Origin of the sequence: Kitasatospora sp. A2-31 (assembly GCF_022288725.1) — a bacterium.
Lineage (GTDB): Bacteria > Actinomycetota > Actinomycetes > Streptomycetales > Streptomycetaceae > Kitasatospora.
Genome location: NZ_JAKNTA010000009.1, coordinates 309,353 through 363,859, shown reverse-complemented (window position 1 = coordinate 363,859; position 54,507 = coordinate 309,353). Strand labels below are relative to the sequence as shown.

General features: G+C 72.4%; 57 protein-coding genes and 2 pseudogenes. 40 read left to right on the top strand and 19 right to left on the bottom strand.

Going from position 1 to position 54,507, the window contains the following annotated elements:
* Positions 1-1,020: signal recognition particle-docking protein FtsY (gene ftsY, locus MCM47_RS25785; protein WP_238864063.1), on the top strand; the 1,020-nt coding region annotated here is incomplete at its 5' end.
* 175 nt (positions 1,021-1,195) lie between these two features.
* On the opposite strand, the gene MCM47_RS25780 is transcribed toward ftsY, so the two are convergent.
* Positions 1,196-1,870, bottom strand: coding sequence for a bifunctional DNA primase/polymerase (locus tag MCM47_RS25780; RefSeq protein WP_238864062.1), 675 nt, complete (start codon positions 1,868-1,870; stop codon positions 1,196-1,198).
* A 623-nt stretch (positions 1,871-2,493) separates the two neighbouring features.
* On the opposite strand from MCM47_RS25780, the gene MCM47_RS25775 reads away from it, so the two are divergent.
* The 6 genes from MCM47_RS25775 to MCM47_RS25750 all read left to right on the top strand — a co-directional run bounded on the left by MCM47_RS25775 (position 2,494) and on the right by MCM47_RS25750 (position 11,312).
* Positions 2,494-3,948 (top strand): hypothetical protein, encoded by a 1,455-nt coding sequence (locus tag MCM47_RS25775; protein WP_238864061.1) that lies wholly within the window; start codon positions 2,494-2,496, stop codon positions 3,946-3,948.
* A 398-nt stretch (positions 3,949-4,346) separates the two neighbouring features.
* Positions 4,347-5,774, top strand: a complete 1,428-nt coding sequence (locus MCM47_RS25770; protein ID WP_238864060.1) for an ammonium transporter — start codon at positions 4,347-4,349, stop codon at positions 5,772-5,774.
* A complete protein-coding gene (locus tag MCM47_RS25765; protein WP_238864059.1) occupies positions 5,774-6,112 on the top strand; it encodes a P-II family nitrogen regulator in 339 nt (112 codons plus the stop codon). Before MCM47_RS25770 ends, MCM47_RS25765 begins: the two co-directional genes overlap by 1 nt.
* 134 nt (positions 6,113-6,246) lie before the next feature.
* The gene (locus MCM47_RS25760; RefSeq protein ID WP_238864058.1) at positions 6,247-8,805 is read left to right on the top strand and encodes a [protein-PII] uridylyltransferase; all 2,559 of its coding nucleotides are present in this window, start codon (positions 6,247-6,249) and stop codon (positions 8,803-8,805) included.
* A gap of 296 nt (positions 8,806-9,101) precedes the next feature.
* Complete coding sequence (gene ffh / locus MCM47_RS25755; RefSeq protein WP_238864091.1) at positions 9,102-10,664, top strand: signal recognition particle protein; 1,563 nt, start codon at positions 9,102-9,104, stop codon at positions 10,662-10,664.
* Between the two features lie 105 nt (positions 10,665-10,769).
* Positions 10,770-11,312, top strand: coding sequence for a GNAT family N-acetyltransferase (locus MCM47_RS25750; protein ID WP_238864057.1), 543 nt, complete (start codon positions 10,770-10,772; stop codon positions 11,310-11,312).
* 189 nt (positions 11,313-11,501) lie between these two features.
* On the opposite strand, the gene MCM47_RS25745 is transcribed toward MCM47_RS25750, so the two are convergent.
* The gene (locus MCM47_RS25745) at positions 11,502-12,326 is read right to left on the bottom strand and encodes a class I SAM-dependent methyltransferase (protein WP_374209204.1); all 825 of its coding nucleotides are present in this window, start codon (positions 12,324-12,326) and stop codon (positions 11,502-11,504) included.
* Positions 12,327-12,538: 212 nt separating this feature from the next.
* Between MCM47_RS25745 and proS the strand changes: the two genes are divergently transcribed.
* The 16 genes and pseudogenes from proS to MCM47_RS25665 all read left to right on the top strand — a co-directional run bounded on the left by proS (position 12,539) and on the right by MCM47_RS25665 (position 26,992).
* Positions 12,539-13,951 carry a proline--tRNA ligase gene (gene proS, locus MCM47_RS25740; RefSeq protein ID WP_238864056.1) on the top strand — a complete coding sequence of 471 codons (1,413 nt, stop codon included), beginning with the start codon at positions 12,539-12,541 and terminating at the stop codon, positions 13,949-13,951.
* An 823-nt stretch (positions 13,952-14,774) separates the two neighbouring features.
* A complete protein-coding gene (locus tag MCM47_RS25735; RefSeq protein WP_148642772.1) occupies positions 14,775-15,353 on the top strand; it encodes a hypothetical protein in 579 nt (192 codons plus the stop codon).
* A 420-nt stretch (positions 15,354-15,773) separates the two neighbouring features.
* Positions 15,774-16,202, top strand: coding sequence for a 30S ribosomal protein S16 (gene rpsP / locus MCM47_RS25730; RefSeq protein WP_196946892.1), 429 nt, complete (start codon positions 15,774-15,776; stop codon positions 16,200-16,202).
* Positions 16,203-16,204: 2 nt separating this feature from the next.
* On the top strand, positions 16,205-16,444 hold the full coding sequence (locus MCM47_RS25725) for an RNA-binding protein (protein ID WP_030306741.1): 240 nt from the start codon (positions 16,205-16,207) through the stop codon (positions 16,442-16,444).
* 301 nt (positions 16,445-16,745) lie between these two features.
* A complete protein-coding gene (gene rimM / locus MCM47_RS25720; RefSeq protein ID WP_238864055.1) occupies positions 16,746-17,384 on the top strand; it encodes a ribosome maturation factor RimM in 639 nt (212 codons plus the stop codon).
* 125 nt (positions 17,385-17,509) lie between these two features.
* Positions 17,510-18,328, top strand: a complete 819-nt coding sequence (trmD, locus tag MCM47_RS25715) for a tRNA (guanosine(37)-N1)-methyltransferase TrmD (RefSeq protein ID WP_238864089.1) — start codon at positions 17,510-17,512, stop codon at positions 18,326-18,328.
* Between the two features lie 154 nt (positions 18,329-18,482).
* Positions 18,483-18,833 (top strand): 50S ribosomal protein L19, encoded by a 351-nt coding sequence (gene rplS / locus MCM47_RS25710; RefSeq protein ID WP_063347674.1) that lies wholly within the window; start codon positions 18,483-18,485, stop codon positions 18,831-18,833.
* Positions 18,834-19,213: 380 nt separating this feature from the next.
* Positions 19,214-19,966 carry a signal peptidase I gene (lepB, locus tag MCM47_RS25705; protein WP_238864054.1) on the top strand — a complete coding sequence of 251 codons (753 nt, stop codon included), beginning with the start codon at positions 19,214-19,216 and terminating at the stop codon, positions 19,964-19,966.
* Positions 19,950-20,930, top strand: coding sequence for a signal peptidase I (gene lepB, locus MCM47_RS25700; protein WP_238864088.1), 981 nt, complete (start codon positions 19,950-19,952; stop codon positions 20,928-20,930). The genes lepB (MCM47_RS25705) and lepB (MCM47_RS25700) overlap by 17 nt, the downstream gene beginning before the upstream one ends.
* Before the next feature lie 246 nt (positions 20,931-21,176).
* A complete protein-coding gene (gene lepB, locus MCM47_RS25695; RefSeq protein WP_238864053.1) occupies positions 21,177-22,175 on the top strand; it encodes a signal peptidase I in 999 nt (332 codons plus the stop codon).
* A 145-nt stretch (positions 22,176-22,320) separates the two neighbouring features.
* Positions 22,321-23,076: a signal peptidase I gene (gene lepB / locus MCM47_RS25690; protein WP_238864052.1), complete on the top strand. Its 756-nt coding sequence runs from the start codon at positions 22,321-22,323 to the stop codon at positions 23,074-23,076.
* Positions 23,077-23,242: 166 nt separating this feature from the next.
* Positions 23,243-23,722 (top strand): NUDIX hydrolase, encoded by a 480-nt coding sequence (locus MCM47_RS25685; RefSeq protein WP_238864051.1) that lies wholly within the window; start codon positions 23,243-23,245, stop codon positions 23,720-23,722.
* Between the two features lie 55 nt (positions 23,723-23,777).
* Entirely contained in the window at positions 23,778-24,104 is a 327-nt protein-coding gene (locus MCM47_RS25680; protein ID WP_148642766.1) for a DUF2469 domain-containing protein, read from the top strand.
* 168 nt (positions 24,105-24,272) lie between these two features.
* Positions 24,273-25,019, top strand: a complete 747-nt coding sequence (locus MCM47_RS43395) for a YraN family protein (protein ID WP_308222449.1) — start codon at positions 24,273-24,275, stop codon at positions 25,017-25,019.
* Position 25,020: 1 nt separating this feature from the next.
* A pseudogene (locus MCM47_RS25670) lies at positions 25,021-25,275 on the top strand (magnesium chelatase domain-containing protein); the annotation flags it as partial.
* Between the two features lie 7 nt (positions 25,276-25,282).
* A complete protein-coding gene (locus tag MCM47_RS25665) occupies positions 25,283-26,992 on the top strand; it encodes a recombinase family protein (RefSeq protein WP_238864050.1) in 1,710 nt (569 codons plus the stop codon).
* Between the two features lie 58 nt (positions 26,993-27,050).
* Here MCM47_RS25665 and MCM47_RS25660 read toward each other — a convergent pair whose 3' ends face one another.
* Positions 27,051-27,668: a helix-turn-helix transcriptional regulator gene (locus MCM47_RS25660; RefSeq protein ID WP_238864049.1), complete on the bottom strand. Its 618-nt coding sequence runs from the start codon at positions 27,666-27,668 to the stop codon at positions 27,051-27,053.
* A gap of 142 nt (positions 27,669-27,810) precedes the next feature.
* On the opposite strand from MCM47_RS25660, the gene MCM47_RS25655 reads away from it, so the two are divergent.
* The 12 genes from MCM47_RS25655 to MCM47_RS25600 all read left to right on the top strand — a co-directional run bounded on the left by MCM47_RS25655 (position 27,811) and on the right by MCM47_RS25600 (position 37,833).
* Positions 27,811-27,999 (top strand): AlpA family transcriptional regulator, encoded by a 189-nt coding sequence (locus MCM47_RS25655; RefSeq protein WP_238864086.1) that lies wholly within the window; start codon positions 27,811-27,813, stop codon positions 27,997-27,999.
* Positions 27,996-28,214, top strand: a complete 219-nt coding sequence (locus MCM47_RS25650; protein WP_238864048.1) for a hypothetical protein — start codon at positions 27,996-27,998, stop codon at positions 28,212-28,214. The genes MCM47_RS25655 and MCM47_RS25650 overlap by 4 nt, the downstream gene beginning before the upstream one ends.
* Positions 28,215-28,340: 126 nt before the next feature.
* Complete coding sequence (locus MCM47_RS25645; RefSeq protein ID WP_238864047.1) at positions 28,341-28,859, top strand: hypothetical protein; 519 nt, start codon at positions 28,341-28,343, stop codon at positions 28,857-28,859.
* A 181-nt stretch (positions 28,860-29,040) separates the two neighbouring features.
* Positions 29,041-29,529, top strand: a complete 489-nt coding sequence (locus tag MCM47_RS25640) for a hypothetical protein (RefSeq protein WP_238864046.1) — start codon at positions 29,041-29,043, stop codon at positions 29,527-29,529.
* The gene (locus tag MCM47_RS25635; protein ID WP_238864045.1) at positions 29,526-31,052 is read left to right on the top strand and encodes a phage/plasmid primase, P4 family; all 1,527 of its coding nucleotides are present in this window, start codon (positions 29,526-29,528) and stop codon (positions 31,050-31,052) included. Before MCM47_RS25640 ends, MCM47_RS25635 begins: the two co-directional genes overlap by 4 nt.
* Before the next feature lie 334 nt (positions 31,053-31,386).
* Positions 31,387-31,815: a DUF1631 domain-containing protein gene (locus MCM47_RS25630; protein ID WP_238864044.1), complete on the top strand. Its 429-nt coding sequence runs from the start codon at positions 31,387-31,389 to the stop codon at positions 31,813-31,815.
* Positions 31,816-32,008: 193 nt separating this feature from the next.
* A complete protein-coding gene (locus tag MCM47_RS25625) occupies positions 32,009-32,656 on the top strand; it encodes an HGGxSTG domain-containing protein (RefSeq protein ID WP_238864043.1) in 648 nt (215 codons plus the stop codon).
* Entirely contained in the window at positions 32,653-32,868 is a 216-nt protein-coding gene (locus MCM47_RS25620; protein ID WP_238864042.1) for a hypothetical protein, read from the top strand. The genes MCM47_RS25625 and MCM47_RS25620 overlap by 4 nt, the downstream gene beginning before the upstream one ends.
* The gene (locus MCM47_RS25615) at positions 32,865-33,149 is read left to right on the top strand and encodes a hypothetical protein (protein WP_238864041.1); all 285 of its coding nucleotides are present in this window, start codon (positions 32,865-32,867) and stop codon (positions 33,147-33,149) included. Before MCM47_RS25620 ends, MCM47_RS25615 begins: the two co-directional genes overlap by 4 nt.
* Positions 33,146-35,950 carry a phage tail tape measure protein gene (locus MCM47_RS25610; RefSeq protein ID WP_238864040.1) on the top strand — a complete coding sequence of 935 codons (2,805 nt, stop codon included), beginning with the start codon at positions 33,146-33,148 and terminating at the stop codon, positions 35,948-35,950. Before MCM47_RS25615 ends, MCM47_RS25610 begins: the two co-directional genes overlap by 4 nt.
* A gap of 61 nt (positions 35,951-36,011) precedes the next feature.
* Entirely contained in the window at positions 36,012-36,647 is a 636-nt protein-coding gene (locus MCM47_RS25605) for a hypothetical protein (RefSeq protein ID WP_238864039.1), read from the top strand.
* A gap of 187 nt (positions 36,648-36,834) precedes the next feature.
* The gene (locus MCM47_RS25600; protein ID WP_238864038.1) at positions 36,835-37,833 is read left to right on the top strand and encodes a site-specific integrase; all 999 of its coding nucleotides are present in this window, start codon (positions 36,835-36,837) and stop codon (positions 37,831-37,833) included.
* Position 37,834: 1 nt separating this feature from the next.
* On the opposite strand, the gene MCM47_RS25595 is transcribed toward MCM47_RS25600, so the two are convergent.
* The 12 genes from MCM47_RS25595 to MCM47_RS25540 all read right to left on the bottom strand — a co-directional run bounded on the left by MCM47_RS25595 (position 37,835) and on the right by MCM47_RS25540 (position 46,973).
* On the bottom strand, positions 37,835-38,125 hold the full coding sequence (locus MCM47_RS25595) for a helix-turn-helix domain-containing protein (protein ID WP_238864037.1): 291 nt from the start codon (positions 38,123-38,125) through the stop codon (positions 37,835-37,837).
* Positions 38,126-39,383: 1,258 nt separating this feature from the next.
* A complete protein-coding gene (locus MCM47_RS25590; protein ID WP_238864036.1) occupies positions 39,384-39,560 on the bottom strand; it encodes a hypothetical protein in 177 nt (58 codons plus the stop codon).
* Positions 39,561-39,574: 14 nt separating this feature from the next.
* On the bottom strand, positions 39,575-40,177 hold the full coding sequence (locus tag MCM47_RS25585; RefSeq protein WP_238864035.1) for a hypothetical protein: 603 nt from the start codon (positions 40,175-40,177) through the stop codon (positions 39,575-39,577).
* 81 nt (positions 40,178-40,258) lie between these two features.
* Positions 40,259-40,612 carry a hypothetical protein gene (locus MCM47_RS25580; RefSeq protein WP_238864034.1) on the bottom strand — a complete coding sequence of 118 codons (354 nt, stop codon included), beginning with the start codon at positions 40,610-40,612 and terminating at the stop codon, positions 40,259-40,261.
* A 57-nt stretch (positions 40,613-40,669) separates the two neighbouring features.
* Positions 40,670-40,897 carry a hypothetical protein gene (locus tag MCM47_RS25575; protein WP_238864033.1) on the bottom strand — a complete coding sequence of 76 codons (228 nt, stop codon included), beginning with the start codon at positions 40,895-40,897 and terminating at the stop codon, positions 40,670-40,672.
* A gap of 218 nt (positions 40,898-41,115) precedes the next feature.
* Positions 41,116-41,346, bottom strand: coding sequence for a hypothetical protein (locus MCM47_RS25570; RefSeq protein ID WP_238864032.1), 231 nt, complete (start codon positions 41,344-41,346; stop codon positions 41,116-41,118).
* Between the two features lie 200 nt (positions 41,347-41,546).
* Positions 41,547-43,844, bottom strand: coding sequence for a hypothetical protein (locus tag MCM47_RS25565; RefSeq protein WP_238864031.1), 2,298 nt, complete (start codon positions 43,842-43,844; stop codon positions 41,547-41,549).
* A gap of 88 nt (positions 43,845-43,932) precedes the next feature.
* Entirely contained in the window at positions 43,933-44,343 is a 411-nt protein-coding gene (locus tag MCM47_RS25560; protein ID WP_238864030.1) for a hypothetical protein, read from the bottom strand.
* Positions 44,344-44,445: 102 nt separating this feature from the next.
* On the bottom strand, positions 44,446-44,886 hold the full coding sequence (locus tag MCM47_RS25555; RefSeq protein ID WP_238864029.1) for a hypothetical protein: 441 nt from the start codon (positions 44,884-44,886) through the stop codon (positions 44,446-44,448).
* A 199-nt stretch (positions 44,887-45,085) separates the two neighbouring features.
* Positions 45,086-46,405 carry a hypothetical protein gene (locus MCM47_RS25550; protein ID WP_238864028.1) on the bottom strand — a complete coding sequence of 440 codons (1,320 nt, stop codon included), beginning with the start codon at positions 46,403-46,405 and terminating at the stop codon, positions 45,086-45,088.
* A gap of 5 nt (positions 46,406-46,410) precedes the next feature.
* Positions 46,411-46,665: a hypothetical protein gene (locus tag MCM47_RS25545; RefSeq protein ID WP_238864027.1), complete on the bottom strand. Its 255-nt coding sequence runs from the start codon at positions 46,663-46,665 to the stop codon at positions 46,411-46,413.
* Positions 46,662-46,973 carry a WhiB family transcriptional regulator gene (locus MCM47_RS25540; RefSeq protein ID WP_238864026.1) on the bottom strand — a complete coding sequence of 104 codons (312 nt, stop codon included), beginning with the start codon at positions 46,971-46,973 and terminating at the stop codon, positions 46,662-46,664. The genes MCM47_RS25545 and MCM47_RS25540 overlap by 4 nt, the downstream gene beginning before the upstream one ends.
* A gap of 210 nt (positions 46,974-47,183) precedes the next feature.
* Between MCM47_RS25540 and MCM47_RS25535 the strand changes: the two genes are divergently transcribed.
* Positions 47,184-47,936, top strand: a complete 753-nt coding sequence (locus tag MCM47_RS25535; RefSeq protein ID WP_238864025.1) for a GntR family transcriptional regulator — start codon at positions 47,184-47,186, stop codon at positions 47,934-47,936.
* 61 nt (positions 47,937-47,997) lie between these two features.
* On the opposite strand, the gene MCM47_RS25530 is transcribed toward MCM47_RS25535, so the two are convergent.
* The 3 genes from MCM47_RS25530 to MCM47_RS25520 form a co-directional block, all read right to left on the bottom strand.
* Positions 47,998-48,267 (bottom strand): hypothetical protein, encoded by a 270-nt coding sequence (locus MCM47_RS25530; protein WP_238864024.1) that lies wholly within the window; start codon positions 48,265-48,267, stop codon positions 47,998-48,000.
* Positions 48,268-48,475: 208 nt separating this feature from the next.
* Entirely contained in the window at positions 48,476-48,817 is a 342-nt protein-coding gene (locus MCM47_RS25525; RefSeq protein WP_238864023.1) for a hypothetical protein, read from the bottom strand.
* Positions 48,814-49,287, bottom strand: a complete 474-nt coding sequence (locus MCM47_RS25520; RefSeq protein ID WP_238864022.1) for a hypothetical protein — start codon at positions 49,285-49,287, stop codon at positions 48,814-48,816. Before MCM47_RS25520 ends, MCM47_RS25525 begins: the two co-directional genes overlap by 4 nt.
* A gap of 86 nt (positions 49,288-49,373) precedes the next feature.
* On the opposite strand from MCM47_RS25520, the gene MCM47_RS25515 reads away from it, so the two are divergent.
* The 4 genes from MCM47_RS25515 (at position 49,374) to MCM47_RS25500 (ending at position 54,211) form a co-directional block, all read left to right on the top strand.
* The gene (locus tag MCM47_RS25515) at positions 49,374-50,972 is read left to right on the top strand and encodes a YifB family Mg chelatase-like AAA ATPase (RefSeq protein WP_238864021.1); all 1,599 of its coding nucleotides are present in this window, start codon (positions 49,374-49,376) and stop codon (positions 50,970-50,972) included.
* Positions 50,969-52,180 carry a DNA-processing protein DprA gene (dprA, locus tag MCM47_RS25510; protein ID WP_238864020.1) on the top strand — a complete coding sequence of 404 codons (1,212 nt, stop codon included), beginning with the start codon at positions 50,969-50,971 and terminating at the stop codon, positions 52,178-52,180. Before MCM47_RS25515 ends, dprA begins: the two co-directional genes overlap by 4 nt.
* Before the next feature lie 292 nt (positions 52,181-52,472).
* Complete coding sequence (gene whiG / locus MCM47_RS25505; RefSeq protein ID WP_238864019.1) at positions 52,473-53,459, top strand: RNA polymerase sigma factor WhiG; 987 nt, start codon at positions 52,473-52,475, stop codon at positions 53,457-53,459.
* Between the two features lie 179 nt (positions 53,460-53,638).
* The gene (locus tag MCM47_RS25500) at positions 53,639-54,211 is read left to right on the top strand and encodes a TetR/AcrR family transcriptional regulator (RefSeq protein WP_238864085.1); all 573 of its coding nucleotides are present in this window, start codon (positions 53,639-53,641) and stop codon (positions 54,209-54,211) included.
* 69 nt (positions 54,212-54,280) lie between these two features.
* On the opposite strand, the pseudogene MCM47_RS25495 reads toward MCM47_RS25500, so the two are convergent.
* Positions 54,281-54,507: pseudogene (locus MCM47_RS25495) on the bottom strand (M23 family peptidase); the annotation flags it as partial.

Here is a 54,507-nt window from a genome sequence, read left to right as displayed (position 1 = left end):
CCCCGCCGCACCGTCGAGGAGGTGGAGCTTCCCGAGGCCGAGGCCGTGACCGTCCCCGAGACGGTCGAGGAGGAGGCCCCGGCCCTCGAAGTCCCCGAGCCCACCGCCGGCCGGCTCGTCCGGCTGCGGTCCCGGCTCTCGCGTTCGCAGAACTCGCTCGGCAAGGGCCTGCTCTCGCTGCTCTCGCGGGAGCACCTGGACGAGGACACCTGGGAGGAGATCGAGGAGACCCTGCTCACCGCCGACGTCGGCGTGGCCCCCACCCAGGAGCTGGTCGAGCGGCTCCGCACCCGGGTGAAGGTGCTCGGCACCCGCACCCCGGAGGAGCTGCGCGGGCTGCTGCGCGAGGAGCTCGTCGAGCTGATCGGCAAGGACGCCGACCGCACCGTCCACTCCACCAAGCACCAGGAGGGCCCGGCGGTCGTCCTGGTCGTCGGCGTCAACGGCGTCGGCAAGACCACCACCACCGGCAAGCTGGCCCGGGTGCTGGTGGCCGACGGGCGCAAGGTGGTGCTCGGCGCGGCCGACACCTTCCGTGCCGCCGCCGCGGACCAGCTGCAGACCTGGGGCGAGCGGGTCGGCGCGCGGACCGTGCGCGGCCCCGAGGGCGGCGACCCGGCCTCGATCGCGTTCGACGCGGTCAAGGAGGGCATCGCCGAGGGCGCCGACACCGTCCTGGTCGACACCGCCGGCCGGCTGCACACCAAGACCGGCCTGATGGACGAGCTGGGCAAGGTCAAGCGGGTCGTCGAGAAGCACGGCCCGGTGGACGAGGTGCTGCTGGTGCTGGACGCCACCACCGGTCAGAACGGGCTGATCCAGGCCCGGGTCTTCGCCGAGGTGGTCGACATCACCGGCATCGTGCTGACCAAGCTGGACGGCACGGCGAAGGGCGGCATCGTGGTCGCGGTCCAGCGCGAGCTGGGCGTGCCGGTCAAGCTGATCGGTCTCGGCGAGGGCGCGGACGACCTGGCGCCGTTCGAGCCGGGTGCCTTCGTGGACGCGCTGATCGGGGACTGAGCCCCGGCCGTCACCGGTGAAAGGGTCCGCTCCGCGAGGGGCGGGCCCTTCGTCGTACCCGCTGCCGTACGGCGGGGTAGCCCGGGACCGCGCCGGGAGCCGCGCCGTCGGGCGAGGGGCGAGCGGGTGGGCCGCCCCGGAGCCGCGCCGTCGGGCGAGGGGCGAGCGGGCGAGCCTACGACGCGAGCCAGGCGGGTTCGGCGGTGCGCTCGCGGCCGCGGTGACAGGCGTAGGCGAGGGTGCCGAGGAGCAGCCGGGCCTCGGGCGGGCAGCCGGCGTTGTCGCGGGTGGGGCGGCGCAGCCAGCGGACCGGGCCGAGTCCGCCGAGCACGGTGGGCGGGGCGGCGACGTAGCTGCCCTCGCCGTGGCAGGTGAGGTCGAGGGCGGCGTCGTCCCAGCCCATCCGGTACAGCAGGTCGGGCAGCCGGCGGGCGGTGCCGGCGGCGACCAGGAACTGCAGCCGGCCGGTGGGCGCGGCCAGCACCGGCCCGACCTGGGTGCCCATCCGCTCCAGTCGGACCAGGGCCTGCAGGCCGGCCTGCTCGGGGACGTCCAGGACGTCGAAGGCCCGGCCGGTGGGGAACAGCACCGGGACGTCGGCGCCGGACCGGCCGGCGGGCTCGTCGCCGGGGACGGGGTGCAGGCCGGGGGCGGCGCAGCGGGGGGCGCCGCACCGGCAGCGGGCCGGGTCGCCGGTCGGCGCGGCCGGGGTGCCGACGGCGACCGCCCAGCCCCAGCGGCCGGTGTACTCCGCGGCAGCCTGGGACGCGGTGACCCGGGTGCGGCGGCGCACCCCCAGCGGGGCCAACCGCAGGTGCCCCAGTCGAAGTTCGCCGAACAGGTTGTCCATGCCTCCCCCAACAGGTTCTCGTTGCCGATGGTTACGGGACGGTGACTTTGTGTTGATTGTCCGTTGCGTGGTGCGTTGTGCGGTGGCGGCGCGCAGCGCGTGGCGTGCGCCTGTTGCAGTGGTGTGCCTCGGGCGCCCCTTGTGGCGGGCGGGGCCGATGCCGGATCGTCGTGTGCGCGAGGCGGTCGTCGATCAGGGCGGGCGGCGAACTCGCCGGTGGCTGCTGTGGGTTGCCGTGCTGAGCCGGATGCCGGTGGGGACTTGGCGGCCCGCATATGCCGGACCGTCGGGACTACCTAGTGAAGCGTGTGCGGACTTGCTTCGGTTCACTCCTGGGGGTGGCGAAAGGTGGCGTTTCGCCAGGGCCGCTCCCCCGGGTCCCGTGCGGGGCACTACGTTCAGCACACGGACGTCGTCGGAGAGTCCGCTCCGAGCCCAAGGGGGGCGGAAGTTGAGGAAACTGACGCAGCGTCCGCGACGATGGCACACCAGTGCGACCAGCGGTTCGAATGTGCGGTTCCGACCGCACCTCAGGTACGGCACGTCTGGCAAGAGCCCGCAACCGTCGGGCGGTCACGATCGGGGCCCCGGAGCAGGGGCCGGGCGGGATGGGGACGTTACCCATGGCAGAGAAGCAACCCAATGAGAAGCTGACCACGTGGTTCGCCCGCAGTGGCTGGTCCAAGGGGGAGTTGGCCCGCCAGGTCAACCGCCGGGCCCGTCAGATCGGCGCCCACCACGTCTCCACCGACACCTCCCGGGTGCGCCGCTGGTTGGACGGCGAGCAGCCCCGCGAGCCGATCCCGAAGATCATGTCGGAGCTGTTCTCGGAGCGCTTCGGTTCGGTGGTCTCCATCGAGGACCTCGGGTTGCGGGCCGCCGTCCCGGTCTCCACCGTCGGCGGCGGCGTCGACCTGCCCTGGAGTGCGCCCCAGACCGTCCAGCTGATCAGCGACTACTCGCGCAGCGACCTGATGCTCAACCGGCGCGGCTTCCTGGGCACCTCGCTCGCCCTGACGGCCGGCGCCGCGCTGATCGAGCCGATGCAGCGCTGGCTCGCCCCCGGTCCGACCGGCGCACCCACCCCGATCCTGGCCGCGGCCAACGGCGGCGAGGCGTTCACCGGGCGGCTGTCCGAGCCCGAGCTGGAACTGTTGGAGCAGACCACGGTCATGTTCCGGCAGTGGGACGCCCAGAACGGCGGCGGCCTGCGCCGCAAGGCCGTCGTCGGCCAGCTCCACGAGGTCACCGACCTGCTCCAGGAGTCCTACCCCGAGGCGACCACCAAGCGGCTGTTCCGGCTCACCGCCGAGCTGGCCCACCTGGCCGGCTGGATGTCGTACGACGTGGGCATGCACCCGAGCGCGCAGAAGTACTACGTGCTGGCGCTGCACGCGGCCAAGGAGGCCGGCGACCGACCGTTCGGCGCCCTGATCCTCACCGACATGAGCCGCCAGATGATCCACCTCAACCGGGGCGAGGACGCCCTGGAGCTGATCCACCTGGCCCAGTACGGCAGCCGGGACACCGCCACCCCGCGCCAGCAGTCGCTGCTCTACGCGATGGAGGCGCGCGCCTACGCCACCATCGGCGAGGTCAACCGCTGCGCCCGGGCGGTCCGGCTGGCCGAGGACACCTTCACCGACATCCGCGAGGGCGACGGCGACCCGGACTGGCTGAAGTTCTTCTCGCCGGCCGAGCTGAACGCCGAGAACGCGCACTCCTTCCGCGACCTCGCCTACCACTCCGACAACGCCGCGCTGTACGCCTCGATGTCGGCCCCGGTGATGGAGCGCGCGGTCGACCTCTTCCGCCAGGACGGCGACCACGTCCGCTCCTACGCCTTCAACCTGATCGGCATGGCCAGCGTCCACCTGCTGCAGAACGAGGCGGAGCAGGCCGCGGTGATGGCCGAGCAGGCGGTGGACATCGCCGGCAAGGTCCGCTCGGAGCGGCTGAACTCCCGGGTGCGCAAGACCACCGAGGCCGCCGCGGCCCGGTTCAAGGGCGTGGACGCGGTGAGCCGGCTCCAGGAGCGGGTGGTCCAGGACATCCCGGAGTACGTCTCGGTGGTCTGATTCCGGCCCTCCCGGATTCCCCTCCGGCCCGGCCCTCCGCTCTCCCCGCCCCGCCGGCCCGGCCCTCCGCGCTCCCCGCCCCGCCGACCGTGCCGGCCGCCGCCGCCACGGTCGGCGGCCGTTCCCGGCCGTTCCCGGGGTGGCCGTCGCCGCCACGTTCGGTGTCCGGCACCGCACTGCGCGTGCCGGGCGGCGGAACGGTAACCCATCCGGCGCCGCGGCGTGGCCGTGGTTCACGCAGGTGTAACCCTGCCGTCGCCGCCGTCACGGCCGTGAAACAACGGGCCGCATCGGCGGAAACCAGCCTTCGGCACTCTCCTTCTCATCGCCGACACCCCGGGGTGGCACGGGACAGGTAACCCGGGTGTGGAGCGGCTTCCATTCATGAGGAGACGCCGATGCCGGACGGCTTCAGCGCGGGCGATACCGCCTTCGTGCTCATTTGTGCGGCCCTGGTCATGGTGATGACCCCGGGCCTGGCCTTCTTCTACGGAGGCATGGTCAGGGCGAAGAGCACGCTCAACATGCTGGCGATGAGCTTCCTGTCGCTGGGCATCGTCAGCGTGCTCTGGGTCCTCTACGGGTACTCGCTCAGCTTCGGTCCCGACTCGGGAGCCGGCCTGATCGGCAACCTGGACTACCTGGGGATGCGCGGCATCGGCCTGAACGACCTCTCCGGGACGATCCCGGTCACCGCGTTCTCCGCCTTCCAGCTGATGTTCGCGATCATCACCCCGGCGCTGATCAGCGGCGCCGTCGCGGACCGGGCCAAGTTCACCGCCTGGGGCCTGTTCATCGCCCTCTGGGTGACCGTCGTGTACTTCCCGGTGGCGCACTGGGTCTTCTTCTTCGACGGCGGGAACGGCGGCTGGCTCGGCGACCGCAACGGCGTGATCGACTTCGCCGGCGGCACCGCCGTGCACATCAACGCGGGCGTGGCCGGCCTGGCGCTCTGCCTGGTCCTCGGCAAGCGGGTGGGGTTCAGGAAGGACCCGATGCGCCCGCACAGCCTGCCGCTGGTGATGCTCGGCTCCGGGCTGCTCTGGTTCGGCTGGTTCGGCTTCAACGCCGGCTCGGCGCTTGCCGCCAACGGTGTCGCCGCGATGGCGCTGGTCAACACCCAGGTGGCCACGGGGGCCGCGCTGGTCGGCTGGCTGATCTACGAGAAGCTCCGGCACGGCGCGTTCACGACGCTGGGCGCCGCCTCCGGCGCGGTGGCCGGCCTGGTCGCGATCACCCCGGCCTGCGGCTCGGTCAGCCCGCTCGGCGCGGTGGCGATCGGCCTGATCGCGGGCGCCGTCTGCGCCGCGGCGATCAGCCTCAAGTACCGCTTCGGCTTCGACGACTCGCTCGACGTGGTCGGCGTGCACGCCGTCGGCGGCGCGATCGGCTCGCTGCTGGTCGGCCTCTTCGCCACCGGCACCGTCGGCCAGACCGCCAAGGGCCTGTTCTACGGCGGCGGCCTGGAGCAGCTCGGCAAGCAGGCGATGGGCGTGGCCGTGGTCGCCGTCTACTCCTTCGTGCTCTCCTGGCTGCTCGCCAAGGGGATCGACCGGACGGTCGGCTTCCGCGTCGCCGAGGAGGTCGAGGTGGCCGGCATCGACCAGGCCGAGCACGCCGAGTCCGCGTACGACTTCAGCGCGGTGGGCGCCGGTCTGGCCCGTACCGCCGTGGCCCCGGCCGCGGCCGTGGTCGCCGCCCCGACCGCGTCCGCGACCACCGCCGGCGAGCCCGCCGCCGCTGCCGGCAGCGCGGCGACGGGCACCGCGAAGAGCACGGCGACCAGCACCGCGAAGAACACCGAGAAGACCGAGGTCGACGCCTGATGAAGCTCATCACCGCAGTCATCAAGCCGCACCGCCTGGACGACGTGAAGGCCGCCCTGCAGGCCTTCGGGGTGCACGGCCTGACCGTGACCGAGGCCAGCGGCTACGGCCGCCAGCGCGGCCACACGGAGGTCTACCGGGGTGCGGAGTACACCGTGGACCTGGTGCCCAAGATCAGAGTCGAGGTCCTGGTCGAGGACGACGACGCCGATCAGCTGATCGACGTACTGGTGAAGGCGGCCAGGACCGGCAAGATCGGCGACGGCAAGGTCTGGAGCATCCCGGTCGACACGGCCGTCCGGGTGCGGACCGGTGAGCGCGGCCCCGACGCCCTCTAGCCGCCCGAGGCCCTCCCTCTAGCATTCAGCTCGATCGACCCGCAGGCGGGCCTGCGACCACCCCTGGTCGCAGGTCCGCTGACGGCGTATCAGCGCCGATCGCTCAACCGTACGACGACGGACGGGGACTCCGCATGGCCACCGAAACCGACCCGCCCTTCCCGCTCGCCGACGGACCGGGTGCGTCGCCCGGTCGCCGGCCGGAGTGCGAGGAGCTCCCCGACTACGGCGCCGCCCGGGCCCGGCTGCTGCAGCGGCCCGACCTCACCGGGAGCGCCCGCCGCACCGCCCTGGCCGCGCTCACCGACGACTGGCTGGGCGGCCTGCTCGCCGCGGCCGGTGCCCCGGCCGGCGTGGCCCTGGTCGCCGTCGGCGGCTACGGGCGCGGCGAGCTCTCCCCGCGCAGCGACCTCGACGTCCTGCTGCTGCACGACGGCCCGCTCGACCCGGAGCTGCCCGAGCGGATCTGGTACCCGGTCTGGGACTCCGGCGCCGCGCTCGACCACGCGGTGCGCACCCCCGCCGAGGCCCGCGCGGTCGCCGCCGCCGACCTCAAGGCACAGCTGGGCCTGCTGGACGCCCGGCACGTCGCGGGCGACCCGGCGCTCACCGCCGGGCTGCGCTCCGCCGTCCTGGCCGACTGGCGCGCCGGCGCCGCCGACCGCCTGCCGGAGCTGCGCGAGCTCGGCCGGGAGCGGGCCGAGCGCCACGGCGAACTGTCCTTCCTGCTGGAGCCGGACCTCAAGGAGGCCCGCGGCGGCCTGCGGGACGTCGTCGCGCTCAACGCGATCGCCGCCACCTGGCTGGCCGACGCCCCGCGGGACGGCCTGGACGCCGCCGCGCTGCGGCTCGCCGACGTCCGGGACGCGCTGCACCTGGCCACCGGCCGGGCCACCGAGCGGCTCAGCCTCCAGGACCAGGACCAGGTCGCCGAGCGGCTCGGCGTGCTGGACGCCGACACCCTGCTGCGCCAGGTCTACGAGGCCGCCCGCACCATCGCCTACGCGAGTGACGTCACCTGGCGGGCGGTGGACCGGGTGCTGGCGGCCCGAGCCGGTCGCGGCCGCCGGATGTCCCGGCTCGCCTTCCCGTTCACCGGCGCCGGGCGCGGCGCCGGGGCGGTCGCCCGGGGCGCGGTGGAGCGCCGCCCGCTCGCCGAGGGCGTCGTCGAGCAGGACGGCGAGGCGGTGCTGGCCCAGGGCGCCCGGCCGGCCGCCGACCCGGTGCTGCCGTTGCGCGCCGCGGCCGCCGCGGCCCAGAACGGGCTGACCATCTCCTACGCGACCGTGCGCCGGCTGGCCGCCGAGTGCCGCCCGCTGCCGGTGCCCTGGCCGGACGAGGCGCGCGAGCAACTGGTCACCCTGCTCGGCGCGGGCGAGGCCTGCCTGCCGGTCTGGGAGGCGCTGGAGGCGGAGGGACTGATCACCCGGCTGCTGCCGGACTGGGAACGGGTCCGCTGCCGGCCGCAGCGCAACGCGGTGCACCGCTGGACGGTGGACCGGCACCTGGTGGAGACGGCGGTGCGGGCCGCCGCGATGACCCGCCGGGTGGCCCGGCCGGACCTGCTGCTGGTGGCCGCGCTGCTGCACGACATCGGCAAGGGCTGGCCCGGTGACCACAGCGAGGCCGGCGAGGTGATCGTCCGTGACGTGGCGGTCCGGATGGGCTTCGACCGGGAGTCGGTGGAGACGCTGGCGATGCTGGTCCGCCACCACCTCACCCTGGTGGACACCGCGACCCGGCGGGACCCGGACGACCCGGCCACCGTGGAGGCGATCACCAAGGTGGTGGCCACCCTGCCGCAGCTGGAGCTGCTGCACGCGCTGACCGAGGCCGACGCCACCGCCACCGGTCCGGCCGCGTGGAGCCGCTGGCGGGCCTCGCTGGTGGACGGGCTGACCGCCCGCGCCGCCGCCCAGCTGGCCGGCGGCCACCCGCTGCCGGCCTCCGGCAGCGGCCATCAGGAGGAGCCGACCGCCGAGCAGGAGCGGTTGGCGGTCGAGGCCGCCCGGACCGGCGGGCCGGCGCTCTCGTTGCTGGCCCAGGCCGAGGTGTCGGCCCGGGCGGAGGCTCCGGCCTGGGCCGGGGAGGGCGCGGCGGCGCCGGGCGCGGGGGAGGAGGGGCCGGAGCCGATGGGCGTCCGGCTGACCCTCGCCGTCCCCGACCGGCCGGGTCTGCTCGGCACCGTCGCCGGGGTGCTGGCGCTGCACCGGCTGACGGTCCGCTCGGCCGGCCTGCGCGAGCTGGACCCGATCGGTGCCGGTCCGGTCCTGCTGCTGTCCTGGACGGTGGCCGCCGAGTTCGGTGAGCTGCCGGAGGCGGCCCGGCTCCGGGCCGACCTGCGGCGGGCGCTGGAGGGTTCGCTGGACGTGTCGCGCCGGCTCGCCGAGCGCGACGCGGCCACCCCGCGCCGCCGCGGCATCCCCACCCCGCCGCCGCTGGTCGCGGTGGCCCCGGCGGTGGCCTCGGCCACGGCGACGGTGCTGGAGGTGCGCGCCCACGACGCGCCGGGCCTGCTGCACCGGATCGGACGGGCACTGGACGGTGCCGGCGTCCGGGTGCGGACCGCGCACGTCAGCACCCTCGGGGCGGACGCCGTCGACTCCTTCTACCTGACCGACGACGCGGGCCGCCCGCTCAGCCCGCAGCGGGCCGGGGAGGTGGCGGCCGCGGTGCGGGCGGCGCTGGGCTGAGCCCGGGGATGTGCGGGGCGCCCGGGGCCCAGGGGCGCCCGGGCCTCGCCGGGCGTTGCGGGGTTCGCCTTGCCCGGGTTTGCGTTGCCCGGGTTCGCGTTGCCGGGCGCGCGTCGCCCGGGAGCACGCCGTGGGCCGCCGTGCGAGGCCGTGCGTGGGCCGTGGCGGGCTCTGACGGGCTCTGACGGGCTGTGGTGCGGCGTCCGCCCAGGGGTGGAGACCGTTCCCGGGACGGCCGGATACCCTTGGGGGCGACGACCGTACCGATACCGATGCCGCAGAGGACCCGCGACGACGTGTTCGACACCCTTTCCGATCGCCTCGCAGCGACGTTCAAGAACCTCCGGGGCAAGGGCCGCCTCAGCGAGGCGGACATCGACGCCACCACCCGCGAGATCCGCATCGCGCTGCTGGAGGCGGACGTCGCGCTGCCGGTCGTGCGGGCCTTCATCAAACAGGTCAAGGAGCGCGCCCTCGGTTCCGAGGTCTCCGGCGCGCTGAATCCGGCCCAGCAGATCGTCAAGATCGTCAACGAGGAGCTCATCGCCATCCTCGGTGGCGAGACCCGCCGGGTGAAGTTCGCCAAGAACGGCCCGACGGTGATCATGCTCGCCGGCCTCCAGGGTGCCGGTAAGACCACCCTCGCGGGCAAGCTCGGCCACTGGCTGAAGAAGCAGAAGCACACCCCGCTGCTGGTCGCCTGCGACCTCCAGCGCCCCAACGCCGTCAACCAGCTGCAGGTCGTCGCCGAGCGCGCGGGCGTGGCCTTCTACGGCCCGCAGCCGGGCAACGGCGTCGGCGACCCGGTGCAGGTCGCCCGCGACTCGATCGAGTACGCGAAGCAGAAGCAGTACGACGTCGTCGTCGTCGACACCGCCGGCCGCCTCGGCATCGACGCCGAGCTGATGCAGCAGGCCGCCGACATCCGGGCCGCGGTGAACCCGGACGAGGTCCTGTTCGTCGTCGACGCGATGATCGGCCAGGACGCGGTCACCACCGCCCAGGCCTTCCTCGACGGCGTCGACTTCACCGGTGTGGTGCTCTCCAAGCTCGACGGCGACGCCCGCGGTGGTGCCGCGCTGTCCGTCGCGCACGTCACCGGTCGGCAGATCATGTTCGCCTCCAACGGCGAGAAGGTCGACGACTTCGACGCCTTCCACCCCGACCGGATGGCCTCGCGCATCCTCGGCATGGGCGACGTGCTCTCGCTGATCGAGAAGGCCGAGCAGACCTTCTCACAGGCCGAGGCCGAGAAGATCGCCTCCAAGCTGCAGGGCGGCGGCAAGGACTTCACCCTCGACGACTTCCTGGCCCAGCTGGAGCAGGTCCGCAAGATGGGCTCGATCTCCAAGCTGCTGGGCATGCTGCCCGGGATGGGCCAGATCCGCGAGCAGATCAACAACATCGACGACAAGGACGTCGACCGGGTCGGCGCCATCATCAAGTCGATGACCCCGGCCGAGCGGACCGACCCGAAGATCATCAACGGCTCGCGCCGCCTGCGCATCGCCAAGGGTTCCGGCGTCCAGGTCGGCGAGGTCAACAACCTGGTCGAGCGGTTCTTCGAGGCCCGCAAGATGATGTCCGCGATGGCCTCCGGCAAGGGCATCCCGGGCATGCCGGGGATCCCGGGCATGGGCGGCGGTTCGAAGAAGTCCGCCAAGAAGGCCCCGGTGGCCAAGGGCAAGCGCAAGAGCGGCAACCCGCTGAAGCGGGCCCAGGAGGAGGCCGCCGCCGCCGAGCGCCGCGCCCTCGGTGCCGGCCACGGCCCGGCCCAGGACGGCGGCGCCTTCGGTCTCGGCGCAGGAAAGGGCCCGGCCGACTTCGAGCTCCCCAAGGAGTTCAAGGACCTGCTGTAAGTCCGCTGCCCGCGGGTCCCGAGGCCCTCGGTCCGGGGCCCCGTGCCGGCCCCCGCTCCCCACGCGCGGCCCGCCGCCCGGTCCCCCGGGCGGCGGGCCGTTCGCATGTCCGATGATGGTGGGGTGAGAGTGACGATCAGGGCCCCGCGGGCCGGGGACGAGGCGGCGTACTCCGAGGCGGTCCGGCGGTCCGCCGAACACATCGGACAGTGGAACCCGGTCGAGCCGGACGGACTCCCGGACCTCCTGGAGCGGCAGGGGGCGGGCCTGCGGACATTCCTGATCATCGATCAGGAGACCGGCGGGATCGTCGGCAAGGTGAACGTCGCCAACATCGTCATGGGCCGGTTCTGCAACGCATCGCTCGGTTACGACTCCTACCTGCCGTTCGCCGGCACCGGCCGGATGACCGAGGGCGTCCGCCTGGTGGTCGACTGCTGCTTCGCCCCGCAGACCGCCGGCGGTCTTGGGCTGCACCGGCTGGAGATCAACGTGCAGCCGGAGAACCAGCGTTCGATCGGGCTCGCGAAGCGCCTGGGCTTCCGGCACGAGGGGTTCACGCCCCGGATGCTCTTCCTGGGAGGTGCCTGGCGGGACCACGAACGGTTCGCGCTGACCGCGGAGGAGTGGCCGGGCGCCGGGGCGTAGCCGGGCTCGGCGGGGCCCGGACGGTAGGTGGCCGGTGGGTGTGGCCGCCGTGCCCGGGGGAGTGTGGTCGTCGGGCCTGCGCGGGTGTGACCGCCGTGCCCGGGTGAACGTGGCCGTTGGGCCTGCGCGGGTGTGACCGCCGGGTCGGGTACGGGCGTCGGTCCTCTCGGGGCGGGCGCTCCTGCGCGGTCAGCGCGGCTGCTCGGCCACCAGGTACCGGAAGACGTTCTCCATCCGCACCGAGCCGTCCTGGCGCAGGTACGGGTGCAGCGCCTCCTCCAGTTCCTTCGCCACCAGCGGCAGCCCGGAGAACTCCGCCGCGGCGTCGTACAGGCCGGTGGAGAGCAGTCCGCGCACCGCACTGTCGAGGTCCGGGTAGGCGAACGGGCAGCCCACCCGGCCGCTGCCGGCCGGGCGCAGGCCCGCCGGTGCGAGCAGGTCCTCCAGGGCGCCGGGCGTGCTCAGCGCGAACGGGTCGCGCGCGGTGGTGCGCCCGGCCATCCGGCGCGCCACGTCCAGCACGGCCGCGCTCTCGCACCGCTCGGGCGGCCCCCACGCGGCCAGCACCACGTGCCCGCCGCGGAGCGTCAGCCGGGCCGCCTCGGCGACCACGCGCCCCGGTTCGGCGGCCCCCGGCAGCTGCTCGAAAACGGTGACCAGCGAATGGGCCGAGCGGGGGACCTCCGGCGCCGGCCGCAGGCCCGCGCCGACCTTCAGCCGCCGGCCCCGGGCCAGCTCCCGAAGCTCGTCCTGAGGCTCCAGGCCGGCGACCTGAGCACCCCGCTCGGCGGCCAGCAGCAGGGCCAGGCCGGACCGGCAGCCCAGACCCAGGACGCTGGTCGCCGGGCCGACCTCCAGCCGGTCGTAGACCGCCTCGTAGAGCGGTACCAGCATGCGTTCCTGGATCTCCGCCCAGTCGCGCGCCCGCTCGGGCCACGCGGTCGCGGGCAGCGGGTCGTGCGGTCGTGCGCCCGCGGGTCGTACGGTCGTGCCGGTCGTCCGAGCTGAAGCCATCGCGGCCTCCCATCCGGTCCTTCGGTGTGCTGCTACGGCTCCCCCAAAGTCCCGCCCCACTCCAGCGAACAGCGGCTCGGGCGCGGCGTCCAGAGGGGTGCAGGGTGGTGCGCGCGTGTCGCGGTCGTGCGCCCCCTGGCGGGCGGCCCGCCGGCGGCCCCTGAGGGCATCCGATTCGAAGTCAGGGCCCCGCTCCCCGTACCATTCGCCCCATGGCAAAGGCACCCGTTCTCACCCCCCAGGCGGACGACTTCCCGCGCTGGTACCAGGACCTCATCAACAAGGCCGAGCTGGCCGACAACGGTCCGGTGCGCGGCACCATGGTCATCCGACCGTACGGCTACGGCCTGTGGGAGCGGATGCAGCAGGAGATGGACGCGCGGATCAAGAAGGCCGGCGCGCAGAACGCGTACTTCCCGATGTTCATCCCGCAGTCCTACCTGACCAAGGAGGCCGAGCACGTCGAGGGCTTCGCCCCCGAGCTCGCGGTGGTCACCCACGGCGGCGGCAAGCAGCTGGAGGAGCCGGTCGTCGTCCGGCCCACCTCCGAGACGATCATCAACGAGTACTTCTCCAAGTGGGTGCAGAGCCACCGCGACCTGCCCCTGCTGATCAACCAGTGGGCCAACGTGGTCCGCTGGGAGCTGCGCCCGCGCGTCTTCCTGCGCACCACCGAGTTCCTCTGGCAGGAGGGCCACACCGCCCACGCCACCTACGAGGACGCCCGTGACTACGCGTCGATGATCCACACCCGGGTCTACGGCGACTTCATGACCAACGTGCTCGGCATCGACGTCGTGCTCGGCCGCAAGACCGCCAAGGAGCGTTTCGCCGGCGCCATCAACACCCTCACCCTGGAGGGCATGATGGGCGACGGCAAGGCGCTGCAGATGGGCACCAGCCACGAGCTGGGCCAGAACTTCGCCAAGGCGTTCAACACCACGTACCAGCTCCAGGGCGCCGAGCGCGAGTACGTCTGGCAGACCTCCTGGGGCGTCTCGACCCGCATGCTCGGCGGTCTGATCATGTCCCACGGCGACGACAACGGCCTGCGCGTCCCGCCGCGCCTGGCCGCCGTCCAGGCCGTCGTCCTCGCCATCAAGGGCGACGACGCGGTGATCGCCAAGGTCCGCGAGATCGGCGCACAGCTGGAGGCCGCCGGCATCCGGGTGGTCGTCGACGACCGCACCGACACCCCGTTCGGCCGCCGCGCGGTCGACTGGGAGCTCAAGGGCGTGCCGCTGCGCATCGAGGTCGGCCCGCGCGACCTGGAGAACGGCACCGCGATGCTCGCCCGCCGGATCCCCGGCGGCAAGGAGCCGGTCTCGATCGACACCCTGGCCGCGCTGCTCCCGGGCGTCCTGGAGGAGGACCAGGCGCTGCTCCTGCGCCAGTCCCGCGAGCGCCGCGAGGCCCGCACCGTCGACGTGAAGACCATCGGCGAGGCCGTCGAGGCCGCGGCCACCGGCTGGGGCCGGATCTCCTGGGCCGAGCTGGGCCCGGAGGGCGAGGCCAAGCTGGCCGAGCAGGGCGTCTCCGTGCGGTGCATCGTGGCCGCCGACGGCTCGGTGCCGCAGGCGGACGACCAGGAGGGCAACATCGCCATCGTGGCGCGCGCGTACTGACGCGCGGCGGCCCACCGGCCCGGACGCCCCTGACGCCGCCGTGCGCGGCCCGGGGGCGTCCGGTCCCGTTTCAGGGGCCCTCCGGGTGCTTCCGGGTGCTTCCGGGCGCTTCGGGGGCGCGCCGGGGGGCCGGGGGGAGCCGGGGCCGGGGGGAGCCGAGGGAAGCCCGCCCGGGCGTCTGGGGCCTTCGAAGCCGCCCTGGGTGGTCTCGAACCCTCCTGGGTGGTCCATGGGCGTATGGGCGGCCGGGGTCGCGCCGAGGTCGTTCCCGCGGCTTCGGCGGCGCTCCTTCGGCGGGTGCTCGTTCGGCAGATGCTCGGGAGGGGGGCCTTCGGGTGCGTTCGGGGGCTTCCGGGGCGCTTTTGAGCGCTTTCGGCCGTGTCACAGTGCTGTCCCGGCCGCGTCTTCGAGGTGTCGTACCGGTGTCGCAAACGGACCGGTACTGGTGAGTATGGACAGGCGACGACATCGGCCGTCCGGAATTCGGCTCGTAACCGTCCAGGGGTCGTCTCGTATGGCGGCATACCTACTGGCCGGTCAACTGCCGGTATTAACGGAATAGCGGTACGGTGTACGGCCCGTGGCCCTGTCAACTCGACAGGATCATGGGTCGTACGTACGTCCTGGGGGCGACAGCCCGTTCCCGGACGGAAATGACGAGGCTCGCCGAGTTGCGACGGGCCCAAACCGGCAGGGGGTTGGTCTTGCGTCAGATCCGGAACGCGCGAATTGCGCGCACTCGTACATTCCTGAGAGTTTCCTGGGAATTCCCGGAGATCGGGAACGCGCGGAACATCGGCTCTCACTCCATCGTTGGTCTAGCGTGAGCACGACACAGCCCCTCGTCCTCGCGGCCGAACTGGCCGCCGCCTGGAGCGACATCCAGGCCTTCCACCAGGACCTTCCCGACCTCGCCTCGCCCGAGGCGCTGATCGGTGAGTCCTCCTCGGCCTGTGGCACGCGGCTCGGTTTCGAGCGGCTCCTCCACGAGGCTGCCCATGGTCTGGCCGCGGCCCGGGACATCCGGGACACCTCGCGGGCCGGCCGCTACCACAACCGGCGCTTCCTGCTCCTCGCCTCCGAGCTGGGCCTGGCCCACCCGGTCGAACCGCACGCCAGCAGCGGCTTCTCCCAGGTGACCATGCTCAAGGAGACGCGGGAGCGGTACGCGGAGACCATCGAACGCCTGGACCGGGCCCTCGGCGCCCATCAGGAGGCGGTGGCCGGTGACGGTGCCACCCGGGCCTTCCGGGGGCCGGCGGCCCGGCACGGCTCCTCCGGGGGCGGCGTCCGGGTCAAGGCGGTGTGCGGTTGCGGGCGCAACGTCCGCGTCGTTCCGTCGGTGCTCGCGCAGGCGTCCATCGTCTGCGGCGCGTGCCAGCAGCCCTTCAAGATCGCCTGAGGGCGGTAGCAATCGCCTGAGGGCGATAGCAGCGGTACCGGCCGACAGCTGTGCGGGCAGCGGTCCGGTCGGAACGGCCGCCGGTGGTGACCGGCGGTGTCGACCGTCGGCTTCGGCCGGCGCGGATCGACTTCGGACGTGTGGACGGACGGCGCGGGCGGCGGATGCGTCGCGCGTGCCGGTACGCGGAGGACACGCCGGGCGTGTTCGGGCTGACCGGGAGCGGGGGCTCCCGGTCGGACCTGCGAAGGCCCGGTGAAGGCTGTCGCCGCCGATATGGCAGAATGGACAGCTGAGTACTCGGCAGCCGAGCAGGACCCCTCTCTCCTACGGCTGGCGTGTCCCTTGAACGGCCCGCCCCGCAACCCCACGCGACGGCGAGGCTGCTCACCCACGTCAACACCAGGAGAATCCACTCCCGTGGCAGTCAAGATCAAGCTCAAGCGTCTCGGCAAGATTCGCTCCCCGCACTACCGCATCGTCGTCGCCGACGCCCGCACCAAGCGTGACGGCCGCGCGATCGAGGAGATCGGCATCTACCAGCCGACCTACAACCCCTCGAAGATCGAGGTCGACAGCGACCGCGCCCAGTACTGGCTGTCCGTCGGCGCCCAGCCGACCGAGCCGGTGCTCGCCATCCTCAAGCTGACCGGCGACTGGCAGAAGTTCAAGGGCCTGCCGGCTCCGGAGCCGCTGAAGGTCGCCGAGCCGAAGGTCGAGGACTTCTCGCACCTGTTCGCGAAGGCCGTCGCCGGCTTCGAGGACGCCACCACCGGTGTCGCCATCACCCCGAAGGCCAAGAAGTCGGACAAGGCCGAGGCTGAGGCCGACGCCGCCGCCGAGGCCTGATCGTGATCGAGGACGCCCTCGACCACCTGGTGAAGGGCATCGTCGAGCACCCCGACGAGGTGCAGGTGCGTTCGCGCAACCTGCGCCGGGGCAACACCATCGAGGTGCGGGTGCACCCCGATGATCTCGGCAAGGTGATCGGCCGGGGCGGCCGCACGGCGCGCGCACTGCGCACCGTGGTCGGCGCCCTCGGCGGTCGCAACGTCCGGGTCGACCTGGTCGACGTGGACAGCATTCGCTGACGCCGCTGCTCGTTCAGCCGTCAGGGCTTGAGGCCGACCGGGACGCATGCGTCCCGGTCGGCCTTCTCCGTTTCGCACCGTTCCTCGCACCGTTTCCGAGGTCCGAGGTCCGAGGTCCGAGGTCCGAAGTCCGAGGTCCGAAGTCCGAAGACCGAAGAGCACTGCAGGCGCCACGGGTCCTGCAGCGCCGGAGCGACACCGCCGCACTGCATTCCCGCAGCACTGCGACACCGGTAGCACTGCATTCCCGCAGCCACGTACTACTCCGCACCCACAGCACCGATCCAGGAGAACGATCACCGTGCAGCTCGTCGTCGGCAAGATCGGCCGCGCCCACGGCATCAGGGGGGACGTCAGCGTCGAGGTCCGCACCGACGAGCCGGAGCTCCGGCTCGGCCCGGGCGCCGTCCTGCTCACCGACCCCGCGTCGGCCGGGCCGCTGACCGTCGAGTCCGGCAAGGTGCACAGCGGCCGGCTGCTGCTGCGTTTCGCCGGCGTCAAGGACCGCAACGCCGCCGAGGCACTGCGCGGCACCATCCTGATCGCCGAGGTCGACCCGGAGGAGCGCCCGGAGGACCCGGAGGAGTACTACGACCACCAGCTGATCGGCCTGGACGTGGTGCTGCTCGACGGCACCCCGGTCGGTGAGCTGACCGAGGTGGTCCACCTGCCCTATCAGGACCTGCTGACGGTGAAGAAGCCGGACGGGACGGAGGTCCTGGTGCCGTTCGTCAGCCGCATCGTGCCGACCGTCGACCTGGAGAACCAGCGGGCGGTGCTCGACCCGCCGCCCGGCCTGATCGACCCGGAGGAGGCCGAGGTCGCGCGTGGCGCGTCCGAGGGCTCGGGCGAGTCGGAGGGCGAGGAGGGCGCGGAGGGCGTCGACGGCGCGGAGCCCGCCGAGGGCTCGGCGGAGTCCGGGGCGGAGGGGTCGGCGTGAGCGCCATCGAAGCCGCGCCGGGCGCCGAGGGCCTGCCGGGCGCACCGGGTGCGTCGAGTGCGTCGGACCCGACCGCAGCGCCGGGCGCGTCGGGTGCCTCGGGCGCGGCGGCCGTCCAGGACGGTATGCGGATAGACGTCGTCACGATCTTCCCCGAGTACCTGGAGCCGCTGAACATCTCGCTGGTCGGCAAGGCCCGCGCCCGGGGCCAGCTCGACGTGCACGTCCACGACCTGCGCGACTGGACGTACGACGTCCACCGGACCGTGGACGACAGCCCGTACGGCGGCGGCCCCGGCATGGTGATGAAGCCGGAGCCGTGGGGCGAGGCCCTGGACGCGGTGATCGGCAAGGGGCCGGCGGGTGAGGTGCCCACGCTGGTGGTGCCCACCCCCAGCGGTCGTCCGTTCACCCAGGAACTGGCGCAGGAGCTCGCCGGCCGCCCGTGGCTGACCTTCACCCCCGCCCGCTACGAGGGCATCGACCGCCGGGTGATCGAGGAGGCCGCCACCCGGATGCCGGTGGTCGAGGCGTCGATCGGCGACTACGTGCTGGCCGGCGGCGAGGTCGCCGTCCTGGTGATGGTCGAGGCGATCGCCCGGCTGCTGCCCGGTGTGCTCGGCAACGCCGAGTCGCACCGCGACGACTCCTTCGCGCCGGGGGCGATGGCCGATCTGCTGGAGGGCCCGGTCTACACGAAGCCCGCCGAGTGGCGCGGCCGGACGGTGCCCGACGTCCTGCTCAGCGGCAACCACGGCCGGATCGCCCGCTGGCGGCGCGAACAGGCTTTCGCCCGAACCCTGGCGAACCGCCCCGACCTGGTCGCACGATGGCAGTACGGCGCCTTCGACAAGAAGGAGCGCGAGGCGCTCAGCATCCTCGGGCTCGCCTGGGACGAGGACCTCGGCCGATTTCGGTCCGTGGCCGATGGTGTGGAAGAATAGGCCGCTGCTGTCTGTCGCTGGGCTCCTCCCGTAGGGGTCACGTGGACCGGTGCCCCCGCCACGGGGGGATCACCGCCATCCGATGCGGCCCGCAGCAGACCCCATTGTGACGAACTTCCGTGGGCGGCCCGTGGCGCCTGCGATGGAGAGCAACATGAGCAACAAGCTCGCTGCTGTCGACGCGGCCTCGCTGCGTAGCGACATCCCGGCCTTCCGCGCCGGTGACACCCTGAAGGTCCACGTCCGGGTCATCGAGGGCAACCGCTCCCGTGTCCAGGTCTTCCAGGGCGTCGTCATCCGCCGCCACGGCGCCGGTGTCGGCGAGACCTTCACCGTTCGCAAGGTCAGCTTCAACGTCGGCGTGGAGCGCACCTTCCCGGTGCACACCCCGGTCGTCGAGAAGATCGAGGTCGTGACCCGCGGTGCCGTTCGCCGCGCCAAGCTGTACTACCTGCGTGACCTCCGCGGCAAGGCCGCGAAGATCAAGGAGAAGCGCGACCGCTGATCCACCGTCTCCCGGCCTCGCCGGGGGATCGGATCGCTCTGGGGAGCGCGGCTGCCGCAAGGTAAGCTCAGCCTCCGATGAGCACGCACGAACCATCCGCGGACCGCGACGGCCGTCCCGCACCCACCGGTGCGGACTTGCCGCCGCGGTCCGCGGCCGTTTCCGGGGAGCTCGATGAGCCCGGAACGGCCCGGCGGCCGGGTCGTGCCGGCGAGGTGGACGCGGCCCGCGAGGCGAAAGGCGCCGGGGAGCCCGGGCGGGCCGGGGCCTCGGAGCGGGCCGGGGCTTCGGAGCGGGCCGGGGCTTCGGAGCGGGCCGGGGCTTCGGAGGCGCCGGGTGACTCCGGGAAACCGGAAGAGCCCGTGGAGCCCGTCGCGTCCGTGGAGCCCGCAGAGCCCGCAGAGCCCGCAGAGCCCGAAGCCGCCGAAGAGGTACTCCGGTCCCGTTCGTGGTCGCGCTCGCGCTCGCGTGACCTGCTGCTGCTCGCGGGGATCTGCCTGCTCACCCTGCTGCTGGTGAACGCCTTCGTGGCGAGGCCGTTCTCGGTGCCCTCCGCCTCGATGGAGAACAGCCTGCGCTCGGGTGACCGGCTGATCGCGAACAAGCTCGCCTACGCCTTCGGGGACCACCCCGAGCGCGGCGACGTCGTGGTCTTCGACGGGACCGGTTCCTTTCGTCGCGGACCGGCCGAGCCGACCGGTTTCGGGGATGCGCTGCGCGCGTTCGCCCAGGACCTGGGCCTAGCCCCGGCCGGCGACTCCGTGTACGTCAAGCGGGTCATCGGTGTCGGAGGCGACCGGGTGACCAGCACCGGCCCGGGCGGACGGATCACCGTCAACGGCGTGCCGATCGACGAATCCTCCTATCTGGCGCCCGGGGACGAGCCGTCGAACGTGGCCTTCGACGTCGTCGTTCCGGCCGGAAAGCTCTTCGTGATGGGTGACCACCGGAGCGCCTCCCGTGACTCGCGTGACCACCTGGGCGAGCCCGGTGGTGGCTTCGTCCCGGAGGGCAGGGTGATCGGCCGGGCGGACTGGGTGGTCTACCCGATCGGCCACTGGGCCGGCGGCCTGGACCGGCCGTCGGCGTTCGCAGCGGCAGGGGGGACCGGTGGCCATGGGGACCAGAGGTAGAGGACGCGTTGCGGACCGCCCCGCCGATCGCTCCGCGGCCCGCTCCACCGCCGGCCCCGCCCGTCCGGCCGGGCGGCCGGCTACCGGGGGCCCGGCCGACGCGGAGGTGGCGATACCCGTCCGCGGCAGGGCCGATCGGCGCCGCACCGCGCGCCGGGCGGCACGTCGCCGCAGGCGCTCGCTGCTTCGCGAGCTCCCGCTGATCGTCTTCGTCGCGCTGCTGGTGGCACTGGTGATGAAGACGTTCCTGGTGCAGGTCTTCGTGATCCCCTCCGGGTCGATGGAGCAGACCATCCAGATCGGGGACCGGGTGCTGGTGGACAAGTTCACCCCCTGGTTCGGTGCCGAGCCGGAGCGCGGCGACGTCGTGGTGTTCAAGGACCCGGGGGGCTGGCTCGAGTCCGACCACCAGCCGTCCACCGACGGACCGGTGCTGCGCGGAGCCAAACAGGTCCTCACCTTCGTCGGGCTGCTGCCCTCCGACAGCGAGCAGGATCTGATCAAGCGTGTGATCGGTGTCGGTGGGGACACCGTGGAGTGCTGCGACGACCAGGGCCGCGTCAGCGTGAACGGCACCCCGATCGACGAGCCGTACCTGGCGGTCGGCAATCCGCCCTCCCGGCAGCCCTTCAAGGTCAAGGTCCCGCAGGGGCGGCTCTGGGTCATGGGCGACCACCGGGACGTGTCCGCGGACTCCCGCTTCCACATGGGGAATCCGGGGCAGGGCACGATCCCGCTGAGCGGCGTGGTCGGCCGCGCTTTCACGATCGTCTGGCCGGTGAGCCGGATCGATCAACTTGACGCGCCGGGTTCACTCTCCAAGCTGGCCAAGGCCCCGCAGGCCCGCGGCGTCGCGCCGGATTCGCCGGGCGCGAGGCCGGTTCCGATGGAACCTCCGCTCGTTATGGGTGTGTTGGGCATCCTTCCGCTCGTCGGCCGTCGGCCGGGGCGGCGACCGGCCTAGCCCGGACCGGTCCGGAGACCGGCCGGGCCGCGCGTGTGGGAGCGCGAGCCGGATGCCCGGGAGTGATAGAGAAGTCCTGATGCGGCCGGTACCCGACAACGGTCGCGTCCGACGGCTGTGCTGGTGTCAGGTTTCGCCCCGAAGGCGGCCTTGGGGCATTCACGGTCGGTGATGGAAGTGTGGTGCCCGCTGTGCGGCACTGTGAGCGCGGGCGCGCGGGCGTCCGCACAGCAGGGAGGAGACGTTGTGGGGGATTTGGTGATCGGCGCCCGCTCAGGCGCCGGAGAGCCCGAGGGCTCCGGCGGCCGGGCGACCCGGTCCACGGGGTCCGCGGTGCCCTCGTCCGCCGAGGACGCGGCGGCCCAGTCCGCCGACGAACAGGGCAACGGCACGGGTGACGCCCCCGACGGTCTCCGCGGAGAGGGCTTCCTGGAGGACAGTCCGGAGAAGCCGGCGGACAAGGAGCGCAAGCCGCGCTCCTTCTGGAAGGAGCTGCCGATCCTGATCGGCATCGCCCTCGTCCTGGCGCTCGTGATCAAGACCTTCTTCGTCCAGGCGTTCTCCATTCCCTCGGAGTCGATGCAGAACACGCTTCAGGTCGGCGACCGCGTGCTGGTGGACAAGCTGACGCCGTGGTTCGGTGCCGAGCCGGAGCGCGGCGAGGTCGTGGTGTTCAAGGACCCGGGCGGCTGGCTCGCGGACGAGCCCACCAAGCAGAGCGGCAACTCCTTCGTCCGCGGCATCCAGGACGTGCTCAGCTTCGTCGGCCTGATGCCCTCCGACAACGAGAAGGACCTGATCAAGCGCGTCATCGCGGTCGGCGGGGACACCGTCGAGTGCGAGGGCGACGGTCCGGTCAAGGTCAACGGGATCGCGCTCAACGAGCCGTACGTCTACCCCGGCAACACGCCCTGCCAGATGAAGGACTTCGGCCCGGTGAAGGTGCCGGAGGGCCGGATCTGGGTGATGGGCGACCACCGCGGCGACTCGCTGGACTCCCGCTTCCACATGGACCAGCCGGGCGGCGGCACCGTCTCGGTGGACGACGTGATCGGCCGCGCGTTCGTGGTGGCCTGGCCGCTGAACCGCTGGGCCACGCTCCCGGTGCCGGAGACCTTCGACCAGAAGGGCCTGGCGGCGGCCGTGCCGCTGGTGCCGCCCACGGCCGGTGCGGTCGGCGCCGTCGCCCTGCTCCCGGTGGTGCGCCGACTGCGGGACCGCGCGGAGCGCGGGAAGCAGCCCTGACCCCGGCCGGGGAGCCCCGAGGTCTTGCGCGGGCCGTGGTACCGACGAGTAATCTGCTCGGACGTGCCACGGCCCGCCGGGTTCTCCGCCTGTGACCCGGGCACGCCGTGAGCGTTTCCGGTTCGGTCGGGGTTGGACGGTGTCGATGAGCAGTGTCGTGGAAGAGACGGCGGGGCGTCCGGCCGCCGTCACGCGGCCCCGGCGCAGACCGGCTGCGGTCCTCCAGGGCGTACTGATCGGGATCGGCCTGCTGCTCCTGGTCGGCGGCTTCGCGGTGATGGCCGTCGACTACCGGCCGTACGGCATTCCGACCGGCTCGATGTCCCCCACGCTGAAGTCCGGGGACACCGTTCTGGCGCGGGAGGTCGAGGGTTCGACCGTCGGCCGCGGGGACGTCGTGGTCTTCCGTGACCAGGCCTGGGGCGGTCAGCTCATGGTGAAGCGGGTCGTCGCCGTCGGCGGCGACACGGTGGCCACCACCGGCGACGGCGGCCGGCTGACCGTCAACGGCAAGCCGGTGGAGGAGCCGTACCTGGCGTCGCAGGGCCCGCAGGGCAGCACCTTCAGCGTGGACGTACCGCCCGGGCGGCTGTTCCTGCTCGGCGACAACCGGCAGGGCTCGCTGGACTCCCGCGTCCATCTGGAGATCGACGGCGGCACCATCGCCGCGAGCGAGGTCGAGGCCCGGGTGGAGGCCACCGTCCTGCCGTTCGGCCGGACCGGTCTGTTCGCCCGCACCTCCGCCTTCGATGCGATCGACGGGGCGAAGGCCGGCGAGCCGGGGCCGCTGGAGCCGGCCTTCTACGCCTGCGTCGCGGGTGGAGCGCTGATCGTGCTGATCTCCGCGGCGGGCGGCGTCGCCGGCCTGACCCGCCGGCTCCGGCGCCGCCGGGCGGCCTGACCGCCGGCGCCACCACGGCGTGCGCCGTCCGCTCGTCCACGGACGAGGCCACCGGGACCGCCGCGCCCGCCCGCGCGGCTCTGGCGAACATCGCCCGCGACGGTCGTGCCGGGTGGCAGGATCGGGGGAGCCGTCACGAGGACCGAGGGGAGGGGGGAGCGCCGCCGTGGAGCCGAAACGACGGAGGGCCGCAAGGATCCTTCTGCTGGACGGACAGGACCGCATCCTGCTCTTCCGGGCCTCGGACCCGGCGGTGCCGGAGGTGACCTGGTGGTTCACTCCCGGTGGCGGCCTGGAACCCGGCGAGAGCGTCCGCGACGCGGCGGTGCGCGAGCTCGCGGAGGAGACCGGGCTGAGGGACAGGGACGTGGAGCTGGGGCCGGTGGTGGCGCACGGCACGGCTTCGTTCTCCTTTCGGGGACAGCGCTACGACCAGGAGCAGTGGTTCCACCTGGCGCGGACCGCCGAGACGGTGCTCGACCACTCCGGGATGGGGGCGGACGAGCACGCGGAGTTGCTCGCGGCGCGTTGGTGGACGATCGAGGAGCTCAGGACCACTGCCGAGACGGTCTACCCGGTCGGATTGGCGGACTTCCTGGAACTCCTGGTGACCGAGGGGCCGCCGGTCACCCCGGTAAGGCTCTGAGGGCAGGTGCGGTGGTCCACAATGGGTGGACGTGACAAGTTGAGGGGACGCCTGGATGAGTGCCGAAGATCTCGAGAAGTACGAGACCGAGATGGAGCTCAAGCTCTACCGGGAGTACCGGGACGTCGTCGGCCTGTTCAAGTACGTGATCGAGACCGAGCGACGTTTCTACCTCACCAACGACTACGAGCTGCAGGTGCACTCGGTCCAGGGTGAGGTCTTCTTCGAGGTGTCGATGGCGGACGCGTGGGTCTGGGACATGTACCGGCCGGCCCGGTTCGTCCGCAAGGTCCGGGTGCTGACCTTCAAGGACGTGAACATCGAGGAGCTCGCGAAGAGCGATCTCGAGCTGCCCTCGGACGACTCCGGGTTCGGGAACTGACGTTGGACCTCCCGGCGCCGGGATGTCCAGGGGAATTTCGGGTATTGCGGGATTCTCACCCCTGCGGGTGACAGAAGTTATCCACAGGCCGGAGTTATCCACAGGAAAGAACAACCCCCTGGCCCGGCTCCGGGCCGCACGGCAACCTCCCCGGCGGAGGTGGTCACCGTGCAGGACACCAAGCGCAGCACCACACGCACGACACGAAGCACCACACGCGGCACGCGCACCGCGCGAAAGAAGACCGAGTCGCCGAAGACCCGGCCGGGCCGGCCCGCCAGCCGGGCCGCACAGGAACCGCTCCTGCCGGACCTGGCCGTGCCGGACCTGGTCGTGCCCGACCCGGGCGGTGAAGGTCCGCACCTGCCCGCCCCCGACGTGCCGGTTCCCCATGAGCACACCGGCGCCCGGGCACGCACCGGCGCCCGGGAGCGGCCGGGTACCCGGGCCCGATCCGGCGTCCAGGCCTCCCGGCCCGGCGCCGCCGGGCGGAGTTCGAACAACGGCCTCGGCCGCTACGGGGAGCGCGTCGCCGCCCGCCGGCTGGCCGAGAGCGGGCTGCGGATCCTGGACCGGAACTGGCGCTGCGTCGAGGGCGAGCTCGACATCGTCGCCCTCGACGGGGACACCCTCGCCGTCTGCGAGGTGAAGACCCGCTCCGAGCGGGGCTTCCAACAGCCCAGCGAGGCGATCGACCAGGCCAAGGCCGCCCGGCTGCAGCGGCTGGCGGAGCGCTGGATGGCCGAGCGCTGGCCCGGCCACTTCGCCGAGCTCGTCGGTACCGGCCACCAGCCTTCGCCGGCCGATCCGCAGTGGCCGCCCGTTCCGCCCGGCGGCGTCCGGATCGACCTCGTGGCCGTCGTCAACCGGACGCGGGGCGCCGCGTCGGTCGACCACCTCCGGGGGGTGGTCTGAGATGGCCTTCGCCCGTACGTGCTCGGTCGCGCTGGTCGGCGTCGACGGGGTGATCGTCGAGGTCCAGGCCGACCTCGAACCCGGAGTCGCCGCGTTCACCCTGGTCGGCCTGCCCGACAAAGCGCTGTCCGAGGCCCGCGACCGGGTGCGCGCGGCCGTCGTCAACAGCGGTGAGGCGTGGCCGCAGCGGAAGCTGACGGTGGGGCTCAGCCCGGCCTCGGTGCCCAAGAGCGGCAGCGGCTTCGATCTGTCAATGCGTAGACATGAACGCTTATAGTGCGCCATGCTTCTGGCATGAGCGACTTCGATGGGCGTGCCGCGTGAGGGCGGCCCTCTACCTCCGAATCAGCAGCGACCCCACCGGGCGAGCCGCCGGCGTCCAGCGTCAGGAAGAAGACTGCCGGGCCCTCGCCGACTCCCTGGGGTGGGACATCGTCGCCGTACATCGCGACAACGACATCTCGGCATACGCAGGCAAGCCCAGGCCCGGGTACCGCGCGCTCCTCCAGGACCTCCGAGACGGCCATGTCCAAGCCGTTGTCGCCTGGCACTCCGACCGGCTCTACAGGCGTCTCCCGGACCTTGAAGAGCTCGTCAAGGTGGTTCAGGAGACCGGCGCGGTCATCCGCACCTGCAAGGCCGGCGTCATCGACCTCAGCACCGCCTCCGGCGTCATGACCGCAGAGATCCAAGCCTCCGTCGCCAAGCACGAGGTGGCCCACTCGATCGAGCGAATCTCCGCAGCCAAACGCCAGGCCGCAGAGCAGGGCAAGTACCGCGGTGGCCCCCGTCCGTTCGGCTACGGCGCCGACGGCGCCACCCCGCGCACCCTCCTGTGCCCCAGCTGCGAGGCGCCCCAGGGCTTCGACACCGACCGCATCTGCCAGGCCTGCGGCACCGAAGCTCTGAACGCCCCCGAAAGCGAAGCATGGTGGACCGAGCAGGCCACCAAAGCCGTCGTCGCCGGCGACTCCCTCGCCTCCATCGAACGAACCTGGGCTGCCGCCGGCGTGCGCACCGTGGCCCGCCGCTACCGGCAGGAGGACGGCACCAGGGGCGAGCCCGAGGACCGCCCGTGGAAGCGCGAGGAGATCCGCAAGCTCCTCCTGCGCCCCCGGAACGCCGGCCTCATGGAGGTCACCGCGATCGGGCCCGACGGGAAGAAGCAGTCCGACATCGCCGGCCGCGCAGGCTGGGCGCCCATCGTCGACGAGGACACCTGGTACGCCTGCCGCGCCATCCTCACCAACCCCGCCCGACGGACCACCACCGGCAACGGCCGCAAGTGGCTCGGCAGCGGCCTGTACGCCTGCTGGTGCGGCTCCACCGTGCGCTGCTCCACCACCGGCATCGGCGGCACGAAGAAGGCCCAGCAGACCGCCGCGCGCGCCGCGCAGCGGAACGGGGTCGACACCGAGCCCGAGAAGGCCAAGACCCACCGGCCGGCGTACCGGTGCAACGCCAGCACCAGCCATGCCATCCGCGACGCCGCCAGCCTCGACGGCTTCATCGAGGGCCACGCAATCCTGCGCCTGGCCCGCCCCGACGCCGCAGAGCTCCTCCTGCCGCCTCAGCAGAACGGCGACAAGCGCCATGACCTGGCCGCCACCGCCAACGCGCTACGCGCCAAGCTGGACGGCTTCACGCAGGACTACAGCGAAGACCTCATCACCCGCCAGCAGATGCTCGACGGCACCGCCCTCACCCGCAAGCGCCTGGAGAAGGTCGAAGCGCAGATGGCCGCGCTGGCCTCGACGTCCGTCCTCGCGTCCCTGCCCCTCGGCGACCCTCAGATCGGCACGCTCTGGAAGCGCTTCGACATCGACAAGAAGCAGTCGATCATCCGGGCACTGATGACCGTCACCATTCACAAGGCCCGCCGTGGCCGGCCCCCTGGCTTCAAGCCCGGCACCGGCCAGACCTACTTCGACGAAAGCACCATCGCCATCGACTGGAAGCGGCCGAGTCAGTAGTCTGCGGCCCCCGCTGTGCCGCGGGGGCCTTCGCATCCGCTCGCGCCCACCCCCACAACTACTCGGCCGAGTCGGCGCCGGGGGCCGTTCCGCGGCTGCGGCGGATTGCTTCCTCAACCGATCCGCCGGCCGCTTCGATCTCGGTGATGGTGACTGGGCGTCCATCGGACACCATCTCACCCGAAGTTTCAGCCGCTTCCCCCGGAGCCCCGAGGAGAAGGGACGCTTGGTCGAGCATGAACGCGGCGTTCGCGAGGATGCTGCCCAGCTGCAGCGCTTTGTGCTGGAGGTGGCTGGCTGATGCGACCAAGTTGCGGGCCCGGCTCAGCGCAGCAGCATCGGGGCCGACGGGGTCCGCTTGATCACTGTCGCGGAACAGGATGCGCTCGTAGTCAGATCGGTTCACGGGGGCCGGGCCAGGCAGAAGCGGCTCACCGTCGGTTGAATCGCCTGTGGGTAGCAGTAGATCTGGAACCGACGAACTCAGAGCTAGGGACAGCGAAACGAGTTCCACAGCGGTGAATGCCCGCCGGCCTTTCTCTGCGGCCGAGACGGCCTGCCGGCTCCATGGCTTCTCAAGGTACCTCCCAAGGGCGTCGCCCAGCTGGGCCTGAGAGAGCCCAGACATCTCGCGGAGCCGCGCGATGTTGGCTCCGATTGACTCTTCCAGCTTCATCGAAATCCCCTCCTGTCTGCTCCAGGATGACAGTCGCCTAGGCGTTGACATGCGTTGGGTGGCGCTGTCACTCTATAGAAAGGCAGTCACTCCTAGCCAGACAGGGGGATTTCCAGTGGCCAACGTGCCCCGTGGAGGGCCGATCGGCGAAGTTGACTACCTGACGACCGCAGAGGTAGCGACGCGGTACCGCACGGAACCCGGCACAGTCCGGTACTGGCGGCACCGTGGTTACGGACCGAGATGGGTTCGGGTCGGCCGTCGGGTTCTATACAGCGCCGCAGAGATCGAACGCTTTGATGCGTGGCTTGCCCGGCAGGAAGCCGCATGACGGACAGCCCCGCCGTCGAGGCGGCAAACGAGACGCAGATTTCGTACGGCGAGTGTCTGGCGCGCGAGGCGGAAGCGCGAGGCGACCACGCCGGAGCCGCTCGTTGGCGCCGCATCCAAGCGGCCGTCGACCTCGCCCCGCCCCTCACCGACCAGCAGAAGGCGTCCCTGCGCGTGCTACTCGCACCGGCCGTTGCAGGTGCCAGGACCGCCTGACAGCACAGCCCCCAGCAGGACGGCAATCCCGCTGAGGGCCAGAAGCACCAGCGCCATCCAGTCCAGAACAGCAGAACGGCGGCGCGGGCTACCGACCCATTGCGCCGCCGTCGAAAGGAGCTTCAGGTGAAGACTACCTCCACGGCTCGCTGCACCACTACCACCGAGACCCCTGACACCCCGCTCACCACGGCCATCGACCGGGTCCGCACCCAGGCCAGTGCCGCCATCGCGGCCCGGCCCGGCCGACTCACCACCAGCGCCCCCGTCTGGGGCAACACCATCATCACCATCCCCGAGCCCAGCTGGTGCACCCTCGACCACCACAACCGCCTCGACCACCCCGAAGACCTCTACCACACCAGCAGCGAAACCGCCGTCACCGTCACCCGCGCCAACGGCGAGACCGAGGAACTGCTCTCCTGCTGGCTCGCCGACAACCCGTACGGCAATGACAGCCCCTACGGCGACACCGGCCTGCGGGCCGCCGTCGCCTTCCACACCGGCGACGTCGAGGACTACGACGAGGCCGGCCTCGCCCGCCTCGCCGCCGAGCTCCGGGCCGCCGCCGCCCTGGTCGACCGCCTCGCCGCCCAGCTCACCGACGCCCGCCTCACCCGGCACACCGGGGTCGAGGCCTGCTGATGACCCGCCGCACCGCCACCGAGGCCCCCGCCAGCCGCACTGCGGCGGGGGCCCTCGGGCCGTCCCCCTACGGCCTCACCCGACACGAAACCCGACACGAAATGCGCCGCCTCGCCGCCGCCGGCTGGCAGCTGTGGGAACTCCGGCGCCGCTTCACCGACCACCGGGCGGAGGCAACTGCATGAACCCGCCCCTGAATCCGGCCAACGACGACTTCGCCATCACGGCCGCGCACACCGAAGCCCGAGCTTGGGCCCGCCAGCAACTGGCCATCCTTGGCGACGCACCCGCCTACGGCAGCCCCGACTGGGCGAGGCTCGACCAAGCCGACCCGCTCCGGGCCGCCGCCGTCATCGCCGCCGCCGAAGCCTGGCGCACCGAGGAGGCATGGCAGCAGTGGCTCGACGGTCTCGACGACGCCCAGTGGTGGGCCGCCATCTGCACCGACGCCGACCGGTACGCCATCTCCATCGCGAGAGAGCTCGCGCAACGGCCCACCTGGGAGGAACTGTGCGTCGCCCGGGCCGAGACCACAGGCACCACCCGCCCCGTCACTGCGACCCCCGACTGGCCGCCCATCGCCATCCCCGGCCGCCCGGGCTGGCGCCGGCACCTCATCAACGGCCACCAAACAGACCTATCTGACGAACGAGCGGGAGCCGCCGCGTGACTACCCTTGACGGGCCTGCATCGGATCCGGTCATCGCCCGGCTGATGGCCATTCCGGCGCAGGGTCCGACTCCCGACACCGAGGTGTGGGACGACGCCCCGTACGGCGAGGACCCCGGACCCGGCAGCCGCAGCCCGATGCTGCCCAGCCCGACCAACCCCATGGCCGTCGCCCGAGCCCTCGAACCCAACTGGAAGATGCAAGGGCTCCTCACACTCAGAAGCTGGCGGGGAGTCTGGATGCGTTGGACAGGCCCGCACTGGGTGGAACTCGACGACGCAGCCATGCGCGCCGACCTGTACTCCAGGCTGGAGCACGCACGCTTCGCCTCCGTCGACAAGGACGGCATGGAGAAGATCCTCCCCTGGGCGCCCACCCGGGGGAAGATCGCCAACCTCATGGAGGCCAGCGCCGCCATCACCCACCTGCCGGCCGACGTCGAGGTCCCCAGCTGGCTCGCCGCCCCCGACCCGGTTGACGAATCCGTCTGCGTCATCGCCTGCCGTAACGGCCTCCTCGACATCCGAACCCGGCAGCTGCACCCACTCACCCCCCTGTACTTCAACCGGGTCTCGGTGCCCTTCGACTACGACCCCAGCGCGCCCAGGCCAGCCAGGTGGATCGGGTTCCTCAGCGCACTCTGGCCAGACGACCCGCAGGCCGTCGCAGCCCTACAGGAGTTCTTCGGCTACGTCATCTCCGGGCGCACCGACCTGCAGAAGATGATGCTCATCATCGGGCCGCCCCGCTCGGGCAAGGGCACCATCGCGCGCATCCTCACCGACCTGGTCGGCAAGGCCAACATGGCCGGCCCCACCATGTCGAGCCTGGCCACCAACTTCGGCCTGTCCGACCTCATCGGGAAATCCCTCGCGATCGTCGCCGACGGCCGACTGCCCCGCCAAGGCGGCGAGACGGTCGTCGAACGCCTCCTCTCGATCAGCGGCGAGGACACCATCACCGTCGACCGCAAACACAAGGACCCCTGGTCCGGGCGCATCCCCGCCCGGTTCCTGCTCCTCAGCAACGAGCTCCCCGCGTTCGCCGACGCCTCCGGTGCGATCGCCTCCCGGCTGATCGTCCTCACCATGACGAACTCGTTCCTCGGCCGAGAAGACACCACCCTCGACCGAGACCTGAAGCGAGAGCTAGCGGGCATCTTGAACTGGGCACTCGATGGGCTGGCCAGCCTCAACGGCCACGGCCGGTTCGTCGAGCCCGCATCATCCGCCGAGGCCGTCGCGATGCTGGCTGCCAGCGTCTCCCCGATCAAGGCATTCCTCAAGGACCGCTGCACCGTCGGCCCCGACCACCAGGTCCCGACTGAGCTCCTCTTCGATGCGTGGAAGGACTGGTGCGACCTCTCCGGCCGTGACCGAAAGGGCACCAAGGAGACCTTCGGGCGGAACCTGCTGGCCGCCATCCCCGGGCTGCGGCGGTCCAAGCCGCGCATTGCAGGGGTGCAGGTTCCGGTGTACGTGGGGCTGAAGCTCGGCTCTGAGGAGACCGACGCACCCCCCTGAGCCGGGTGAGCCGGGCCCTGAGCCGGGCTTGAGCCGGGTTCCAACTCCGGCAAAAGCACTGGTGGGCCGGGTTGAGCCGGGTGAGCCGGGTTCTTTCAAGAAGTTCCGCTCAAGAGAACTACAAGACGCATCACGCAATAGAGCTGCAATGCGAAACAACCCGGCTCACCCGGCTCAACCGGCTCCAACCATCCGCTGACCTGCAAAGACGGTGAGCCGGGGTTGCCCGGCTCACCCACCCAACTACCCGGCACATATGAGGAAAGCCCACGGGAGCCCCCGGCACTGCCGCCCCCGCCATCCGGTTCCACCTATCCACCGAAGGGCCCGACCTGTGAGCACCGCCTTCGAAGACCAGCTCGCCGCCGCCACCGCCGAAGCCGACCGCATCCTCCACGCCGCCTGCGGCCAAACACCCCGCCCCGAGACCACCTCCACCTGGACCACCGCGCTCCTCAACCACCTCACCGACACCCTTCTCAGGCACGGCACCGACGGCCCAGCAGCATGCGACCACCTCACACAAACCCCCATCCAGCCCGCCTACACCTACTCCTGGGAGGCACACCTGCGCTGCCTGCCCTGCCACACCCACTACCGCGCCAAGCAGAACCCCACCCACTGCGACCGCTGCCACAGCACCGACCAACAGCTCGCCATCACCCTCCTCCGCATACGCCATCTCACGGTCATCGCCGCCGTCTGCCAGCCCTGCGACACCCTCCGCCATCACCCCAACACGCCGCCGGAGAAACACACATGACGCAACCCGACCGCGTCGCCGCCCTCATCGCCGAAGCCACCCGACGACGAAGAGCCGCAGCGGACCGGCGCCACCGCCTCCAAAAGGCCCGCGAGCACGGCCTTGCAGCCCGCCACCGCCTCAAGCTCGCCCGCCTTCAGCAACAGCCCGGCACCACCGACAACGACCCGCCAGAGCCACCAGGAGCGGCCGCGTGAGCGACAACCCCGTGCACCCTGCCGAGCAGCCCGAACCCCATGCATCCGCGAGGTGCGGTGCCCGCCGACGCGACGGCCAGCTCTGCACCAACCCGCCGATGCGCGGCGCCGCCCGCTGCCGCATGCACGGCGGGGCCGCACCGCAGGTCCGGGCTGCGGCTGGCCGCCGGCTCGCCGCCGCCGAGTGGGCCCGCTCCTTCGGCGAGCCCGTCGCCGACGCCGACCCCACCGCCACGGTCCTCAATGAGATCCGCTGGTGCGCCGGCCACGTGGGCTGGCTCCGCTCCCGGGTCCAGGACCTCGAACCCGAGGCGCTGGTGTGGGGGACCGTCAGCGAGGTCGACCGGCGCGGCGGCCAGTACCCGGGCGTGGACGTCACCAGCGCCGCGAAAGCCAGCACCTGGGTCGCCCTGTACGGCGCCGAGCGGGACCGCCTGGTGCGCATGTGCGAGGTCGCCCACCGCATGGGCATCAGCGAGCGGCAGATCGAGCTCGCCGAGCGCCTGGGCCAGGTCGTAGCGGACCTGCTGCGGGACATCCTCGCCGAGCTGCAGCTCACCGACCTACAGCAGCAGACGGCCGCCGTGGCCGTGCCGCGCCACCTGCGAGCTCTCGCGGGTGAACTGACAGGAGAAGGCGCATGACGAACCCGATCAACAAGCTCCTCGCGGAGGCGCTCGGCCACGCGAGTCAGAAGGTGACCGAGGCGGCGCAGCTCGGCCGGCTGGAATGGAAGAACGGGGGCCTGCGGTGCTACTCGGCGCAGCGGGACGGCACGGCCGTTCTCACGCTGGTCGCGCCCAGGCTGAACCTGGCGTACGAGATCGTGGGCATCGATGTGGGGGACCTGCAGTGAGCGCCGGCCCGACCGATGTGGGTGTGCCGCAGACCCTGCTCGTCCTCGACTTCTCCGGCGAGGAGTCCAGGAACCTGAAGGTCGCCCTTCCTGGCGTCAGCCCGGCGGAGTTCGCCGATGCGCGACGCCTGGCTGAGGCCGGGGACGTCGGTGCTCCGTTGGTGCTGCGGGTGTGCGCGGCGTTCGCTGCGGCGGTGGCGCCTGAGGGCCGGTGGGGCCCGGCCGACGGCGTCGCGCTGGGCCGGCAGCTGCGCGGTGCAGAGGGCGGGTGGTTCGCGTGAACGTCGTCGAGATCCTGGTCACCGCCAAGAACCTCACCGGGCCCGCCTTCGCCGAGGCCAAGGCCGGCGCCTCCGCGATGGAATCCTCCATGGGCAAGCTCAACGCCGTGGCCAACGCCAGCGCTGTGGCCCTCGCCGCGGTCGGCTTCGAAGCCGTCAAGATGGCCAGCAAGTTCGACGGGGAGATGGCGCTGCTGGTCACCCAGGCCGGCGTGGCAGAGGACCAGCTCGACGGCCTGAAGAAGGGCGTCCTCGGGATCGCGGCGAAGGTCGGCCAGGACCCGGACTCGCTGGCCGAGGCTCTGTTCCACGTTGAGTCCAACTTCGAGTCGATGGGCATCACGTCCCAGCAGGCCCTGAAACTGACCGAGACCGCGGCGAAGGGGGCCGCCGTCGGCCACGCCGACCTGGTCGACGTCACCAACGCCCTGACCGCGGCGGTCGCGGCCGGCATCCCCGGCGTCGAGGACCTCGACCAGGCCATGGGTGTCCTCAACGCCACCGTCGGCGTCGGCGACATGAAGATGCAGGACCTGGCTCAGGCGTTCGGCAGCGGCATGGTCGCCACCGTCAAGGGCTTCGGCCTGACCATCGAGGATGTCGGCGCTGCGCTCGCGGTGTTCGGTGACAACAACATCCGCGGCAGCTTGGCGGGCAACCAACTCCGCATGTCGGTGATGGCGCTGGCCAAGCCTGTCAGCACCAGCGAGGCGGCGCTGAAGACCCTCGGCCTGACCGCGACCACTCTCGCTGAAGACATGCAGCGCGGCGGCCTCAAGCTCGCCCTTGAGGACCTCGTCGGCCGGATGAACGCCGCCGGCATCACCGCCGACCAGCAGGGCCAGATCATCACCGACGCTTTCGGCCGTAAGGCGGGCGCCGGCCTCAACGTTCTCGTCGGGCAGATGGAGCGTCTGGAGTCGAAGTACCCGGCGCTGGAGGAGGGCGCCAAGGGGTTCGGCGCGGCGTGGGAGCGAACCCAGCAGACTTTCCAGCAGCAGACGAGGGAATTGGAGGGCTCCCTCCAAGCGCTGATGATCACCCTTGGCGAGAAGCTGATCCCGCCGTTGCAGCACGCCACGACGTGGATGCTCAACAACCGCGACACCATGATCGAGATGGCGAAGGGTGTTGGCATCCTCGTGGCCGGCCTCGCTGGGTTCGCCGTCCTCAGCAAAGTCATCGCCGGAGTCCAGACCCTGACCGCGGCGTTCGAGGCCGCCGGTACGGCAATGATCGCCTACCAGCTCCGCGTGGCCGAAGCGCAGGCCGCATCGGTCGCGGCCGGCGGCGGGGTCAACGCCCTGGCCACGGCCTTCAGCGCCCTCGGCACCAAAGCGAAGATAGCCGTGTCCGCGACCGCCATCGGCCTGCTCGTCGTCGCGGTCGCCGAGCTGAGCAGCCTCGCCAGGGAGGCCCCGCCGAACATCGACAAGATGACGACCGCGCTGATGAACTTCGGCCGGTCCGGTGATGTGGCCGGTGAGCTGGCCAAGACTCTCGGTGGCGACCTGGACAAGCTGGGCAAGGCCGTTGAGGAGGTTGGACGCAAGCGGTCCGGCATGGACTCGTTCATGGAGTCCTTCTACAAGCTGGCCACGCTGGGCACGGACAAGTCGCATTTGGCGAAGGCGACTGAGCAGATCAACGCGATCGATGAGTCGCTGGCCAACATGGTGAGCCAGGGCCACGCCGATCTGGCTTCAGCTGCGCTGAAGCGCCTTGACGACGCTCTCATCGCGCAAGGCAGGAAGCCGGAAGAGCTGGCCGGCGGGCTTCACAAGTACCAGGACGCGCTGGCGGCGGCGTCCATGACCGAGGAGATCGCCGCTGCCAGCATGGGTGAGCTCGGCAAGCAGGCGATGGAGACGAGCAAACACCTCGACGAGCAGAAGATGACGGCGAAGGGCCTGAAAGAAGCCATTTCGGACCTGAACGACGTGAACCGCAGTGCGCTCGACGCGATGGCCGGCTTCGAGGCCGCGATCGACGACGCGGCGAAGGCCGCTACGGAGAACAGCGGCGCGCTGAAGATCAACCACGGCGAGCTGGACCTGACATCCGAGAAGTCCAGGACCGCCGAAGCAGCGCTGACGGACCTGGCGTCCAAGACCGACGCAGCCGGGGTGGCCGCGCTGAACTCCGGCGAGTCCATGGAGTACGTCAACAAGATCTACGACCGGGGCCGCGACAAGTTGATGCAGGTCGCGATGCAGATGGGCCTTACCCGCGAGGAGGCTCGCCACCTGACCGACGAGATCTTGGCGACGCCGGACAAGACGGCCTACCTGCGGGGCGACATCGACGATCTGAAGGCAAAGCTGGCCGATGCCGAGGCGTCCATCAAGGGCACGACCGGCGAGAAGCGGGTACGACTGCAGGCCGAGATCGACGGGCTGAAGCGGGACCTCGCCGAGGCTCAGGCACAGGTCAATGCTCTGCACGGCAAAACGATCTACATCACCGAGTACTTCCAGATGGGTGGCGGCAACTACTCGGGCTCCTCGGCGGGCCGTTTCGCCCACGGCGGCATCATCGGCGGCGCCGCGACGGGCGGCCCGCGGGGCGGCCTGACCTGGGTCGGCGAGCAGGGCCCGGAGCTGGTTCGCCTGCCGGGCGGGTCCACGGTCATCCCGGCCGGGCAGAGCCGGTCGATGGCTCAGGCGGCGACGGCCGGCAGCGGGGGCGTGAAGGTCGAGCTGGAGTGGACCGGCGGCAATGCCGGCGACGAGTTCCTGTCGTGGCTGCGGAAGAACATCCGGGTTCGCGGAGGCAACGTTCAGCAGGTTCTCGGGCAATGAGAGGCAATCCACCCCACATCCCGGCCGCTCCGGTCGGACAGGACAAGACGAGAGGCGCACGATGATCACCGAAGAGCAGATCGCCCAAGCCGACGCCGAGGCTGCCGAGGCGGAGCAGGCCCGCGCCGAAGCCGAGGCCGCCTACGCCGCTGGCCCAGCCCGCACAGACCTGTACCGGGCGCTCGGCGACACGGCTATGGCCGCGAGCCACGCCACCGCCCGTGCCCGCCAGCTCCGCGCCGAGCAGGCGCAGCAGGTGGCCCGGCTGAGGGAGCGCGAGACTGTCGAGAAGGCAGCCGCGAAGGAGCTGGCCGGCACCGCGAAGAAGCTGGCCGCTTCCCGCGACGCGGCGGTTCAGGCCGTCACCGATGCGGAGAAAGCCGCTGCCCGGGCCATGGCCGCCCTCACCGAACACGACCAGCTTGTCCGTCAGGCGGCCGGCAACCTGCGGGCCCGCGGGCTACGGCTCGATGATGCCGAGCAGATCGGCGGCGCGATGGACGGGTCACTGCGTCTGAACGGTGAGGTGTGGCAGCCCGTTGACGGAGCCTCGCTGCTGGCCGTCGTACTTCGCTCAGTCGTGGCCACGGCGAACCCGCAGCACCCGCTGGGCCGGATCACCCCGCCGGCGTACGGTGGGGCCGGGGCAGCCCGCGGCCGGGACGCCCTGCTCGCCCGCGCCCGCCAGGGCCGGTAGTGCTGCCGCATCGCTTGACCTCTGCGCCCGGTTGCCTGCGGCGGCCGGGCGCAGCGGCGTGTCCTGGGAACGTGGAGCGGACGCGTTCGACAGCTGGTTCTGGGAGTAGCGGAACCGCGTCCCTAGGGATAGGGCCTGACCCCCCATAAGTCAAGTTATGGAGGGTCATGGGCGGTATTCTGGAGGCATGTCGAGCGAACTCGTCCCTGCCTCCGTGAACCTCCCGGCTCACCCGGACAACCTGATCTCCGACTCCACCCGCGACCGCATCGCCCGGTCCGTGCCCGAGAACACCCGCGCCGCCTACGAGCGTCAGTGGAACACCTTCACCTCCTGGTGCTCGACCACTGGCCGCACCCCGCTGCCAGCGACCGCCGAGACCCTCGCCGAGTACGTCGGGCACCTGGCCGACCTCGACCGGGCGCCGTCCACCATCGAGCAGGGCATCGCCGCGGTTCGCACCGCCCACCGGCACGCCGGACACCCGGGCCTGCCCGACACGGCCGGCGCCCTCGCGGTCCTCAAGGCGCACCGGCACGAACGGGCCGAGGCCGGCAAGCGCAAGCGCAAGGCGCCGCCGGTCACCCTCGCGCCGCTCCGCGCGATGATCGACGCCACCGACCCCACCAAGCTCGCCGGGCTACGCGACCGTGCCCTGCTCGTACTCGGCTTCGCGATGATGGCCCGCCGGTCCGAGCTGGCCGCCCTGCACATCCCCGACCTTGCGTTCACCGATGACGGGCTGACCGTGCTCATCCGCAAGTCGAAGACCGACAAGGAGGCGGTCGGCGCCGAGGTCACCATCCCGCGCGGCTCCCACCCCGACACCGATCCCGTGCGCGTCGTCCAGGCTTGGCTCGCCGCCCTCGCCAAGGATGGCGTGACCGATGGCGTACTGCTGCGGCGCATCAATCGGTGGGACCAGCTGCAGGACGGCGGCATGTCCGGTGCCGCAGTCAACGAGCGGGTGCGGCATCTCGCGGAGAAGGCCGGCGTCCCGGACGCCGGGAAGTTCACGGCGCACGGGCTGCGCGCTGGCGGCCCGACGGAGGCCGCGAAGGCGGGCACGCCGGTAGCGTTCATCGCCGAGCATGGCCGCTGGTCGCCGATGTCTCCGCAGGTCCACGAGTACGTGCGGGCCGTCGACAGGTGGCGGGACAACCCGATGCGCGGCATCGGACTGTAGGTCAGGCAGCGGCGCACCGGTACGGGTGGTTCCGGCCGGCGTCACCGACAGCGGCGGACAGGAGCAGCACACGCTCGTCAGCACCCAGGCCCAAGACGTCGGCCAGTTGCTCGGCCACGCCTCTGGAAGGACAGCGTGTGCTGTGCTCCAGCTTGGCGACGTACGCGGGGGTGACGCCCACCTGTCGTGCGAGGGCGCTCTGCGAGAAGCCAGCCCTGGCCCTGGCCACGAGCAGCATCGGGCCGAGTGCGGTCGGCGGTATCCGGCGTTCCCGGATGATCGGATCGCTCATGTCGCCGACGGTACGCCCGGGCCGGGACAGGCCGGTCAGCTGCAGCGATGGGGTTCCGATCCGGTAGAGCCTGCGTTGCTCAGAAGGCAACGCAGATGCCGGGCGGTGAGGTCAGCACCGCCGAGTTCGGGCAGACCCGCCTCCGCCTGCCCCGCGAGGAACGGCAAGAGGTCGTCGCCAGCCTCCGCGAGTCCGGGCTGAGTGTCCGCGCTATCGCCTCCGCCACTGGCGCCGCGTACAACACCGTTCTCAAGGACGTGACTCAGATTGAGTCACCTGCCGCAATCACCGGTTCGGACGGCAAGACGTACGCCGCCACGCGCCCCACGTCGATGCCGGACCAGTTCGACGGGTCGGACTGGTCCGGCCGCGGGACGGGTCGGGCTGGTGGACCGGAGCCGGCCGGGTGGCGGCGTATGTCTTGCCGTCCGCGCCCTGCACCGCAGGTGTTCCAAACGGAACACCTGCGGAAGACAGTTCGCGGTGGACGGTTCCGACGCCCACCCCGGTGGCGGAGGCGATGGCGTGGACGCTGAGCCCGGACTCCCGGAGAGAAGCAACGACTGACGGCCGCAGTTGTTGCTGTAGCGCCACGACTGCCACCGGGGTGGAGTACGCGCCGCTGACCCCACCCGTGATCACCTTCGCAGAGCCGCGAAGATCACCGGTGACCGCGGCTTCAGCAGTACTGAACCCGCCGTCAAGGGTGTCCACCGTCGCGGACGCCCCCGCCGACGCGTGACCTCGACGCCACCGAGGGCGTCCACACTGTGCACTCCCCTTTCCGTCGGTCGGACCGATGGAACCGGTCGCGTCGGTCAGGCCGGCTTCATCCCAGGGGTACTCGCCGAGTGCGTGCCCCTCTCGTCTCGGCATCGGGGGTGTGCGGAGTCTGCACACCCTTCTCGGCGGCGCCGCCAACACGTCCGGGTTCGTAAGGTCCCCGGGGCCCAACAGTCAGGGGTCTCGCCGGGACCTCTGTAAGGGACGGGATGCCCCTACTATCGGCAGGCTGCCCACGGTTGTGAGGGACAAGCTGTCCCTCACCGGACCGGTGAGCGGACGCCCGTGGTCGACCGCCAGGGCTTTTCCCGGCTCCGGGACGGTTGCTCAGATGGAGCCTTAGAACACCGTCTCCCGAGGGTGCTGTGTTAGCCAGCCGATGCGGGCCTGCGGGATGCGTTCGGACACGGCGGAGGCACGACGAAGCCCCCGACCGCGAAGGTCAGGGGCTTCCTGCTGCCGTGACCGGCCGGAGCTACGAGGTTGCGAGCGGGTGGGTGAGGTTCGCGTCAAGCAGGTCGCTCAGCTCGGTGCCGTCGGTGGTGCGGGTGTCGTAGCGGGCACGGACCTCGGCGACGATCTCGGCGCACCTCTCGGTGTCGCCGGCCTGTCGGGCGGCGATGTAGTCGTGGACGCTCTGGTGGCTGGACATGGTGATCTCCTGGGTCAGGTGAGGGCTGAGGCCCGGGCGAGGAGTTGGTGGACGTCGGCCTGGCGGGTCGTTGGGCGGTCGTTCCAGGTGTCGACGGGGACCGGGGTGCCTTGCCAGCCGAGGGTGTTGCCGATCTGGAGGCGGGCCTGCCAGGCCACGGCAGGGGTGCCGTAGCCGGCGGCGAGGACTCGGAGGTGGGCGCCGAGGACGCACACCCGACCCTCGGCATCCCAGAGACGGCCCTGGGTCCAGCCGTGCTCGCGAATGTAGGCGTCCATCAGCTGGAGGTGCTGAGCGGGCGTGACGGGGACGATCGGGCGCCGACCGAGTACGCGGTCGAGCAGCGTCGATGCGGGGGCTGGGTAGCCGTCCCACCAGGGCCCGGCCGGGGCTGCGGTGTCGGTGCGGTCAGGCGTCGGCCTGGTGGGTTCCGCGGCGACGGCGAGAGCAAGCCGGTACCAGGCGCTGCCCGGGGCCGGCCGGGCCGGGCAGGCCGCGGCGGGCGCCGGCGCCGGGGTGGTGGCGAGGGTGCGGAGGTAGGCCTCGACCTCGGCGACCAGGAGAGGGCCGAGCAGCTGCTCGTCCAGGTCCAGCGCGGTGGTGGTGGCGGTCGGCATGTCGATCTCCTCTCCTGGTCGGCAGGCGTGCGAGGGATGCGGGCTGTGCGTGGGGTGCGAGGTCACGCACAGCCCGCCCGGTCAGGCTCGGGTGGCGCGGACGTAGGCGGTGAGCTCCGTCGCGGCCGCGGGGGTGATGCCGTAGACGGCCTGCAGCGCGGCCGCCGGGTCCTGGCCGGCTCGCGCCGCGGAGGCGACGACCGAGGCGGCGTCGGGGTACTGGGTGCGGATGTAGCTGGTGGTGTAGTCGTGGGTCCAGGGCTCCCGCCGGTCGACGGCGCGCAGCACGGCGGCGGTGAAGCGGCGCTCGGCCTCGGGCCTAGTGGCGCCGGCGGCCTCGGTCAGGAACAGCTGCACCATGTGGGCGGCGGTGTCGGCCTGGACACCGTACTGGCGGCGGAAGTCGGCGGTGAGCTGGGTGATGATGTCGGTCATCGTGCGGGTCCTCTCACTGGTGTGTGGTGTGCGGGCGGTGCGGGCTGACAAGGTCGGTCAGTCCTCCGCGGTGTAGTGGTGGCCGCTGCCGCAGCAGTTCGCGGTGCGGGTCCAGTCGAGCTGCTTGCCGAGCAGCTGGTTGGCCCAGGCCTGGGCGAGGCGGGTGTCGGTCGCGTCGTCGTTGGCGAAGGAGTCGATGCAGGCGATGCAGCGCTCCTCCTCGGACTCCAGCTCCCAGCCGTAGCGGTCGACGTCGTAGTGGCCCGGGGTGAGGGTGTACTGCATGGTCGTGGTCCTCTCGGGCTCAGGAGGCGACGTGCTGGCTGGCCGCGGCGTTCGCGGCGTCCATGGCGGTGTCCCAGTCGGCCGGCCGGTCGAAGGAGACGGGCCAGGACTTGGACCAGCCGCAGGTGCAGCGGGCGACGATCTTCGTGCCGCGCGGGCCTCCCGGCCGCAGGGCCGGTCTTGGCCGCGCGGGTGGTGGCTGCAGGACCCGGCGGCCATCAGTCCGTGCCGGCGAACAGGGCGTGGTAGTCGCCGAGGCGGCCCTGGCGGTGAGTGAGGCCGGCGTAGTCGGCGAGCTGCTGGCGGAGCTGGGTACCGAGGCCATCGCGATGGGCCTGGCTGAAGGTGATCCGGAAAATGCGGTCCAGCTCCGGGTCGGCCTGGCGGAGGCGGGCGAGGTTGGCGTCCATCACCTGGTGCTGCTCGGTCTCGAAGGCGTCGTCCGTCACGATGGCTCCTTTGTCCTGGTTTGCGGGGTGGTCGACCCCTGGTCGGCGGGGTGGTTTGCACCGGTTTGGTGGGTGGTGGCGGGGGTGGTCGGGCCAGTCCGGGGACCAGGGAGGCGGCCGCGGCGACCGGGGTGTATACCGGGTGATTTCGGGCGTGGACCGTCGGCTGTCCGGGTGATGAACCGGGACATACCGGATGGTCAGCGGGTGGCGTCCAGCGCCTCGGAGAGGTCGGCGAGGCGGTAGCCGTTGGGGTTGGCCATACCGTCGGTGGGGCCGATCTTGACGGTGCCTCCGGCTCCGGCGCCGCGCAGGCGGCGGCCGGTCTCGTCGGCGGTGATGCCGCTGTAGGTGGTGGGGTCGAGTGCCGCGAGGAGTTCGGCGATGCGCTCGGTGCGGGCCCGGTCCAGGCTGGCGCCGCGCAGGGCGTCGATCGTGTCGGCGAGGATGCGGTCCCCGGCCGCGGCGCGGGCCTTGGCCTTGGCGGCGGTGCCGCGCTTGTCGAACAGTCCGGCGAACTCCTTGCCGCCCATGCGCAGCGATTCCTCGTCGAGCTGGGGGACGCCGGCGGCGGCGCGCTCCGCCGCGAGGTCGAGGCAGGTGGCGTCGTCGTACCAGTTGCCGCGCCAGATGATCGGCTCGTTATAGCCGCCGCCGCGCAGGTAGAACTTGCCGACGTCGTTCAGCTCGTCGGCCTGCTTGGGGACCAGGCGGTGGGGCAGCCAGCCGTCGTCGATGGCGCCGCCGCCGAAAGTGGCGGTGACGTCGTTCTGCCGGCAGGGGCCGAGAAGCTGGAGCGAGAGGTTGGAGATGATCGCGGAGCCGATGTAGTCGGTGGTCGCGAACTGGCTCGCGATCAGCAGCTGGGCGCAGACCTTGCGGCCGGTGAGCTGGATGCCGACCCCCGATTCCTTGCTGGCGTCGGTGTTCTGCGGCCACTCGTCGCCGATCGCCACGAGGGCCGGCCACCGCTCGGAGGGCTGCCATTCGGTGCCCATCCGCTGCTTGCCGAGCAGCTCAGGGCGCTTGAGGGAGACCTGGTGCATTCCGGCGAGGAAGCACTCGATCTCTTCCTTGCTGGTGAGGGTGAGCGCCGCGGCGTCCTCCAGCGGGCCGAGGCCGACGCCGGAGGGGTCGAGGGCGACGACGACGGTGTCACGGCACGCGGTGAGGTACTCGGCGAAGGTGCGGATGTTCGCGCTCTTGCCGCCGCCGGACCCGGCGACGATGGCGCCCTGGACGCCGTAGAGGCTCATCTCCAGCGGGCGGGCGTCCATCGCGTAGCCGAGCAGGGCCCGATCCTTGATGGACATGGACTTGGGGGCGCGGCGGGGCGGGCCGGGGACGAACGCGAACGGGTCGGTGTGTGCGACCTTGAGGTCGACCACCGCGCGGCGCTTGGTCGGGGTCGGGATGCAGCGTCCGGTCTCCAGGTCCATGAGGGTCTCCAGGTCCGGGGCGGCCTTGATGATCGCCGACGGGGTGCCCTCGGAAATGCGGACCTTGCAGGTCCAGCCCCAGGGCTGCTGCTGGACGTCCGTGATCTCGGCGACCGGCACGCCCTCCTTCACCAGGGCCCGGCGGATGCACTCGCCCGCCCACTGCGGGGTCGAGACCTGCGCGATCGGGAAGGTGCCGGTCGGCGGCACCGCCGGGTCGGCGGGGATCACCCCGGCCGGGGCCGACCCGGGCTCCGAACCCTCCGCGGTCATGACTCCCGGACTCGGCCAGGCCGCGTCGGCCGCCACCGTGCCCGGCTGGGCCGGGACCTGCCCGAACGCCGCCGCCACCTGCTGTGGCTGAGCGGTCGCCGGGGTGGGGCTGATGCTCCCGGCCCGCCACAGCGCGACCAGCCCGGCCGGGACGGAGACCAGGAGCAGCCGCGGGTCCTGCAGCGGCAGGACGACCCCGCCCCCGATCACGCCCCCGAGCAGGGCGGCGGCGCGGCCGGCGCGCTTGCTCCACCGGGCCCGGGACAGCTCCCCGTCGGTGGGCGGTACCGCGAGGGCTACCGCCGTCTCCTGGTGCTCGGCGAGCTGGGTCTGGACCAGCTCTCGGCGGCCTTTGAGAGCGACGACCTCGGGCCCGTCCCGGAGCGCGTCATTGTCGTCCCGGCCGGTCTCGGTGCGCTTCGCGGTGACGATCTGGGAGGAGATCCGGGCGAGCTTCTGGCGGAGCTGGGTCTCGCGGGCCCGGTGCTGGGTCTGCCGGTCGGCCAGGACCGCGGCTGCGACGGCCTGGTCGGTGAGGTCGTTGGTGCGCAGCCAGGCGTCGGTGGTGCGGCCCGCGCGGCGCAGGTGGGCGGCGAGCGGGCCGTCGGCGTCCGCGGCCCGGTCGACGCCGGCCTTCAAGCGGCTTCCCAGCCCCCGGCGCTCCTCGGCGTCGGCCTGGTCGCTGTTGCCGGGCGCCGGCTCGGCGGTGGTCTTGGTGAGGTGGACGGTGGGCGGCTGGTCGGGCTGCGGGCCCGCGGCGCCGGCCGGGTCGATGGTGGTGGTCATCGGGCTGGTCCTCTCAGAGAGTGCGAGGGGTACGGGGTGTGCGGGTGGTCGCACCTGTCGCACCCCTCGCGTGCGGGGGTCGGGGCGGCTATCGGGAGGCGAGGACCCGGGCGGTGGCCGGGTAGCGGCTGCTGATCTGCGGGTCGGCGTCCAGCCACCGGCGCCGGGCCTGCTCCTGGAGGCGGCCCTCGAACGCGGCGGAGATCTCCTCCAGCCGGGCGTGGTAGTCGGCCGGGGTCGGCCGGCGCTCGGTGGTGAGCGGGCCGTGCCGGAACCAGGCGCCGCTGAAGCTCGGGGTGTTGTCGTCGGTGATCAGCTGCCCGGTGTACACGCCCCACCCTGCGCGCCGGGTGAACGTGTACGGCATGTGGATCGGGGCGCCGTCCCACTCGGTGACCGGCAGGGCCGTGTAGTAGGTGACGCCCAGCTCGGCGCCGCGGGCCCAGGCGTCGTGCTCGGCCCGGACGGCCTGCTCGGAGCTGTCTCCGAAGATGCCCATCGGTACTCCTCTCGGGGTTGAGCTGCCGGGCTGGCTGCTCTCCGTCCGTCCCGGCCCGGGATGGGTGTGTGAGGGGCCGGGGCGGCGCGGGGAACAGCCAGATCAGCGCGTCTGCGGGGCGGTGCCGACGGTGTTCGAGATCGAGGTGCCGACCGAGTCCGACGTCGACTTCACGGTCGAGGAGAAGACGCCGAGCAGACCCCAGCTGCCGACCAAGGCCATGGCGACGGCGCCGAGGATGAAGGCGCGCTTGACCTCCTTGGCCTGCTGCTTCCACTTCGCGGCGGTCCAGATGAGGATGCCGAGGCCGACGAGGGTGGCCCCCGACATGCCGGCGATCGCGCCGGGGCTGGCGGCCTGGGTGACAGCGGGGGTCACCTGCTGGGGGGCCTCGGCGAGCTGGACGACCGCGGAGGTGTGCTCGGCGGCGGCGTAGGTCGCGTGGAACTGGGTGGGCATGTGGGCGGTGGCGGTGGTGCCGGCCTCGGTGGTCCAGGTGACCGGGACGGTGGTGTGGGCGGCGGCGGTGATGGCGTAGGTCATGGCGGCGGGTCCTTCCGGATTCAGCGGCTCTGCGGGGCGGTGGTCTTGCGGACGGGGCAATCGGGCTCAGGGCAGGGGATCGGCCGGCCGCCGGAGGCGGGGACGACGGTGCCCCACCCTTCGCAGGTCGGGCACGGGTAGCGGCGCTTGGGCGGCATAGAGGTCTCCAAGACGTGGTGCTGGGGAGCGGTGGGAAGGGTCAGTCGTTGTGGTTCGCGTCGCGCTCGGCCTCGATGGCCCGGCGCAGCCGCGACAAGTACTCGGTGCGGCCGCCGCCCAGGAGGTGCTTCACGTCCGCGGTCGAGATCCGACGCCCGGCCGACTCGAAGAGGTCAGCCAGCTCCCGGACCCTTTCCAGGTGCTCCGGGTCGAGGGGTTTCCCGGCCTTCTGCGGGCCGTTCCCGGACCGGACCGACTCCGGCTTCACCGGGGCCGCTTCCGGGGTGCCCTCGGGGGCCTGGAGCCCTTTTCCCCCAAGGGATTCGGGGCCGTCGGCGGTGATCGACCACGCGTTCGCCAGAGGGCCGGGAACGGTGTCCAGGTAGACACTGTCGGCGGGCCCGGCGGAGGGGCCGACGGTGATCGGCAGCGTCAGCGCGGGGTGCGGGTCGTCGGGCAGTCCGGGCCACAGGTCGGCCGGCGCGGGGAGGGTGGAGACCTCGGCGACCCGGGCGCGGGCCCCGATCCGGCGGGCCAGCAGATCGGCCGTCAGCCCCGGCACGGTGACGCCGTGCTGGTGCTCCCACGCGATGCGCCAGGCGTCGTCCTCGGCGAGCGCGCCGTACGGGGCGGCGGACAGCAGGCGGTCAGCGATCTCGCGTACCTGCGGTTCGTGTTCGGCCCGCTTGCGGGCGTGCTCCTCCCGGGCCTGCCTCTCGGCCTCGGCCTTCTCTGCTTCCAGCCGTTGCTGCTTGGCGGCGGCCTTGCGCTCGGCCCGAGTCGGCCGGCGGCCGCCGTGGGTCTGCAGGTCGGTCAGCCAGACGGCGACCAAGCTGGAGAGCGCGAGGACAGCCGCGACCCACCGGTGGTCCGGGTACTGCTGCCAGCCGTGCGCGAAGTTGATCGCGGCGGCGACGGCACCGGCGAGCCAGGCCCCGACCCGGTACGTGCGGGTGGAGCGGGAGCCGTGCTCGGCCTTCGCACCCATTGCGACCAGCGCCCAAGCGGTGCCCTCCAGCATCGCGGCGAGCAGCACCGCCAGGAGCAGGAAGACATCGGCGTGGTCGAGCGCGGCGACCTGGGAGATGACGGCCGGGACGACGGAGCAGAACTGCACCAGGCGGACGAACGCTCGGGCCGGGTCGGCGGTCACCCAGCCGGTCAGCTTGGCGATCTGGGCGGCGCGTTCCTGGCGGCGCTTGGCGCGGGCCTCGGCGGCCGCCTTCTCGTCGGCGACCTTCCGGCGGCGGGCGGCCTCGGCGTCGCGCCGGGCCTCTTCGCGCTCGGCCTGCCGGTCGGCGCGGTCGGCGTCGCGGTCGGCGAGCTTGTCGGCGCGGCGGGCGTCGCGCCAGCTGGTCATGTCACTCACTGGGGGTCACCACTCTTTCGGGGCGCCGGGACGGTGGCCGGCTTCGGCGCCGTCGGGGGCTTGCGGGTCTTCGCCGCGGCGGGGCCGGCCGTGGGCCGGGCGATGGTGAACACCGCGCCGGCGGCGAGCAGGACCAGGCGGGCGAGCGTGTCGGCGGGGCCGAAGAGCGCGAAGGCGACGAGCAGGAGCGGCCAGCCGTTCTGCAGGCGGGCGGTGGCGTGCGCGACGGCGCGCTCAGCGACGGCGTTCACGCGGCGGCTCCCAGCTGGAGGGCGACCTGGCGGCCGCGGAGGATGGCCTGGCGCTGGGAGGCGGTGGCGCCGCCGACGACGCCGTACTGCGCGTCGAGCGGGTAGTTGAGGGCGTCGGCCAGGCAGGCGGCGCGCTGGGCGATCGGGCACTGGGCGCAGAGGTTGAGGGCGATCCGCTCGGAGGCGGTCGGCCGGCGGAAGTTGCTGCCGTCGGTCTCCGGGAAGAACAGGTCCGGGTCGACGTCCGGGCGCTTGCAGGGGGCGGCGGGCTCACCCCGTTCCGGGCTGCTGGACACGTTCTTGGGCATGGGAAGTAGACCCTTCTGGGGGGATGGTTGAGGGACTCGCCGGCCGGAACAGGGGCACGGCGGTTTTGGAGTAGGCGAAGCCCACTCCCAAAAGGTCCTAGGACCTAACTCGTAGTCAGATGGTGACTCATGGCATCGCGCTCCGTCAAGAGAACGTGCTAGGACGTAAGCTGATGACCTACGAACGGGGACCGACCGAGAGGAACCCCTATGCCCCGATCAGCAGAGGAGATTGCAGCCGGCCTGCGCGAACGCATCACCAGCGGCGAACTCCAGCCCGGCGACCGGCTCCCCACCATGCAGGACCTCGCCGACGAACACGGCGTCAACCGGAACACCGCCAGCAAGGCGCTCACCATCCTGAAGAGCGAAGGCCTTGCCGAGTACAAGGGCGGCCGCGCCGGCACGGTCGTCCGAGACCGCAGGGTCGTGCGAATCCCGTTCAGCCGCTACAGCAAGGTCCTGGCACCGGACGGAACCCGCGGCCCCTGGGAGACCGCGACCCACGAACAGGGACTCGACGGCCGCATGGTCGCCGTGTCCGTCGACACCACGCCCGCCCCCGACGACGTCGCCCAGGCCCTCGACATCGACCCCGGAACCCCCGCGGTCCGCCGATCCCGGCACGCCACCATCGGTGACACCGTCGTCCAGATCCAGCACGCCTGGTACCCGCCCGACATCGCGGACACCGCCGGCCTCGCCAACCCCGGCAAGGTCGAAGGCGGTGTCTTCGGCGCCATGGCCGCGGTCGGCCTCCAGCCAGCCGAGGCCGACGAGACGGTTACCGCGCGCATGCCCTCCAAGGAGGAGGCCGAGCAGCTGTCCATCGGTGCCGCTGTCCCGGTCCTGCTGGTCGAGCGCGTCACCCGTGACCGCGACGGCCAGCGTCTGGAACTCCTGCAGATCATCGGCGCCGCCGACCGGCTAGCGCTGATGTACGACAAGCTGCCGCTCCAGTAGCGGTCGCAGGTGGAGCTGTGCCCCGGCCGACGCAACCGGCCGGGGCACAGCCGTCTCCGGACTACGGCGGTCCGACCTCACCCGCCGCGGCCAGCTCGCCGAGTTCGCCGAACCGTGCCGCCAGGTGGACGCTGTACTTCCCGGCCCGCATCCGGACGACGACGCCCGAGTCCGCCAGGAGCTCGTCCTCCGCATCCCACGGCGACACACGGTGTTCCAAGCGCGCAGCCAGCCGGTACACGCAGGCCAGCAGCAGGTCCCGGGGATCATCCGGGTCCAGTCCCCACCGCAGCATCAGCCCGTGCAGCGGACCGACGGCATAGTCCGGCATCCGACGATTCACCCGCACGGCACACCCACCACCCCGGCCGGCATGACCCGCTCCAACAGCGCGTGCAGCAGCCGCACCGCCTGCCGGTCCCGCCGCCACACGGCGAACGCCAGGTGGTTCAGGAGCATGGCCGGCGACGGGAGCCACGGCTCACGCACCCGGGCCAGGGCTGCGTCCTCGGTAGGCCGGCGCACCTTCGACGGCCGGCTCACCGCTCCGCCTCCGGCCCTTCGACCGGGGCGTGCGCGGAGACGAACACCCGGATCCCGCTCAGCGTCCCCTCGACGTACAGCGGCAGCCAGTGCCCGTCCGGGCGCTCGACCGCGATGCCGGGCCGGACCTCGACCCCCAGCGCCGAAGCGAGCGCCTCGGCCGAGACCCGGGCCTCCGGGCTGAGGCCGCGCGCCAAGAAGTGGATGTCGTCGGCCTCGATCAGCCACTGGCCGGGCAGCAGCGCCAGCTCCGGCCGGGCCGCGAACAGCACGTGCAGCGCCGCCACCGCCGGCAGCACCCCCACCGGGGGCGTCGACTTTCCGTCCCCGGCGCTCATGCGGCCACCGCCACCAGGACCGCGGGGGCCTCGACCTGGGAGACCTTCAGCGACGGCGCCGACGCCCTCATCGGCACCGGCCCGAGGCCGTGCTGCTTGAAGATGCGGCGGATCTCGTCGAGGTCGGCGGTCTGCCTGCCGGACGCGACGCGCTCGACCTTCCAACCCGCGTAGGTGCCGGCGGGGAGCCGGTCGAGGATCTTCTTCGCGGCGCGCTTGCCGCGGTCCGCGCGGCGGGCCTGGTCGGCCGCGGCGTGGTAGGTGCGGGCGGCGGCCTCAATGTCCTCGACGGCCGGCATCTCGTCCGGCTCGTACAGGCCGGCCGGGTCCGGGGCGGTCACGGGCTCCACGGCCGGTGCCGGGGCGGCGGGGGTGAAGAGGGTGGCCGGCGCGATGACCGAGCGGATAGCACGGGCCGCAGCCCGGGCGAGGGACTGGCTGGACTTGCCGGGCATGAGAAGCTGAAACACAGCTGGGCTCCCTGTTGCGATCAGGTGAGTTCGGTGAGGCCGGGTGAGGGGAGGTCAGAGACCCCTCGCCTGGCCGTTTGTCTGCGGTGTCCCGCCGACCTGAGAAGCGTCTCAGTTCAGGGACCGACCTCGCCGTCGCCTGCGCGGTGCTCGCGGCCGCCGAACGGTTGGACCCGTCGTCCATCGCCGACCTGCTGATCATCGGGGAGCTGGGGCTGGACGGACGGGTGCGTCCGGTCCGCGGGGTGCTCCCCTCGGTACTGGCCGCGGCGGACGCCGGCTACCAGCGGGTCGTGGTGGCCGAGCAGACCGCTGCCGAGGCTTCCCTGGTACCCGGGGTCACCGTGATCGGCGTGCGCAGCCTGCGCCAGCTGGTCGCCGTCCTCACCGGGCTGCCGGAGCCGGAGGAGCCACCGGATCCGATCGGCGGCCGCCCCGATCCGCTGATGGCCGGCCTGATGCTGCCCACCGCCGGGGTGCGCGGCCTGCCCGACGACAAGGCGGCCCGCCTCGACATGGCCGATGTGGCCGGCCAGTACGAGGCCCGCCGGGCACTGGAGATCGCCGCCGCCGGCGGCCACCACCTCTATCTCAAGGGGCCGCCGGGAGCCGGGAAGACCATGCTGGCCGAGCGGCTCCCGGCACTGCTGCCGCCGCTCACCCAGAAGGAGGCGCTGGAGGTGACCGCCGTGCACTCCGTGGCGGGCCTGCTCCCGGCCGGCCGACCGCTGATCGACAGCCCGCCCTACTGCGCCCCGCACCACTCCACCACCATGCCGGCCATCGTCGGCGGCGGCAGCGGCCTGCCCCGGCCGGGCGCGGTCTCGTTGGCGCACCGCGGGGTGCTCTTCCTCGACGAAGCACCCGAGTTCCCCGTCCGGGTGCTCGACGCGCTGCGCCAGCCGCTCGAGTCGGGCGAGGTGGTGATCGCCCGGTCGGCCGGATCACTCCGGCTCCCGGCCAGGTTCCTGCTCTGCCTGGCGGCCAACCCGTGCCCGTGCGGGCGCCACTCGCGGCGGGGCGAGGGCTGCGAGTGCACCCCGGCGATGGTCAGCCGGTACCAGGGGAGGCTGTCCGGGCCGCTGCTCGACCGGGTCGACCTCCAGGTCCAGGTGGCCCCGGTCACCCGGGTCGAACTGATGGAGCGGGACAGCACGGCGGAGAGCACCGAGACCGTCGCGGCGCGGGTGCTGGCGGCGCGGGAGCGCGCGGCGGCCCGGCTGGCGAACACGCCGTGGCGGACCAACGCGGAGGTGCCCGGCCACGAACTGCGCACCCGCTGGCAGCTCACGTCCGGGGCGCTCGACGACGCCGCGCGCCAGCTGGAGCGCGGCCTGCTGACCGCCCGCGGCCTGGACCGGGTGCTCCGGGTCGCGTGGACGGTCGCCGACCTCGCCGGGCACGACCGGCCGGACCAGCGGGACGTCCGGACGGCCCTGGTGCTGCGCACCGGCGTGGAGCAGGGGGTGGCGCTGTCCGAGGGCTCCTTCTCGACGCTCGGCGCGCTCGGCCGCTCGGGCGGAGGCGCACCGCGGGCGGACCAGCCCGAGGCCGAGAAGCGGACGCGGTCGCGTACCCAGCGTTCCGCCGCCCCCGCCGCCCCCGCCGCCCCCGCCGCCGCGACGACGGCGGCGCCCGGTGCGACGGACGACCAGCCCTTTGAGGACGAAGGGATCGAGGCATGAGCCGGACGTTGGACCTCCCCCAGCATCCCGCCGAGGGCGCGCCGGGTGGCGGGAACGGGCCCGGGGGCGCTGCCGGCCGGGAGACCGAGCGGCGGGCCAGGGCGGTGCTGACCAGGCTCACCGAACCGGGCGACGCCGGGGTGGGCCGCTGGCTCGCCGAGCGGCCGGCAGCGGACGTGGTCCGGACGATCCGGGACGGCACCGTGCCCGACCACCCGGGTCTGGACGCGAGCCGGCTGGCCGCCTACCGGGCCAGACTGGTCGGCGTCGATCCGGCCGCCGATCTGGAGCGGGTGCGAACCGCCGGCGGGCGGTTCATCATTCCGGGCGACACCGAATGGCCGAGCCAACTGGACGACCTGGGGGACGGGCGTCCGATCGGGCTCTGGGTGGCGGGAACGGGCTCGCTGCGGCTGCTCGCCCTCCGCTCGGTGGCGGTCGTCGGGGCGCGGGCCTGCACCCCGTACGGCGCGCACGTCGCGGGTGAGCTCTCCGCCCAGCTCGCCGAACGCGGTTGGGTGGTGGCGTCCGGCGCGGCGTACGGGATCGACGCCTGTGCGCACCGGGGTGCGTTGGCCGTGGGCGGCATGACCATCGGGGTCCTCGCCTGCGGGGTGGACGTCGCCTATCCGCGCGGCAACACCGAGCTGATCCGGCGGATCGCCGGCCAGGGCCTGCTGGTGAGCGAACTCCCGCCGGGCGAGCACCCGACCAGATTCCGGTTCGTACTGCGCAACCGGGTCATCGCCGCCCTCACCCGGGGCACCGTGGTGGTGGAGGCGGCGCTGCGCAGTGGCGCGCTCAGTACGGCCCGACGCGCCCGAGACCTCAACCGGCACACCATGGGGGTCGCAGGCCCGGTGACCTCGGACCTCTCCGCCGGCGTGCACGCCCTGATCCGCAGTGGCGGCGCCGGACTGGTCACCGACGCGGCCGAGGTCGTCGAGCTGATCGGGGCGATCGGCGACGATCTGGCGCCGCAGCGAAGCGGGCCGGTGCTGCCCAGGGACTTGCTGGAGCCGGCGGTCGCCCGGGTGCTGGAGGCGGTGCCGGCCACGGCGGAGGGCGCTCCGGTGGAGCGGTTGGCCCGTCAGTCCGGCCTGCCGCCGGACGAAGTGCTCCACCGGCTCTACGAGTTGGGATCGCTCGGTTTCGTCGAACGGCACGGCGCGCACTGGCGGCTGGTGCGGCGGAGAGGGGGCGGTTGAGCTGCGGCGGAAGGCGGCGTGCGCCCCGGGCCGTGCTCCCGTGCCCGGATCCGGTGACACGACCGCCACCGGATCGGGGGACGACCGAGTGGCGGTAGCACAATGCAGCGACTCGGTCACGCTACGCTCGCCATGCCTTCCCTATCAGCACATGACTCGGCAGAACGGCGCAGACCAACGTATGCCCACACACATTCCCGGACACAGAGTGACCGGTGGCGCCCGGTCCTCGGGAGGGCCGCGGACCGAGCGGCGCCCCGTGACCGAGTTCCCGCCCAAGGCGGCGGGTGCGATGGGGGGCCTGACACGGCAGGGCGGTGGCCGGCCGGCCCCGAACGGGGAGCGTGCCGAGCGGCCGGACGAGCAGAGTGCGCAGGAGGCCGGCGGCCAGTCGCCTGCACCGGGTCAGCCGGTTGCCGTCACCGGGTCACCTGCCGTCCCGGGCCCGGCGGCGGCCCCCGGCCGTCCAGCGGCGCCCGCCGAAACGCCTGCTCCCCGACGGGGGCCGGCCGGTCCCGACCGCACGGCGCTGGAAGCGCTCTGGCGCTCCTACAAGGAGACGGGTGATCAGCGGCTGCGGGAACAGCTGATCCTGCACTACTCCCCGCTCGTCAAGTACGTGGCGGGCCGCGTCGGGGTCGGCCTGCCCTCCAACGTCGAGCAGGCCGACTTCGTCTCCTCCGGTGTCTTCGGCCTGATCGACGCGATCGAGAAGTTCGACATCGACCGGGCCATCAAGTTCGAGACGTACGCCATCAGCCGGATCCGCGGTGCGATCATCGACGAGTTGCGGGCGCTGGACTGGATCCCACGTTCGGTGCGGCAGAAGGCCAAGGCGGTCGAGCGCACCTACGCGACGCTGGAGGCCAGGCTGCGCCGGACGCCGCACGAGCCCGAGGTCGCGGCGGAGATGGGCATCGCGATCGAGGACCTGCACGCCATCTTCAGCCAGCTCTCGCTCGCCAATGTGGTCGCGCTGGACGAACTCCTCCACCCGGTCGGCGGCGACGGGGACCGGCTGAGCCTGATGGACACCCTGGAGGACCACGGCGCGGACAACCCCGTCGAGGTGGCCGAGGACCGGGAGCTGCGCCGGCTGCTCGCCCAGGCCGTCAACACGCTCCCCGAGCGGGAGAAGACGGTGGTGACGCTCTACTACTACGAGGGGCTGACCCTTGCCGAGATCGGACTGGTCCTCGGGGTGACGGAGAGCCGGGTCAGTCAGATCCACACCAAGTCGGTCCTCCAACTGCGCGCCAAGCTGTCGGACATCCGATAGGCCGGGCACCCGCACCGGCACCCCCGCACCCCCGCACCCCCGCACCCGCACCGGCACCCGCACGCGCACCGGCACCGGCGCCGTCGCCGGGTCGAGTCCTGTGCGTTTCGTGCGGTGCCGTGCCGAGCGCGTGTAGGGCTCCGTAGAGTGGGAGGGTGCCGAAGATCCGTGCGGCCAACCTGGCCGAGCACCGCCAGCAGCAGCGGGCTGCCCTCCTCGATGCTGCCCGCACCCTCCTCACCGCGGGAGGCATGGAGGCCCTGACCTTTCCCGCGCTCGCGGCACGCACCGGGCTGGCGCGCTCCTCGGTCTACGAGTACTTCCGTTCCCGAGCTGCCGTGGTCGAGGCGCTGTGCGAGGTCGATTTCCCGCTCTGGGCGGCCGAGATCGAGGCCGGGATGGAGAGCTGCGACACCGCGGCCGGTCGGATCGAGGCGTACGTCCGGGGGCAGCTCGCCCTGGCCGGGGACCCGCGGCACCGGGCGGTGGTGGCGATCTCGGCGCTGGAGCTGGACGAGGCGGCGCGCGAACGCATCCGGGCGGCGCACCGCAACTTGGTCGGGCTGGTCGTCCAGGCCCTGGAAGACCTCGGGCACGAGGGGCCGCGGCTGGCGGCGGCGCTGCTCCAGGGGATCGTGGAGGCCGCGGTGCGGCAGGCCGAGCAGAGCGCCGCAGGCGGCTGCGCCGAGAGCCCCGACGCCATTGCGGACGCGGCCGTCGCCCTCGCCCTGCGCGGCCTCGACCGGCGCTGACGCGATCGGTGTGCTGACGCCGTCGGCGCGCCCCCGAGCCTGCCCGGCAGGCCCGCTCCGGGGACCGGCTCAACCGGCGCCTCCGAGCGGGAGCAGCCGCGAGGCACCGGCGCCGAGCAGGGCCGGCGGGTCGAGGTAGCGCTCGCCGCGCAGCAGGCCCCAGTGCAGGCAGTCGGTGCCGCCGCAGTGGCCGGTGCCGGTGCCGGTGCCAGTGCCGGTGCCGCCCGCGAGCTGTCCGATCACCTGACCGGCCGCGACCGTGGTGCCCACCGGGACGGCACCGGTGACCGGTAGGT

What these genes read in the sequence shown, in the direction of transcription:
- MCM47_RS25620 (WP_238864042.1), top strand. Translation starts at nt 32,653, where the DNA reads ATGACGAACCCGATCAACAAGCTCCTCGCGGAGGCGCTCGGCCACGCG.
- MCM47_RS25575 (WP_238864033.1), bottom strand. Translation starts at nt 40,897, where the DNA reads ATGCAGTACACCCTCACCCCGGGCCACTACGACGTCGACCGCTACGGC.
- MCM47_RS25580 (WP_238864034.1), bottom strand. Translation starts at nt 40,612, where the DNA reads ATGACCGACATCATCACCCAGCTCACCGCCGACTTCCGCCGCCAGTAC.
- MCM47_RS25595 (WP_238864037.1), bottom strand. Translation starts at nt 38,125, where the DNA reads ATGAGCGATCCGATCATCCGGGAACGCCGGATACCGCCGACCGCACTC.
- lepB (WP_238864088.1), top strand. Translation starts at nt 19,950, where the DNA reads ATGGGGACCAGAGGTAGAGGACGCGTTGCGGACCGCCCCGCCGATCGC.
- MCM47_RS25780 (WP_238864062.1), bottom strand. Translation starts at nt 1,870, where the DNA reads ATGGACAACCTGTTCGGCGAACTTCGACTGGGGCACCTGCGGTTGGCC.
- MCM47_RS25660 (WP_238864049.1), bottom strand. Translation starts at nt 27,668, where the DNA reads ATGAAGCTGGAAGAGTCAATCGGAGCCAACATCGCGCGGCTCCGCGAG.
- rplS (WP_063347674.1), top strand. Translation starts at nt 18,483, where the DNA reads ATGAGCAACAAGCTCGCTGCTGTCGACGCGGCCTCGCTGCGTAGCGAC.
- MCM47_RS25535 (WP_238864025.1), top strand. Translation starts at nt 47,184, where the DNA reads ATGCCCCGATCAGCAGAGGAGATTGCAGCCGGCCTGCGCGAACGCATC.
- MCM47_RS25550 (WP_238864028.1), bottom strand. Translation starts at nt 46,405, where the DNA reads ATGACCAGCTGGCGCGACGCCCGCCGCGCCGACAAGCTCGCCGACCGC.
- MCM47_RS25530 (WP_238864024.1), bottom strand. Translation starts at nt 48,267, where the DNA reads ATGCCGGACTATGCCGTCGGTCCGCTGCACGGGCTGATGCTGCGGTGG.
- dprA (WP_238864020.1), top strand. Translation starts at nt 50,969, where the DNA reads ATGAGCCGGACGTTGGACCTCCCCCAGCATCCCGCCGAGGGCGCGCCG.
- MCM47_RS25590 (WP_238864036.1), bottom strand. Translation starts at nt 39,560, where the DNA reads ATGTCCAGCCACCAGAGCGTCCACGACTACATCGCCGCCCGACAGGCC.
- trmD (WP_238864089.1), top strand. Translation starts at nt 17,510, where the DNA reads ATGCGGATAGACGTCGTCACGATCTTCCCCGAGTACCTGGAGCCGCTG.
- MCM47_RS25605 (WP_238864039.1), top strand. Translation starts at nt 36,012, where the DNA reads ATGATCACCGAAGAGCAGATCGCCCAAGCCGACGCCGAGGCTGCCGAG.
- MCM47_RS25525 (WP_238864023.1), bottom strand. Translation starts at nt 48,817, where the DNA reads ATGAGCGCCGGGGACGGAAAGTCGACGCCCCCGGTGGGGGTGCTGCCG.
- lepB (WP_238864052.1), top strand. Translation starts at nt 22,321, where the DNA reads ATGAGCAGTGTCGTGGAAGAGACGGCGGGGCGTCCGGCCGCCGTCACG.
- MCM47_RS25680 (WP_148642766.1), top strand. Translation starts at nt 23,778, where the DNA reads ATGAGTGCCGAAGATCTCGAGAAGTACGAGACCGAGATGGAGCTCAAG.
- MCM47_RS25750 (WP_238864057.1), top strand. Translation starts at nt 10,770, where the DNA reads ATGTCCGATGATGGTGGGGTGAGAGTGACGATCAGGGCCCCGCGGGCC.
- MCM47_RS25540 (WP_238864026.1), bottom strand. Translation starts at nt 46,973, where the DNA reads ATGCCCAAGAACGTGTCCAGCAGCCCGGAACGGGGTGAGCCCGCCGCC.
- MCM47_RS25600 (WP_238864038.1), top strand. Translation starts at nt 36,835, where the DNA reads ATGTCGAGCGAACTCGTCCCTGCCTCCGTGAACCTCCCGGCTCACCCG.
- MCM47_RS25585 (WP_238864035.1), bottom strand. Translation starts at nt 40,177, where the DNA reads ATGCCGACCGCCACCACCACCGCGCTGGACCTGGACGAGCAGCTGCTC.
- MCM47_RS25770 (WP_238864060.1), top strand. Translation starts at nt 4,347, where the DNA reads ATGCCGGACGGCTTCAGCGCGGGCGATACCGCCTTCGTGCTCATTTGT.
- MCM47_RS25555 (WP_238864029.1), bottom strand. Translation starts at nt 44,886, where the DNA reads ATGACCTACGCCATCACCGCCGCCGCCCACACCACCGTCCCGGTCACC.
- MCM47_RS25565 (WP_238864031.1), bottom strand. Translation starts at nt 43,844, where the DNA reads ATGACCACCACCATCGACCCGGCCGGCGCCGCGGGCCCGCAGCCCGAC.
- whiG (WP_238864019.1), top strand. Translation starts at nt 52,473, where the DNA reads ATGGGGGGCCTGACACGGCAGGGCGGTGGCCGGCCGGCCCCGAACGGG.
- MCM47_RS25760 (WP_238864058.1), top strand. Translation starts at nt 6,247, where the DNA reads ATGGCCACCGAAACCGACCCGCCCTTCCCGCTCGCCGACGGACCGGGT.
- MCM47_RS25745 (WP_374209204.1), bottom strand. Translation starts at nt 12,326, where the DNA reads ATGGCTTCAGCTCGGACGACCGGCACGACCGTACGACCCGCGGGCGCA.
- MCM47_RS25560 (WP_238864030.1), bottom strand. Translation starts at nt 44,343, where the DNA reads ATGGGCATCTTCGGAGACAGCTCCGAGCAGGCCGTCCGGGCCGAGCAC.
- proS (WP_238864056.1), top strand. Translation starts at nt 12,539, where the DNA reads ATGGCAAAGGCACCCGTTCTCACCCCCCAGGCGGACGACTTCCCGCGC.
- MCM47_RS25650 (WP_238864048.1), top strand. Translation starts at nt 27,996, where the DNA reads ATGACGGACAGCCCCGCCGTCGAGGCGGCAAACGAGACGCAGATTTCG.
- MCM47_RS25665 (WP_238864050.1), top strand. Translation starts at nt 25,283, where the DNA reads ATGAACGCTTATAGTGCGCCATGCTTCTGGCATGAGCGACTTCGATGG.
- MCM47_RS25765 (WP_238864059.1), top strand. Translation starts at nt 5,774, where the DNA reads ATGAAGCTCATCACCGCAGTCATCAAGCCGCACCGCCTGGACGACGTG.
- MCM47_RS25640 (WP_238864046.1), top strand. Translation starts at nt 29,041, where the DNA reads ATGAACCCGCCCCTGAATCCGGCCAACGACGACTTCGCCATCACGGCC.
- MCM47_RS25775 (WP_238864061.1), top strand. Translation starts at nt 2,494, where the DNA reads ATGGCAGAGAAGCAACCCAATGAGAAGCTGACCACGTGGTTCGCCCGC.